Consider the following 57,671-nt stretch of genomic DNA (forward strand, 5'->3'; position numbering starts at 1 on the left):
AGAACGCATGAGTTGTTGTACCATTTTTCGTCCCAGTGATTTTGACTCCAGAGGTCACCATTGATGATGGAAGTAGAGGCGATGAGTTCCTTCGACCCGTAAGTCCACCAAAAAGCTACTTCCTGACCAAATTCGTATCCTATAAGGTGGAATTTTTGTTTGGCACGACCGTGCGAAGTTCTGACATGTTTGAGCAGGTCATTGAAGGCATGATGGATCGGATGCGTGCCCCAGCCGTCTTTCCCAATTGGGATCTTCGGAACAATGACAATTGACCGGTCCAGATCAATGTCTGATAGCAGATTCATGGTTTTGTCCCAGGCCCGATGACTTTCATGTGTCTCACATAGCAGAGCAATGATCTCGTACTTTTTTGAACGGTCATAGCCTTCAGGTAATAGGAGGCTGTATTCAAAGCGAATGCCATTAAAGGCTTTGAATTGATGCGTATTTTTTGGCTTGATAATGTTATTCGCCTGTGGTGAGCTGATCGTCCAGAAGAACAGGGTATAAAATGTAATGATCCTTTTCATAAGTTTTTGAATTTCATTCAAAAGTGAAGGACCTACTCCGATTCTTAAAAGACAAAGTGATCAACCGTTGAAAAGGGGATGAATGAACTTGTTACCTTTCGACAAGCTCAGGGTGACAAGTTCCAAATTTGAACCCTAAGGCACTCGCCCGTCCTGCCACGAGGCAGGAAGGGCGAAATCTACTCGTACCTCAACACTTCCGAAGGATTGGTGTTGGCCGTTTTCCAGGTTTGGCTACCTACTACCAGGGCTCCGAGTAAGACAATTACTCCTACACCAAACAGAATGACTCCCACGCTTAAGTTCACACTGTAAGCAATGGCATCTAACCACAAGGAATTAACCAGGTAAGTGAGTGGCAGACTGACGATAATGGCGATTACCAACAACATCAGGAATTTCTTGGAAAGTACGTATACTAATTGACCGCTCGTCGATCCAAGCACTTTTCGGATAGAAACTTCTTTCATACGCACTTGCATTGCATAGACAACCATACCCATTAATCCCAGGGCCGCAATGATCAGCGCCAATAGAGAAATAAACGTTACAATCTTAGAAAGGTCACCAAAGATCAACTCTGCGAAAAAGGCAATTTCCTCATTCATGATCTTGTAATCGAACTGAAGGTCAGGATTCACCGTAGCCCAGGCGGCTTCAATATCATGAAGCGCTGCCGAGAAATTGGTCGCATTTACTTTCACCTGTAGAATGTTCAAACGTTCCGGATCATGAAATAACATCAAAGGTTTTATGGCAGAAAACATGGTTTCATGATGATAATCTGCAACAACCCCTACGATGGTATTGTAGGTTGAATCTCCTCTTAACAATCGTTGGCCGATGGCATCCCTGGGGAAATCAAATTGCAAGGCTTTTGCGGCGGATTCGTTAAGAATTACCTGATTATCTTCCTGACCTTTGATAAGTCCAGTTCCTGCCAGCAGGTCAAGCCCCATATTGTTGACGTAAGCATGGTCAACGGACATTTGATTGAATGTGTATTCCTCTTCGTTGTACATAACATCCGAGGTAGAACTGGTTCCGGAGGCAGGCACAAAATCTGCTTGAGAACTGCTGATGAGATTTGGATATTTGATCAGTTCATTTTGAAGCAATTGCGGATCCGCGCCATTCATTCTGACCACTACAATGTTTTCGGCATCAAATCCATAATCCGTTTTGATCATGAAGTTCATTTGATTGTAGACCAGCTTCACGGTAATGATCAAAAACAAAGACAAGCCAAATTGCGAGACAATCAGGAAATTGCGCATGCCCATTTTTGAAAAGACTTTAACTCCTGCAAGGCTTTTGAGTGCTTCCATCGCTCTAACCGAAGAATGAAAGATGGAAGGGACAATACCTGCAGCCAGCCCCACAAAAACTGAGAAGCCCAAACAGATGGTGTAAACAGACACGGACTCACTCAGGTTCCAGTCCAATAACTGACTGAAATTGAGCCCCAAAAAGATGGGTTTGATGAAAGTAAGTACACCAAGAGAAAAGATAAAAGCGAAAACCGAAATCAAGACGGATTCTGCCAGGAACTGTGTAATGATCTGTGCCCGAGACGCCCCAAACACCTTTCGAACACCTACTTCCCTTGCCCGGTTTAGCGATCGTGCCAGGGATAGATTGGTGTAGTTGAAACAAGCCGATAGAATAATGACCAGAGCCATACCGGCGAGGAAGTAAACAAATAACATTGGAATACCAGGGCCTATCGCGTTTCCGACCATGGGACCTGGATTGATGTCAGTGATCTTCTGAAGATAGAAGGATGGAACATCATTTTCTTGTTCCGCATATTGTTTGACACTTACGTCTGATAAATAGGTTTCTACGGCTGCTTTATCCGTTCCTGGAGCGAGTTGTACATAATTCCATGAATTCCATCGGTTAGACCAGTTGTCTTTCAAGTCTTCTTTCAATTCTTGTTTGACAAGCGCTTCATAACTTGCCATGGAAGCCAAAGCATCAAACTTGATGTGCGTTTTTCCATCAATGGGTTTCATCACGCCAGTGACCTGATAAGTCCCCAATTCTCCGACAGTGATCATTTCACCAACTATCTCGATTTTGCCGAATAGTTTAAGTGCCGTGTCATGAGTGAGGATTACCTGATAAGGTTCGTTAAGGGCAGTATTGGCATTTCCTTCTGAGAGTTCATACTGGAATACTTTCAGTACCTGAGGGTCCGCAAAGAAGCCTGCCACCGGGATATTGACATCTTGCATGATGTTGATCCAGTTATTTCCGAATCCTCGAACAAATCGCGCATATTCCAATACCTGACTGTGTTCTGCTTTCATTTTTGGTCCGAGTGGGACAGGAGTGGTGGCCATTCCTTTTAGAATGGGCTCATCGAATCGCTCAATGTTCACCTGATAGAGGCTATCGTGATTGGTGTTGAAGCGGTCATAACTGAACTGATCCGCCAGCAGCATGATGATGACCATGCAGACTGATAAGCTAAAGGATAGTCCGAAGACGTTGATCGCAGAAAATAGCTTTTGCTTGAAAATGGCCCGGAGGCCGGTTTTTAAGTAATTGAAGAACATGTTGTTGACCTTTTTTGTCACATGAGAGCCACATTCCAGTGAAAAGGTTGCTGTTAAATGAAAATTATTTCCTGAAGGGGCATCGATCTACATGTTCATACTAATTCACATCAGCACAGCGTTACTGCCTGTGAAGCATGTAGTTGTGCTTAACCCAGATTTGTCATTAGAGTTTTAGTAATGAGAATAGAAAGGCTAATGATAATTCTGGGTTCAATGTCATCAACAGGAATAGTATGAAGTATTTGTTTTTATGTCTTTGTATGTCGGCAAACCTTGCCCATGAAATCAATGATCCGCTCGTGAAAGCTTATGAGCGCTTCGCCAAAAAAATGTCTGGTTACGAGTATGTCGCTAACGATGGTGACCCGGGTGCGTCGTTCTTGATGTCGACCAGCGAGATTACCAATTTCGATTATCTGGAGTTTTTGTATCAAACCAAACAACAAAAAGGGTTGGAGGCTTACCACCAGATGTTGCCAGATACTAGCCTATGGAGAGAGGTGCCTCCTTTTGGTGAGACACTTGAGGTCACTTATCATAATCATCCGGCTTACCATAAATACCCGGTGGTGAACATTACACATGACCAGGCGAAAGAGTATTGTGCATGGCTACAGGATGTATTGAGTCAAAACGAATTAGTGAATGGCTATCAGGTTCAGGTGAAGTTGCCTTCGGTCGAAGAATGGACTTATGCAGCCACTGGAGGAGGAGATGATGACAATAAATTGCCCTGGTCTGGCCTGGAACTTGAACATGAAGGTCAAACAAGGGCCTTTTACAATAAGATCAGCCAGTTTGATATACTACGAGATGAGGAGGATAGTATAAAGATCTATGATAGTTCCTATTACTACCCATACCCGCAGCGTTATGGCATTTTTATGGGAGATGTGCATCAATTGGAAACTGGTTTCTGGGACTTGGCTCATATGGCAGGCAATGCCGCGGAGTTCATAGAAGAGAAAGGAGTGACCAAAGGTGGTAGTTGGCGTGATCCGGCTTATTATCTGATGAATAGGGTATTACAGACTTACGAAGGTTCAGGTGCTTCCATTTCAAATGGATTTCGTGTGCTGGTAAAATTGATTCCTGAGGAGGTGAACTGAGTAAGATATTCGGTTGAGGGGACACAACCGATGGTGAAATAGCATTCACTCTATTTTTTGAGATTACGGCACATCAATTTTATCGTTAATGATAATAAATAATAGGTGCTGTGATGGCCGCAATGACGGATATTCATTTTGGCTCCGTTCGTGTCTTCACGAACGGAAATAGGTAAATGCATATGGAATAAATCGGTTGTGGGGACACAACCGATGGCGATAAGATATTACATTAATCTTCTCCGTCGTACAATTCCTTGATCTTGTCACGGTCTTCTTCCGGGATGGAAGTATCACCCATGAGTTGCCAGGCCCGCTGACGTGAATTGATGTTGTATTTTTCGATTACACTGTTCTCCTTTTCACGCTTGCGAATTCGTCTCCCAACAATTAACAAAGTGATTTGAAGGACCAGGGCACCACCGACAATTACAAAAATTAAAGTCATATCGTACCAATTATACGGCTTCTTCTGTAATTAAGATGAAAAACAGTTCGGAACTTGACGAATGGGATGAGAGAAGTATAAAATTTAATTGAATAGATTTACTGAACTAGCCGCCGACCATGATCACCAGAATTGCCGCAATATTCTTGTTTCTACTGAGCTGTAGTTCGTCATTTGCGCAGATTGATAGTTTGCTTGTGCTTATTGAACAAGAACAAGAAGATTCCTCTAAATTCATGCTGAAATACCAGTTGGGGAAAGAATATTACTTCAGTAACAAATACCAGCAAGCAAATCAGGTTTTTGAAGAAGTATTGGCCTATTTCTCATCTGTTTCGGACTCAAGTAGCATGGTGTCAAATCACATCTGGATCTCTATTTGTTCAGAATATGTTGGAAATTTTGAAAAGGCCATTTCACATGGAGATATCGCTTATCGATTAGCAAGACAACTTGGCGATGTAGAAAGTGCTGCTATGGCCTTGAATAATTTGGGCATCACCTATAAGCAACTTGGAAGAAATGCTGAGGCATTAGCGATTTATGAAATCGGACTAGGTTATTCTAAAGAAATTTCCGACACAGATTACGAAGCGGCTTTCCTTGAAAACATGGGGATTGTTTATTCTAATTTGGGACATTTTGTTGAAGCGTTAAAATCAAATTTAGCCGCCTTAAAGATTTATGAATCACAGGGGGATGAACAATCGGTGGCAGAATTGCAGTTAAATATTGGTCTGCTCTACAAAAGGAATAAAGAGTATCAGAAAGCAGTAGATCATTACAAAAAAGCCATAGACATTGAGATAAAAACCAAAGACTCGCTTGGATTACAAATCGCTTATGTCAACTCAGGAAATGCCTACCTTGAATGGGGCAAGCTTGAAGAAGCTAAGAAGTGTTTATTGAAAGGCAAAGCTATTTCGGAAGGGGTGGAGGTACGATGTACCCGGCTCGTAGGTATCTATCTAGGCAATTTATACCTACAATTATCTCAACTTGATTCAGCGGAATATTATCTCGAAAAAGACATGAAAACGCTGGAAACGTGTGATTTTACTCGCCTGAATTCTATGGCCTCTTTTCTCATGGGTAAGCTTCGCTTTCAACAGGGATATTTCTATGAATCCGTCAATTTTTATAAACAGTCGTTGAAGGAATCTAAATTGACTGATTATTTATCCGTCCAGAAGGATGCGGCATTGGCATTGTATGAATATTATAAGAAGATGGGAGATTCACAAAAAGCCCTGCAATACCATGAAACATATCTAACTGCCCATGATTCTCTTTTTAATCAGGAAAATACTCGTCAGTTAACCTGGTTAGAAGCAAATGCGCAGATGGAGAGGGTTTCAGATAGCTTGAAATATATCAATGAACAAGAAACGCGTTTTTTCAATTTGGAACTGAAGCAACAAAAGAGCAGAACGAACATGATATTGATTTTAGCAGGAGTAGTGTTTGTGAGTTTGTTGCTGTTCTATCTTTATTTGCGTAATCGTCAGCAACTTCTTTATCAGGTAGAGATAAGTAAAGAAAGACAGAAAGGTTTCAAAGCTGTAATTACCGCAGAGGAAGCAGAACGAAGCCGAATCGCGAAGGACTTACACGATGGGGTTGTTCAGCATTTGGCAGCGATTAAACTTGTTTTGGCACAGGCGCTCCCAAAACTTAATGAAGAAACAGAAACCATTCTTAAAGCCCAAAGGTTAGCTGAGCAAGCTGCGGATGATACCCGCACAATATCGCATCAAATGATGCCCAAAGCTTTAATGGAGGCAGGGATTGTCCCTGCAATGAAGGATGTCATCAATAATCAATTGACCTTAAATCAGATTACGGTAGAATTTCAGCATTTTGGCCTTAAAGAGCGGTATCCTCAACAGGTTGAAGTCACTATCTATCGCATTTTTCAAGAGTTGTCCAACAACATCGTAAAACATGCGCAGGCAAAACATGTAGATGTGCAATTGATGGAACATGGGGGTAAACTCATTTTCATTGTTGAAGACGATGGAATAGGAATAGGCGACAGTAAAGGTTCTGGAATAGGTCTCAATAACATTTCCAGTAGAATACTGACTGTTGATGGTAAGGTTGATTTCAGCTCTGGCGAAAGCTCCGGAACGGTGGTAACGATGGTAATACCTCTATGAATAAGCTAAAAATCATTGTTGCCGACGATCACCATTTGGTTCGTTCTGGTATTGTAAAAATATTGGAAGAAGAAACTTCGATTGAAGTGATCTCTGAAGTGAATAATGGAAAAGAAGCTATCGATAAGTGCAAAATACTTAAACCAGATATTCTATTGTTGGATCTTGATATGCCCATTATGAATGGACTAGAAGCCGTACCATTGTTGAAAGAGAGCGTGCCAAATCTCAAAATTGGTATCCTAACCATGCATAAAGAGAAATTTCTAGTTGAAAAACTCATGAAAATGGGCGTTGACGGATATTTGTATAAAAGCAGTGACCCTCAAGATCTGATTTACGGCGTTCAAAAGATTGCAGCGGGCAAACGTTATTATGATTCAGAAGTCACCGAGAACATTGTTTTAGAAAGTACTTTTAGTGAACCTAACAAAGAAAGCGCGTTGTTGCTGGCTTTATTAAGTGATCGTGAAAAAGAAATATTGAGGATGATCGCAGAAGGACATAGCAGTGCGGAAATAGGGGAGAAGCTTTTCATTTCTGCCCGTACGGCAGAAACTCATCGATCGAATATTATCAAAAAAATTCAGGTTAAAAATGTAGCCGGACTGATTCGGTTTGCCATTAAGTCCGGCTTGGTTAGTTAGCGTTAGCATTCAGGTTTGAGTAAACTAAACGGACTATTAAGGATTAGCCTTCAACATATGTATGAAGTCTTTCAGCAGCAAAATCTACTACTTTATTAATAATCGAATAAAAGTTAGGGTCAAATCCATTGATAACCTTTCTTGTTTTCGACTTCCCTTTTTTAGTATGGTAGGTTTCCTCACCTAGCACATGAATGCCTTCATAAAGTGGTTTTTTGGCATAGGGATCAGTTCTTAGCCTTGAAACAATGGCTTCATGGTATTTTCCGTACGGGATACGTTTTTCTGTTCTTGCTGGATTCTTGTAAAGCAGATCTGCTTTAATAAGCCAAAACGAATCTCGAAAGGAGTCCATTTCTATGGTCACTATCAAGACGGCATCAAGATTCAAGGATTCGAAAAATGCATCACGCTCTTTGATGGCCTTCGGCATGGCCCCGAAATATGGCAATGTCATATTTCTGTACCCCTGAGCAGGACCAGAATTCCCCGCACCTGTCAGGCCGTCGAATGCCTTGACGGCCTTCAGTTCTTTCAATTGGTAACTATCATAGATGCTGGATTTTTCTTCTGTGTCCAGATAATCATCTATTTCCAACAAGTTCATACCTCTTGATGTAAAAGATGCCTTAATCCCATCTATCGTTTTAGAGTACAGATGGTTAGCATACAGACTAAGTGCCTCAGAAGTACGTTTGGTTCTTGAAGTTGTCGTTACAGAAGAAGAGACATGAGTTACAGTTTTGGCCTTGTCATTAACAACAAAAGTCAATAAACCTACACGCTGTGGAAGTTTGTAATCTTCTTCTTTGGCCCATCCTTTTTTGATTTGAATTTTACGCAATTCTCCTAACTGAACCAGAACTGATTTACGTAACTTATCTGGGTTGTCCATTAATTTGGCCAACTCCTTGGATTGACTAGAACAAAAATGGTTAAGTCCAAATACAAATATTGCAGACCATAACAGAGTTACAAATTTTTTCATTTCGCTTTAGGATTTAAATGGAGCAGGTATTCTCTTCAAGTCGACCTAAAGCATTGAGACGTTGGAAGAGAAACCTGCAAAATTCTTTCAATGCTTATTGATGATCAACAAGGCAAACTTCCTAAGTCATTCGAGTGATTGTAATCCGTGAATCTCCGTATTATCCTACGTAGTTTTTCGTAATTGAAGAAAGACGTCATATTGTATACATGACTAACCTTAGCATTGGAGCTAGTTTTTTGGTAATGCTTGAGAATAATGTCTCGTGAGTCATTACAACGGTTTATCATGTTTGCTTTGATATTATGGAGAATTTTAAGACGAATATTCAAGTGTTATGTTACTTTCGAGTATGGCCCAAATTCGTGTACTCGCGATAGAAGATGAACTGCTTCACACAGAACAGCTCCGACTATTATTGGAACAAAATGGTTTCATAGTCATTGATGTGGTTGATACAATCAGTGAGTTCAAACGGATGATTCTCGCCACACAACCGGATATTCTTTTGGTAGACATAGATCTTGGTGAAGCCATCAATGGTATCGAATTGATGCAGGGAGTATCGACTACTTATGATGTGCCATTTATCTTTTTGACTGCTCATGAGGATCAGCAAACAGTGAAAACGGCGATGGCAACAATGCCTTCTGCATATCTGACCAAACCATATACCGGGGCTTCATTGAGGGCCGCCATTGAATTGGCAAATGAGCGGCATATGAAGCAGCCCAATTCTCATTCAGACAGTGTGAAGAAAATGATCTTCGTACGTTCTGAAGATCGACTTATTCGGATCGCTCCAGACGAGCTTTGGATGGTGGAAGCTCAAAACAAACAGTGCTCCATAACATTGGGTAACGAACAGTTTGTTGTGACAGCAAAGTTGACGGAGTTGGCCAATCAACTGTCCCCAGATCAGTTCATGCAAATTCATCGGTCATATATAGTGAACCTGGATCAGATAGGAGAGATCGATGCACAATACCGCCACCTAACGATCGGAGATCAAGAAATACCCATCGGACGTAGTTATAAAAGTGCCCTCATGGAGAAGCTTTTGAAGCTTGGTTAGTTTATAGAATATTAATATCTGGATTGATTGAATTCGGTTCCATCAATTATCTTGGCAACATGGCGAATTGTCTTTTCCGGTTGCATCTGATAAGTGCATTTATCTTTTCATATTCATTGAATGCGCAGGAATCAGACACGGTGCTTCTACGACTTTTTGTGGAGGATACTGTCGATCGATATGAACACGCCCGATCATTTTTTGATAACAATGAACTTACTGCGAAAGAAATTATCGTGATTGCGAAATCGCATATCGAAGCACTTGATGATCGATATGAATTTCTCTTTTTTGCTGATGAGTATTTTTATGTTCGGGATCCGAAGATCAGCCTCAAAGTGCTAAGAGAAGCCACAGCAATTGCACAGGAGTTGCAAGATTCTGAAAGGGAAGTTTTTGCAAAGGTGAATGTAGCAGGAGCATTACAATACATCGGAGACTATGATTCTGCGCTCAACACCTATTTAAAGGTACTGGATGAAGTTCCGGAGGGTACAGAGATATATTATGATATTCTGGAGGGTATTGCCCTCACCTATCAAGGATTAGATGATTTGATCTTAGCTAAGTCTTATTTTCAAAAGGTCTTAAAGTATTTTAGAAATAATAAGAATAGTCACAATTACTACAATACCATATACAATTATGGCGACTTACTTATCGATATAGGCATTTATGATTCATCCATCATCATTTTTGAAGAAGTACTCGATAATTTCAACGTTCATGAACGATTGGACTTGAATTCTTCTTCCAAGGGGCAGATCGCCAGGGCTCACGAACTTCAGGGTAACTATAGGGAAGCGATCACATGGCAAAGGCTTGGCCTTTATGAGGAAAAAGCAACTAAATCTTACTCGGAAATGATTGATTCACACGGTACCCTGGCGGCGGCTTTTACAGGGCTCGGTCAGATCGATAGTGCTAATTATCATTTTTCAATGGCATTAAGGTATGCCGAAGAACTGAAGGTCTATGAAAAAATGCTTTCGACTTATCAGTTGCAAGCTAGGGTGTATGCTAAAGCAGAATATTTTGAAAAAGCATATAAGGCCGAAAAACGCTCTTCTATGTTGGCAGACAGTTTGAAGGGAATACAAATTCAGGAAGTACAACTTGAATTAAGAGAAAAGTATGAAACGGAAAAGAAAGAGGCTGAAAACGAGCTATTGATAAAACAAAACAATGAACAACGCTTTTTTTTGGTCATCGTGGCTTGTCTGTTCCTGATTGCCGTGGGGACCTTAATTTTCATTTACAGGTTACAGAAGAAGACGCAACGACTCAATGAAAAGATTTCCAGTCAATCGGTACAGTTGAATCAATTGAACCAAACAAAAGACCGCCTTTTTTCGATCATTAGCCATGACTTGAGAGGGCCCATCTCAGCATTTGAATCGGTGGCTTCATTGGTGCAAAATTTCCTTAATAAGGGAGATACGCAGAAGGTAAAAGAGATTGTGGTGAAGGTCGAGAAGTCCAGCAAAAACTTGCGAATGCTACTCGACAATTTATTGAATTGGTCCCTAAGTCAACAAGGAGGAATCACTTTGAAGGTAAAGTCATTGGACCTGCCATCATTGATCAATGAAGTTGTCGATACATTGACTGTTTCAGCAGAGGCGAAGGAGATAAAGCTCAACCAGGAGATCGAAAATATTACAGCTGAAGCAGATTATGACACCCTGACAACTGCGCTTCGAAATTTGATATCCAATGCCATTAAATTTAGCCCGATTGGTTCTTCGATCACCATTGGTGCACAATATGAGGAAGAAGAAATCCTTATCCAGGTCAGTGATCAGGGAATGGGGATTCCGCCGACTCAACTGAACAAGATGTTCAAAGTAGATAAAAGTAAGGTAAGGAAAGGTACGGCAAGGGAAGAGGGAACAGGACTGGGATTGGTATTGGTTAAGGAATTTGTGGAGATGAACCATGGTAAAGTTTCTGTGGCTTCCACGGAAGGTGAGGGAAGCACCTTCACCATTCATTTACCAGTTGTTAATTGAGTGAATGATAGTGACGTGACATTGACACTATTTCAAATGCGATTGACGATGGTTTGAAGCTGTTCACACTTGGCTAACTGATTGTGATTAGGAGTCAATTTTCTTCGTGACAAACTATTGGTGATGAAAAAGATATTTCTTGGTGTTCTTCTGATTTTTTTGGCCTTCCAAATGGCCTGTCTCAACGATGATGGGGCTGATGTGGGTGAGATTGTATTTGTCGTTGACAATCGTCAAGGACCACTATCGGACGCACTAGTGACCATATATGGCTCAGAGAATGATGCCCTGAATCGCCAAAATGTGATTAAGTCAGGTCGAACGGATGATACCGGTGAAGTGGTTTTTGAATTTGAAGCAGGGGAATATCACTATGTCGTGGAGTTAACAGGGAGTAACCTGAATAGTCAGATAGGCTCATTTACGGTGATCGCTGATCAGGAAGGTTTTGTAGATGTCTTATTGCGCGAAAATACGAATGTGTCCACCACTGCGTCTTCCACGAATGGCAAGATCACGATTGTGTGGGAGTTTCTGGGTGAAATTGTATTTCTTGATGGTACCACAGAACCCTGGTCAGAAACGAGTCAGGCGCCGTATCTGGAATATGCAAACAAGTGGTTGGATGTCCTTACGGCCATTGAAGGAACGGAATCGCATACCATTACCATTGAATTGACGGTCAATCGATTTGATGATGGCAACGGAGCAGCTGGACCATTAGAACAGACAGAGATCGATGGGTTTTCTTTTCCAGTTCGAGGGGACATGATCATCAGCAACCATACGTATGAACAAGGCTTTGATCCGGTAGAGTTTGAGGCCAATATCTTGCACGAAATGGGTCATATATTTGGCTTTGGTTATTCTAATCTTTCCCGAACTACCTCTCAGGAATCAACCGGTGGTATGGCTTATCAGGAAACCAATAGTCAGGCTGTAGTAATGTACAATGAGATTTACGGAGTGAATTTCAGTTTCATTCCATTCAGTGATGATCAATCACATTTGTTTGATCCGGTGCTCGGGGATGACCAACCCAGAAATTTACCTGATGGCACCATGATTCCTCCATTAACGAAAGAGTTGATGGCCAATGGAAATGCACTTGGGAAAGTCACTGCAGGTCTTCTCGATGTCCTGGGATATGAAGTAGATTACAGCAAAACGGATGAGTATACGCCTTAAACGCATTGCAAATGCAGTGGCATCAAACAAGGGTGTCAACTTTGACAAGCTCAGTTGACAAGGACTCTGTATTGCCTTCGTTCGTGTTTTCACGAATTAAGTCTGGATTGACTCAATTGATCCCTATAAGGAATCAGACTTAGGCAAGATAAACTCGAACACTTAATCATTCTTCCACTACATTTATGCGTCTTACCAATCAGACCTAATGAACCTGGAAGAAAATCAACAGACGACCCGATTAGATTTCTATGGCGGATTGCCGGGTTGCTTATTACCCTTTGTGGTTTTTCTCTCGGGAGTTATCATTCTGGCATTATCCGGGGCTCCCGATGAACGTGGGTTCTGGCCAATTTTAATTTTTGCTTTAGGCTTAGGTCTGTTGCTCGCCAAAGATCGAAAATCCTTTTCCGAGGTAGTGATCACGGGGATGTCTCAGCGCATCATCATGATCATGATCACTGCCTGGATGTTGGCCAGTACGATTGGTATCCTGATGACCAGGACAGGATTCGTGGAAGCATTGATTTGGATATCTGTTCAAATGCACCTTGGACCTGTAGGTTTTCTATTGGCCACCTTGCTGATCTGTTGTATCGTTTCACTGTCTACCGGTTCTAGTTTCGCTACCATCCTGATCTGCAGCCCATTGTTGTATCCTGCGGGAGGTATAGTAGGCGTGCATTTGCCTTTATTAGCGGGCGCCATACTTGCCGGAGCAACATTTGGAGACTTTACAGCACCCATCTCTGATACTACGATTGCAAGTGCACTTAGTCAGGATGCGGAGATTGGCCCCACGGTCAAAAGCCGGTTGAAGTATTCCATGCCTATAATAGTGCTTTCGGCAATTGTTTATATGTTATTGCAGTGGACCATGGGAGTGGAGAAAGTGATGGACCATTCGGTAACCGGTGACCCTGGAGGACTACCCATGCTATTGGTTCCTGTACTGATCACTTTTCTCTTTTTAAGAGGCAAACATTTGCTATATGGCTTAATGGCCGGATTAGGATTTGGTCTGGTGCTCGGCCTTGTGTTAGGTCTATTGCCTTTTTCTGAGTTAGTAGCTTTGGATCTGGACAATTTCCGTGCGACCAGTTTGATCATCGATGGGATTAATCGTTCGGTAGGTATCAGTTTCTTCACGATTCTGCTCATGGGTTTGGTAGAGACCATTAAGGCGAGTGGTGTTCTCGACAAACTACTTGAATTCGCTGCGAACAGGGTCCGCTCTCAAAAAAGTGCGCAAAGATGGATATCGGCGATTGCTTCTTTGGCGGTACTATTCACTACACACAGCATTGTAGCCATTTTGATGGTCAAGGAATTTGTCCAGGAGACTGGTAAGCAAGCGGGAATTTCTGGCATTCATCGGGCCAACCTCATGAGTATGGCAGCTTGTGTCTTCCCGTTCTTATTGCCCTATTTTATTCCTGTCATTCTCATGGCTAACATGACCCAGACCGGCAATGAATTCGACCTTCCTTCACTTGGTCCGTTGGAGGTTGGCTTTTACAACTTTGTTTCCTGGGGACTATTTGTTGTTTTGTTATTAATCATAGTATTTGGGACTCTGAAAAGGCCCAATGCAGCATGATGTATCCGTTTTGATGCGATTAGAATCTTTGTATTTTTAAGGAAATGAGTGACCAGAATAATTTAAGGCCAGATCAGTTCGAACTCTATGATCTAACCGTGGAAGTGGAGTCTATCGGAGGGAATTGCACTTGTAACATGACTGTGGGAGATCAGTTTTTCATGAATGGTGGTAAAATCTCCCTGCCAGAAGGAAAGGATTTCTGCTTATACGCGCTACAATCTACGATACCCTTACTGCCAACTAAGCAACGGAAGAACCATCCCGCTGATTGGATGGAAACCGATGCCCGAGTGGTTTGTCCCGATCCCGCCTGTCAGTTGGTGATGCGCATCGATCGGACGAACAGTCGAGTGCTCAATCACGATGATGTGAGTCCTATCGAGTGGTTGCCGGAGTAATCTGGTTACTGGAGTAACCAGAAAACTTATGGCTGAAAAGTACTACAAAACCGAAGACATACCGCTGGAACCAAAGGAGCTCCGAAAACTCAAACAAGGGTTTTTCGTGATCCCGATTTTCCTTTTGATATTCGTAGGCTTCTTTGTTTTTCTTTTCAACATGCTTAATCCCAAAGACGGATTTTTCTTCTGGATGCCGGTTGGATTTGCGGTCTTTTTTGCTGGATTGATGGGATATATCATTTGGGGTTTTGTCATGGATCTCCGAACTCATTCTAAGCAGGTGTTTCAGGGACTGATCACGAAAAAAGAATTGAAACGACATTCAGGAAAATCCAGTAGCCGATCTTATTATCTCCTTTTCGGAGAAAAACGAATGCGTGTTGAGCTTCATATCTTCAATAAATTTGAAGAAGGTGATCTGATTGAGATTCACCGATCTAAGCGGCTTTATAATATGATCTACCAAACTAAATTGCTCAAAAGAGATGCGGCAATGCAGGCAGTCGCTGAGGTCAAACATCAACAGTTGAACAAGCAGCAAATGACCGGATTTATATTGATCTTCCTTTTCGTTGCCATCGTCGCCACGTTCGTAGCATCTGTATTTTTTGGTTGGATTGATTGGTAACTATACCAATAATTGATAGCAGGAAATTTCCAATAATATTTCATACACGTCCACTGAATACATTCGATGCAACTACGGGTTTCACGGTATACGATTATGCCCTGTTGTCAGGAGAATAACACAGTCATTAATACTTGACTTTTGCGATAGCTGATTCACGGAAAATTCTGATTCATCGACGTGATGATGATGTGGACAGATCACCGTTCAAATGACATTTTAATTAACACGTATGAGCATCAAAAGAGTATTAGTAGCATGGGCATTGATTATCGCTTCAACCATTTGTTTTTCCCAGAAAGTAGGAAAGATAGATTGGAAGGCTGATGGCTTTACCCAAAAGAAATTCAATCAGGTAGAAAAGAAGATCTTTTTGCAGCACTTTACTGTAAACTACCAGACAGTAATGGTTGCCTATGCCAAAGCCAGAGGGGGTAGTGCACAAGGTGGAGCAGTAGCCGGACTTGCTCTGGGATTGGATGGAGTTTCTATTGATCAATTGCAGCGTATGACTGATCAGTATTATTCCGACTTTATTGGTAAGCTGGAGGCAGCTGGGTTTAAGATAATGACTGCAGATGAAGTTCAGGAAACTGACCATTTTTCGAGCTGGGGTAGGATAGAAGGCGGCACTCCAATGCAGGACACTCATGCGACCGGTTATCTGACTACTTTGCCCACTGGTTTCACTCAATTGGACGGAGGAGCAGGAGTTTTTAATTTGGCCGGACAACCGGAATCTAATAAACTGGGCGGTGTAATTGTAGCACGAGTAAACATTACAGTACCATTTGCTGAATCTCAAAGTATAGAAGGTGGACCTGTAGGTGGTGTTGCAAAAATTACCGCAAGGGCTGACCTAAGGGTTTCTCCCAGTGAGTCAATCCCACGAAAAGGAGATTTTAAGAAACCCATCAACCTCGTTTCCAATGTGTCTTTCGCTTATAAAAAGAGTTTGAAGTGGCAAGCCCTTTTCAACGCTAAAATGAAAAGCGCGATAGAAATTGAAGAAGTACTCGATGAAAGCAAGAAATACAAGGCCACTAGTGTAGCCAATTCTGGTTCAGGATTCACTGCGAAATACAATACAGCCTATTCTGAGAATGCTGAACTGATCGAATGCGATGCTGCTGTCTATGAAACTGGAGTAAATGAGGCAGTTTCAAGTTATTTAAATGGTAGTGTCGAAACCTTTATTGGTTACTACAAATAAGGCTTTAAGTCTGATCTATTAGAGGTTAGGATATTATATCCTGACCTCTTTACTTTTTTCAGCTCCATTAAATTCCAACGTTACAACTGCAAATGAATATGGTCATCGTGCCTTACCGCCTGGCAGCCGTGGAACCTGATCTTTGTGAACCATTGTAAATTCAGCCGTTCCTTCAAGTGCGGTTCGATAAAAATCTTGCCCGTCGCAGTATTTAGTGCTAGGTTCTGTAACAGCTTGCGATTGGCTTGATAATCAAATTGATACTCGGGATATCGGTCATAGGTTAGAGCAAGGGGTAAGGAATACTGCCAATACCCTAGTGCCTCACACTGTGATGGCTGATCTGTTTCTCCGGCCTTAGGAGGCGTTGTGATCCCATAACCAGATAAAGACCTGACTGTATTGAGTAGTTTCCCCTCAGCGTTTTTGTAGGCGAAAGCAAGATCAATTTTCTCACCGTCATCATGACTTAGGTGTCCGGTCATTGGGAATCCATCGATCCAGGGGAAATTCGCATCTAAATAGACAATGGATTGTTCTGAAGGCAGACTTTGAGCGGTTTCTAATAGTAACTTTTTAAGTTGAGGTTTGACATAGTGTCTATTGGCCAGCCAGATGAAGGCATTAGCGGGTTTGAGTTTAGATTCATGATAAATGGGCATCGGTACCCTGTTGAAATACTTGGCTACCAGGGGTGTAATTGTCAGGTTGAAAAGCGCATATAATACGAAGAAAGACCCCAATTGCTTCAATTTGCCTAAGATGCCAGACCAATCACTTTGATTCCTCTTTTTAATGAGCAGATACAGTAAGTAAACCAGCCCACCTGTTTGAGTAAAGGCCGTTAGGATCAGGAATAGGAGCGCATGTTTGAGTACAGAGAGGAACAAGTATCTGGTTTTAGAAGTCAAACGTAGGAAATGTTTTAAAAGTATGGTGTGATTCGATTAACGAATCTGAGCTTTTTCTTCGTTGCTAAACAATCTCATCGGAAAAGACGCTGAAATTTATCAGTTCCAAATTACGCATACAATGAACTTCGTTCCTGGACGTTATCTAATAAATCATTTAAGATTTCTGTCATGGATATTGGACGGCTTCGGCTGTCCTTTATTTTTTAGTACCCGACTAAATGTCGGGGCTTGGCATTTTTTAATTCGTTGTTGTTACTTGAAAATTTAGCACCTTCAGATGTTCCTCGAAATGAAAAGAAAGACCATATCTTTAGATAAGTTTTTTAATGATCAACCATGTCTTTCTTTCAGAAACTATACAACGTCGTACTTTCCCTGGACCAGCTTGGCAATACCTTGGCGGGAGGAGACCCAGACAATACAATCTCATCCAGGTTAGGACATCTGAATCATTATAGAGAAGATGGACCAGGTTTAAAACGAAGGCCTGATGTAAACGGGTATTGGCGGCTCTTGGAAATGATTGTGGATACCACATTTGAACCCATTGATGGAAAAGGGCACTGTGTGGAAGCATTTTACAGTGACGCGGGCGAGAGGTTCGAAGGAAAAACAGGAGGTTGGGCGCTGGTAATGGTGAGTATATTGGTCATTTTGACATGTATTCCTCTATTGATCATCTTCAGGTTGGCTCGATTACTGGGTGTTACACAAGGAGATCCGGACAAGAAACGACCCCAAAAGATCCTGAACAGACTGGGACTTATCGAGCAGCGCCTACAAGCACTGGTGCATGAACTTCAGGACAATGAATTGGATCCGCAACAAGGTACCATAGAACAATTGGATCAAATAGTGGTCAAAGTAGGCGAGGTTAAAAAGGAATTAAAATAACTGATACACTTAATGTAACTAATTAATTTGGTAGCAGTATTTCTTTTGAATTCCTCTTTACAGAAAAGAAGAATTGGGTTTTTAGTCAGGGCAGCTTAGGCTGCCCATTTTTATTATGCACGGGTTGCAGTTGCAAACAGGGAGGATGATTGTGTAGAAGGGGCAATGAAACGAACATTCTTTCATTACATTTGTTATCTGACTAAAGAAAAACCATGCAGCGAATCTTATTGTCTTTCTCCGTTTTGTGTTTAGTACTGTTTATCAATTGCGGTGATGGTGGCCCTGAGGCACCTGCAGGACCTGATATTAATCAGGAACCCATCGAGGAACCTTCTTACGAATTGGTTTGGAGCGATGAGTTTGATGGTGAAAATGGTGCGTTAAATACCGAGAACTGGTTTCATCAAACGTTGTTGCCAGACGGTAATAGCTGGTTCAATGGGGAAGTTCAGCATTATACAGATCGACTGGACAATTCCTATGTAGAAGACGGTTTCCTGCACATTGTTGCGAAAAAGGAGGAATTTATTGATCAGGGGGTACAAAGAAACTTCACCTCAGCACGATTGAATTCTAAATTTGCCTTTACCTACGGATACGTCGAAGTAAGAGCGAAATTACCAGAAGGTAACGGTACCTGGCCTGCGATCTGGACCTTAGGTCGGAACATCACAGAAAATGGTGGTTACTGGGCAGATGATTTTGGGACGACCGGATGGCCAGCTTGTGGTGAGATTGACATCATGGAGCACTGGGGGTTTGATCAAAACCGCATTCAGGCTGCGTTACACACACCTTCGAGTTTTGGTGATACCCAGAATAAAGGGTCAATCGTTGGTGACGATGTGAGTAACACTTTTCACACGTACGCCATGGAGTGGGATTTTGATCAGATCAAGTTTTTATACGACAGCACACAGTATTATACCTATTTTCCATCGTTCAGAAACCCCGATACCTGGCCTTACACCGCACAACAATACTTGTTGTTGAATATCGCTATGGGCGGGATTGGTGGTGAGATTGATACGGATTTCACAGAAAGTGAAATGGTCATTGATTATGTAAGAGTTTACCAGAAGAATTAATTAGGGATTCTTTCAGTTTTCAGGAAGCTTTTGGAATGGTATGACTAGCCTGAGGCTCTTGATTCGTACAGTCCGTTAACATGTTCTAAGTTTGTCCAGTAAGCCTGAAGCGTTTGATGTAATCCGAAATAGTCTGAGGCACTCGAAGACTACTCAATCACCTCTTTTCCAGCTTGTTGTAACTGATCATTCAGTGATTTTAGATGAGTATTGATCACCTCATTATAGGTTTTAAGATGTCCATCTAATTCCTTTGAAAGCTCTTCAAACACCTGATAAGCAGCATCTGTAGGTTTAGCTTGCCCATTCTCGATACTTCTGCGTAATGAGGCTAATCGATTATTCAGCTTGATTGGGAAATTAAGTGGGTCCTGTGGGCTTTGATTCTGTACCTGATACAATGCCACCTCGATATCCGTCAATCGAGCATGTACTTCCTTTGCCTTGTCATTCATTGCTCCTTGTTCCTTCAGGTATGGCTGTAAGCCTTCGCGAATTTGTCTGATTCGGATCACTGTTTCATTTGCCTCAGAGGTGCGATTTCGAATCTTAATGGCCAGATCAAACTGTTCTTGCAGGTCAGCCGCTGATACGCTTTCCAGGTTAGGGTTCATGATAATGCCGATAGGTTGGGTTTGCGATTGATCGTTTACGGTTATACGTACTTGATAATCTCCGATAGGAGCCATAGGGCCACGTTGCGGTCTTGCACTCCAGATGATCATGCCGTCAAACGAAGTAGCGCCTGGATATCGCAAATCCCAGGTAAAAGTGTTCAAACCTTTGGCTGTAGTGGGTGTGCTACTGCCACCACGCATCCACCAGGGCAGATTCGGGTCAGGTTTGTACGTCGTTTCAGTTCCGGTGAAGGTGTTGATCACATTTCCCTGAGCATCGAGCACTTCCATGGTTACCGAATCAGCTTCTTCAGGCAAATAGTACTGAATCATTGCATCATATACGCCACGAATCGCATCAGCAGGTTCAAATAACGTAACCGCTCTGGTATTGAGCGAGGTTGCATTACGGAAAGGTCGAATATCGTCCATAATCCAGAACCCTCGACCATGAGAACCTAAGACCACATCGTCATTGCGCAAGACCAGGTCGCGGATAGGTGTATCTGGCAAATTGAGCTGTAATGATTGCCACATAGCTCCATCATTGAAAGAGATGTAAACTCCATGCTCAGTAGCCAGGTAAAGAAGTCCAGGCTGTTGCAGGTCTTCTCTGATCGCACGTGCAAAGTGACCATACTCGATGCCTGTGATGATTTTGGTCCAGGTTTTGCCGTAATCTGTGGTTTTGAAAACATACGGTTGCCGGTCATCCATCTGGTACCGATTGGCCGCAAGATAGAGGGTGCCAGGATTGTATCGACTTTCTTCGATGATACTGATCCGGGAGAACTTTGGTAAGTCTTTTGGAGTGATGTCTATCCATTTTTTACCGCCATTTCGAGTAATATGCATTTTACCATCATCCGATCCTGCCCATATAGTATTTACATCGTGGTTGGATGGAGCTAATGCGAATACTGTTGCATAGATCTCCGGACCGTTCATGTCTTTTGTAATGATCCCGCCGGTTGGTCCCAGCGTTTCAGGGTCGGCATAGGTGAGGTCCGGGCTGATCTTTTCCCAGGACTGACCGTCATTGGTAGTCTTCCATACGTGTTGTGAGCACGTATACATGATACCTGGGTCGATGGGGGAGAACATAATTGGAAAGGTCCATTGCCATCTTTCGGGTAGCGCACTGGAAGGTTCTCCGGAAAAGAAACGAGGATAAACCTGAATATCTCTTATCTGCCCGGTATTACGATTGTAACGGGTCAGTAAGGCACCCTGACTACCAGCATAAAAGACATCCGGGTCAGTTGGACTCTGTGTGATCCAACCACTTTCTCCACCGCCTACGGCGTAGTACCAACCCTTTCCATGACCCCTGGCTTGTCGATGCCCCCAGCCATCACTGGGCATGGCCATTGTACTATTATCTTGCTGAGCACCAGCGACGTGATAGGGCACATCGCTTGTCGTCATGACGTGATAAAACTGTGTAGTAGTAAAATCTAACTCTGTCCAGGTTTGGCCTCCATTAATGGAAACAGTGCCACCACCATCATTCGCATTGATCATACGATTAGGATCATTTGGATCGATCCATAAATCATGGTTGTCACCATGAGGTGGACGAATTTGAACATCGAATGTCTTGCCACCATCAGTGGATTTCCAAAACCGAACGTTCAGACAATAAACGGTTTCTTTGTCTTGGGGATCAGCATAGATGCGGGAATAGTAAAAAGCCCTTTGACGGAGTTTACGTTCATCGTTGATGCGCTCCCAGGTCCAGCCACCATCATCCGAGCGAAAAACACCACCTTCATTGGCCTCAACAATGGCCCAAACACGATTCGGGTCCACAGGTGAAACGGTCACACCGATCTTACCGATTGGACCTGCAGGCATGCCTGGGTTTTGTGTCAAGTCGATCCAGGTGTCTCCGCCATCCAGTGATTTCCAAAGTTTACAATCAGGGCCACCACCCCACATTTTATAGGCTTTACGATAGACTTGCCAGGTCGATGCATACAATACATCCGGATTGGTTCTATCGATGATTAGATCGGCAGCACCAGCTTTATCACTGACATACAATACTTTTTTCCAGGTATTACCACCATCTGTGGAACGGAATACACCTCTTTCTTCATTGTCTCCATAAGGGTGACCCAGAGCTGCTACATAGACCACATCGGGATTAGTAGGGTGGACGCGAATCCTTGAAATTGCCTGAGTTTCTTTCAACCCCAGGTGTCGCCAGGTTTTGCCTCCATCCATGGTTTTGTAAACGCCATCTCCCTGGGTGATACTTCCTCTTAATTGTGTTTCACCACCACCGATGTAGACAATGTCAGGATTGGTTTCTGCCACTGCAACAGCTCCAATACTGGAACTGGTGATTTGGCCATCGGTCACAGGTTTCCAGTTGGTACCGCCATCGGTCGTTTTCCAGAGTCCACCTCCGGTTGCACCGAAATAATATTCATTGGGGCGGCCTGGGCTTCCGGAAGCGCCTAAGGATCTTCCACCACGGAGCGGACCGATATTTCTCCATTCATAATTGGCGTAAAAGGAAGGATCTACCGGAAGCTTGGTTTGTGGAGTTTGAGCTGGAAGGAGCAATGTGCTCAGGAACAGAACTCCGAGGAATACAAATGACTTTTTCATGGTTGGCAGGAAAGAGTGGTTAATTTGAGGGAAGGTAGCTAATTGGAGGAAGAAAATCCAATTGAAGCGACAAGGACAAAAGCCTAAAAAGAGATACCGGTATTCTCTAGCCTTGTTTGAATTTAAGGCTAAAAGAAACCGGTATGACGTTTAATTTATGAATTTAAAAGATCACTCTTCAATGCGATATGGCGTATACGGTGCGCCTGCCGCTTCTAGCTTATCTTGGAGATCTTTGAATGGTCCGCTGATCAACGCATCCAGTTTGGCTTTGATCGGGTTGAACTCTTCCGAAGCAATTTCAAATACCCTTTTATGTGTCCCCGTTGGAGTAGAAGTAGTATTGAACTGTTCATAGTTCAGTAGTCCAATTCTGGAAGCTACGGTTGGGATCTGATCAATGTCCAGAGTTCCTGCTGTACGGTCTCCATTCAATTCTGTTTGCAAATCACTTAGAGACGTTTTCAAAGATACATATGCAGTGAACATTGCTTCCTGATCCGCTTCGGTTAGCAGGATGGCCTTTTCGATGTGTCGCATCTGATTGCTCATCTCGGACATACGTCGCTGGACAGACGAAACCTGACGCTGCAATTCATTCACAGCACGCTGAAAGGCAAGTTTCTCGTCGCGATTTTGTGCCCCTAATACGCTGTTATTGAGGGCTTTGATTGTAAAGCTAACGGGCTCACCAACAGTCGTGAAGGCACCCTTTTCATACATGGAAAGTGTAACCGTATACTGTCCGGGAGCGACTAAATTTCCCTCGGGTTTACCGGCAAATGGATTGTAAAAAGAAGGGCCACGCAAACTGATCGGACTATCATGTCCGAATCGCATGTCCCAACGAATTCTGTTCAATCCTTTAGATGGTTTTCGTGTGATCTTACGAACAATGTTGCCAGAGGCATCCGTTACTGTGAACAGCAGGTGTGGGGCTTCTTCAGAACGTTCTGCTTTCAGGTCATCATAGGTAGGGTAGGCATTGTCCTTACCATCTTTCTTGTTCTTAGATTCCGCTTTTTGCCGTTCATCTTTGGCGGTCTTCGGCGCATCCTTCAAATAGTAAGTGAACATTGCTACAGCTGGTAAGTTTTCCCCTCGATAGTAGCTGTCACCCTGAAATCCTTGCCCTGGAAGTCCCAAAGGCATTTTAGGAAGATAAAGCAGAGGGTCACGAACGGACGCCAGGAATCCATCACTGTCTAGTTTCGAACCAATACCTCTCAAAGCGCTGTAATCATCCAGCACGTAGAACCCTCTTCCGAATGTTCCAAGTACCAGGTCATTTTCTCTGGGTTGTAAAGCAATGTCTCGGACAGCAATGGTGGGTAAGCCAGCTTTTAACTGCTTCCATTCGGAACCACCTGTAGGAGAGAAGAAAGCACCAAATTCTGTCCCTACGAAAAGCAGGTTGGGATCGACATGGTCTTCCGCAATGGTGTAGCTTGAACCACGCTCAGGCAAGTTGTTGGTAATGGAAGTCCACGTGTTTCCAAGATCAGTTGACTTGAATACATAAGGTTTGAAATCACCGTATTTGTGATGGTTAAACAAGACATAGATTACATTTTCATCATGCTGAGAAGCCAATACCGCGTTCACGTAGCTTCTGGATGGTGCGCCAGGAATGCTCGATACGGTTTTCCAATTGTCACCACTGTCTGTGGTGACCTGTACGAGTCCATCGTCTGTTCCGACTACCAGTAAGTTTTCATTGATCGGAGATTCGTGGAATGCCACAATGGTGCCGTAAGGAGAGGTGCTCCCATTTTTAGCGACTGCATCGATGCCCCATACCCGGTCCATTACTTTCAGTTCATTTCTGTTGATCTGTTGGGTCAGGTCATCGCTCAATACATCCCAATTATTGCCACGGTCATTGCTTCGGAATACTTTATTGGCCGAGAAATAGATGCGTGCGGGATTGTGCGCACTGATGTGCAATGGTGCATCCCAATTCCAACGATAAGATTTTTCTCCTTTTCTGGCCTGAGGTTTGATCCCAACTTCTTCACCGCTTTGTCTGTCGTAACGTACCAAAAATCCATATTGTGATTGTGCATAGACAATGTCCGGATTGGTTGGGTCAACCTGTGATTCAAAGCCGTCACCACCATGGGTCATGTACCAGTCGCTGTTGGGGATGCCATTTCCGGAAATAGTTCGAGATGGTCCCCCCATGCTGAAGTTATCCTGGGTACCCCCATATATGTTGTAGAATGGTTCCGCATTATCGAGCGCAACTTTGTAGAACTGCGTGATTGGCAAATTGTGTTTGTAATGCCATGTTTTAGCGGCATCAAAACTTTCGTAAATACCCCCATCACATCCGACCAGGAAATGATTTGTATCATCCGGATCGATCCACATGCAGTGATTGTCGACGTGCTTGGAGTCTTCACCGAGAACTTTGAAAGTTTTACCACCATCTCTGGACACTTGCAGCCAGGTATTCATAGAATAGATGGTATTTACATCCTTGGGATCAGCAACAATTTCCTGATAGTAATTACCACTGCTGGAATAACCACCTTGTTTTTGCCAGCTGGCACCACGATTGGTGGATCGATAAAATCCACCTTTGCCCTGAGCTGCTTCTACAATGGCGTAAATCACTTCAGGGTTAGCAGGAGAGATGGCTAATCCAATTCTTCCTAAGTCTACACCAGGAAGGCCTTTATTGATCTTTTTCCAGGTCTTGCCTTTGTCCGAGCTCTTGTAGATAGCTGAGCCAGGTCCGCCGCCAATGTATGTAAAGACATGTCTTCTGCGCTGTAAGGTTGTAGCGTACAGGGTGTTAGGGTCCTCTGGGTGAACAATTACCTCATTGACTCCCGTGTGATCATCGACAGTAAGCGTCGCTTCCCAGGTCTGCCCTCCATCTTCGGAGAGATATAGCCCGCGATCACCTCCTTTGCTCCAAAGAGGACCAATGGCAGCTACATAGATGCGATTAGAGTTTTCAGGGTCAACCACGATAGAACCAATGTGCTCAGAGTTCTTCAGGCCCATGTGGGTCCAGGAGGCGCCACCATCTTCGGATTTGTAGATACCATCTCCATAACCAACACTTCGCTGGTTGTTGTTTTCGCCTGTTCCTACCCAAATGACATTAGGGTTGTTAGGGTCCATGGTAACTACACCAATAGAGTAGCTGCCTTGACTATCGAAAAGCGGCTTGTAGGTAGTTCCGCCATTGATGGTCTTCCATACGCCACCGGCAGAGGTGGCCACGTAATATTCTTTTGGTTGATTTGGATTCACCGCAAAGTCTGAGATACGACCAGAAGTAATGGCCGGACCAACGTTTCGGAATTTTAAGCCAGAAAGACTGGCAGATTCCAGGGGTGATTTTTCCTTCTCGGTGGTTGTGTTTTTCTTCTTACGTTGCCCCATCACGGCGATAGAACAGATCATAAGCAAAAGCAGGGTGATACGTCGCATATATATTGATTCGATTAGGTGAACAGTTTTAAAACTAAGGAAATTGAATCGATCAGAAATAAGAATTGGATGATCGGTCGGTGCAGGTTACGAGGGCGAAAATTGAAGGCACCTATCGTAATACGGGGAAGGAATTCTTAGGTAAGCGGTGGGTTAACCCAAAATACCAATATTGGCCAACAAGATCACTACTCCGACAATAACCACAAAAATGATCAGGGCAATCATGGTCATTTTCTGTTCTTTGGCCTCGTGGGCTTCTTTGATTTCCTGAACCTGTTCCACCAATACGCCGCGCTTCATGAGCTCTGTTTTATAAATCAGGTTTGAAATGCGTTTTGAACGGTGGACCTCAATCATATCTGCTTCTTCGAATTGCCCCCAGATGTGCAAGGGGACCAGGATGGACTTGTCCCCAAAGTAGAAATAGTAGGATGTGCTACTGCCTTTTTTCTTTTTCTGTCGACGTTTAACTTTGCGTGTAATTACACCCTGTAAGATCTCTTTGGTTTGGTCTCGAAGGTCTAGTACATATCCTCGGACAATGAAGATCAGTACTGTCATGAAAAGAATGGCGAAACCACCAAAGATTTTGAGGAACGTTCCTTCCAGGTCAAATTGTGTCAAGACCATACTGAAGAATCCAATTATGAAGATGGTCACGATAGGCATGATGAAAATGCCTTTCTTGAGTTTTTTTAGTTCATGAGGTTCTAAAGGAGCCACGGTGATTTTATAGAATTGGTCCATCAGCATATGATTGTCGGTCCTTAAAGATAGCGGGCATAGGCGCTTTCTGTCAATCCGTAGAAATACGTAATTGTATTAAAGGAGTCAAACCTATCAGCGTTAAAACCGGTGATCTAGAACGCTGTTATGGTTAAATATTTCCACCATCCTGGTTTGTGTCCTCACAAACTTGAAAATGCTTGTGTGGATTATCGTGTGAGAGGACTCAAATGGCGACGCAGTTAACCATCCCTCATAAGTACTCTGGGGCATATTTGTTTTTCTAAGACCTTGGCATATGTACTATTGTCAGGTGATGATATAAGTACTACTGCAGACGCTGCAAAGCATAAGTTGTAGACCCTGCAAAGTATAAGGTGCAGATCCCGAATAGCATAAGGGGACAGCATAACGAAGTAATCAAGACCTTTTTTTGATCCCAATCTGGGGAATTATTGCCTATGCAGGTTTTGGATAGCCCCCAACAGGGGGTTTGAAAACCCGGTTAAGGCTAGTTTTACTCTGTCTATTCTACTACCCAAGTTTGTGTCTTCACAAACTTGAAGATGCATATAATAGATATCGTTCGAGAGGACTCAAAAGATGGCTTAGAAAAGCAACCCTAACAGCGTTTAAAACCGGTGTTCTAAACGCTGTTAGGATTTATTATCAGGGTTACTCTTTCTTTTCCGCGCGTTTCCAACGAATCGGGGCAGGAGGTTCAGATTTTAAGACTACTTTTTCAGTTTCCAGTTTTTTGAGTACTTCCGCAATTGCGGCATCCAGTTGCGGGTCTTTGCCTTCGATGACAAGCTTAGGATCCTGGATCACTTCAATGTCTGGAGCAACGCCTTCGCCTTCCACAGCCCATTCACCATTGGCATCGAAAAAACCACCTCTCGGAGCCACCATGCGACCACCATCGATGAAAAGAGGCGTATCCCAGGTGCCGACCAGACCTCCCCAGGTACGGGTACCAACCAATGTTCCAATATTCATGGCCTTAAAAAGATAAGGAAGCAAGTCTCCACCAGAACCTGCGCGTTCGTTGATGAGCATCACTTTCGGCCCCCAAACCGCAGACATAGGTGTGGTCCATGGTTTGTGATCACCCACCTTGCTGTTGAAGTACCCATACAGCTTGCGATTCATCACATCCACCATGTAATCTGCTGCTGATCCGCCACCATTGTTGCGCTCATCCACAATCATCCCTTGCTTATCTTGCTGGGCGAAGTAGTACCGGTTGAAGGAGGTATAGCCAGGACCTGAGGTGTTGGGCACATAGGTGTAACCGATTCTTCCATCTGTTTTTTCAGCTACATACCTACGGTTGTCTTCGACCCAGGCACGACTTCTCAAGCCTCGTTCGCTACTGATTGGTTTTACCCAATAGGCGGTAGCATCAGCCAGTTTGGTTGACTTGCCAACCTTTATTTGGGTGACCTGACCAGTGGTCTGTTCGAACAGTTGATAAATGTTTTTAGAAGCGTCCAAAGGCAAGCCATTGACTTCCAACAAGTAGTCTCCTTCATTGATGTCCATTCCTGGTTGCGCCAGAGGTGCTTGTAGTTCAGGGTTCCAGTTTTCACCAGTGAAGAGTTTTCTGATCTGATACTTACCATTCTTAATGGCATAGTCTGCGCCTAACAATCCAATAGGGACACGTTTAACATCCGGGTAATCACCTCCGCTGGTATAGGAGTGACCTACCGCGATCTCACCACCTAATATGTCAATGATGTAGTTCATGTCTGCTCTGTGCCGGACATGATTGACCCAGGGCTTGTACCATTCATGGATCTCTTCCCAGGGCGCGCCATGGGTATTGTCTACATAGAGGAAATCGCGCTGATATCTCCACGCTTCACGATAGATCTGCTGCCATTCTGATTGGGGATTGACCTTCATTTTTATATTCATGGTCAACTTACCATCGCTGGTTTTCTGGCTTTTGCCTCCAGTACTTACAATTCCCCAACCTGACCCTTTTCTGAACAGTAATTGTGATCGATCTGCAGAAGTGATGGCCGAGTTAACTCCGTTAAGGAAGGCTGATGATTCCAGTTTCTTCAGGTCATATTTATGGAGGGAAATTCCTGTCTCATTAGGAACCGTCTCACCGTAAAAGACCGTGTATTCAGGGCCTGCGACCAATCCATTGTAGTTTCTGAGAGGTACATCCAGCGCAATAATGCGTGAGATCACTCCCGGATCAATGACAGACGCAGTTGATACTTCTTCTTCTTCTTGTTCGTCCTCTTCCGTGCCGTCTGGCTCTTCATCGCTTTTAGATAATAAAGGCGAAGGTGTGTCTTTGCTTAGTACAGCCGCATACAAACCTCTGGTCACAGGAATGTTGTAAGAACTCATGTCCAACCAGCCAGTATTCAGTCCCCAGTTGGTGCTGGCCAGGAAATAGAGGTATTTACCGGATTCGTCCCAGACAGGTTCCAAAGCATCCGCCATCTCATCAGAAATTTGAATGGTTGCGCCTGTTTGGGTATCATATGCCTTGACTACTTTGAATTGGGCATCAGTCAATTGTACATAGGCGATGTATCTACTATTTGGGGACCAGACCGGATTCAAGGATCGGTTCGGGTGCGCATAGCGTTCAGTAGCGATGATCTTGGATTCACCTGATGCCAGATTGAGCAGCCAAAGGTTGAAATGTGTGTCGGTAAAGCTGACGTGCTCACCGTCAGGGGACCATTTAGGATTGAAGTAGAAGGTGGGATTTGGTAGGTCATACGTGCGTTGCACCTTGCCATACTGATCAGACAGGATCATTTTGTATTCACCAGACGCATCATTGAACCAAATGATCTGATCTCCATCCGGTGACCATACCGGGGCACGATCTGCAGCAGGAGAATTCGTGATGTTTCTCCAGGAACCATTTTCCTTAGGCACGGTGAAGATATCACCGCGGTACTCGAACAAAGCCCTTTTTCCGGAAGGAGAGAGGGATGCATTTCTTAACCGAGCGCCAGAAACATTTTCCCAGCGCTCTCGGGCCCAATTCAGGTCTCCTTTTACGTTTATAACCAATTGTTGGGATTCACCGGTATTCGGGTTGAGTAAGTGCAGGTACCCGCCTTGTTCGTAAACAATGCGATCCTCATTGGCATCCAAACTCTTTACGTCAAATTGCCAGTGAGTGGTTACTTGCTCATAAGCTTTGGTAGTCAGGTCGTACGACCAAATGTTGCTTGTGTAATCTCTTTCAGACAGGAAATAGACCTTGTTACCAAAGAATACCGGATCCAAATGTCTTTCCCGATCGGGTTGAGGGGTTCTCTCCAATTCCAGGGTTTCCAGGTTCAGGATCCAGATAGGCATGGCCTGACCGCCCCGATAATTTCGCCATTCCGGGTCCCAGGAGGTGATTGGTGTGTACGCAGCATACTTCCCATCCGGGGAAATCTCACCATAAGCTATCCGGGGAATGTTTAACTCGGTAGGGAAATTGCCATCTGGAGCAATAGAGAAGAATTTATTCGTTCGTGTTGGGCGGGCTTTACGTCCTGAGCGGAAAATCACTTCGCCATCCGGCGACCAGCCTTGTACGACATCCGCTCCGGGATGGTAGGTCAATCTTTTAGGTGTTCCACCATCAGTGGGTACAATGAAAACGTCGGTGTTACCATCATATTGTCCACTGAACGCAATCCAATTGCCATCTTGTGAAAAGTGAGGGAAAGATTCTGCCCCTTCTGATGTGGTAAGTCGGCGTGCATCTCCACCGGATCGATCTACGACCCAAAGGTCATTGGCATGAACAAATACAATATGTGTGTCGCTGACGCTGGGCTGTCGAAGTAGCTGCGTTCCTTGTGCCAATACGGAAAATGTAGTGGCGAGCATCAAAAGCAAAGAGAATATCCTCATGGGTATGGTTTTAGGTCAATGCAAGCAAGTTAGCTCTCCCATAAAAGGAGGCCAATGGAATTCATATTGGCGGTTACTTGTGGTTGGTAGTTGGTCTTTTAAATGTGTATTTCGTATGATGATCTTTTATGAATTCAGCCGAAAGGCAATAGCTGTCATGTCATCGCCTGCGAGTAACAGGTATTTCTTAGCAATTGACTCAAAGTCTTGTTGGAGTGATTTTGAATTGGACAGTTGGATCATGTTGTTAGAAAAAGTCACTCTTGCACTGTAAAACCCATCGGTTGCCAGGATATTGAGATCTCCAGGTTCTGTCTGAATGGGATGTATTTCAATATTAATTGTTGAATGATCCATTCCTAAAGATTTTGATAGCACTGAAGCGTCAACGGTTCGTCCACCTATCTCTGTGATGATGGTTTTTGTCCTTTTGATGGAATCATCTGTGGTCAATTGTTGGAGTTGGTTATTCCTGGTGCAGTAAATCCGGGAATCTCCAACATTGGCAAAGTAACCCTGATGATCAGTCAGGTTCAAACACATGACACTAAGTGTGGCGGACATATTTGCACAAACCCCTGATTCATTGATCACTTTTTCATTGGCCTTGATCACACTCTGTTTAAGTCGTTCACTTAGAGAAAGGTCAACCATTTTTGTAAACTGAAGACGCAATTCTTCGCAAGCGACCTGAGATGCTTTCCAGTCACAAGGTTGATTACTAACCCCATCGGCCACTGCGGCGATAAAGATCTGATCATTGATCACTTGATGGATACAATAATCCCCGTTTTTTTCTTTATTGATAAATTTTTGAGAGATGCTAGCTATTTCGATCATGGTGGAAAGATACGTATGAACATTTCATAAATATCTACTTCAATAATTGATATAGATCTCTTCTCTAGTAAAAAATATTGATTGATAAGTCGTTGTGGGATTTGTTCTGGATAGGCCCTCTCAAATAGCGGCTAAAATGTTTTTTTGATAAAAAGTTGGCTCCAACCTGCATATCCAGGTCGGAGCACGTTGTTGTGTGGAAGGGAAATTAATTATCTTTTATCAGTACCCGTTTTGTTCGTAAAACCTGCTGCGAATGATCGATCAGATGTAGGATGTAAGTTCCTGATGCCAGATGAAAGTGGTTCATCAACTTACTTTCATTGATAAATCGTTTTTGATACACTATCTGACCTGCCAAATTTGAAATTCTCACCTCACCTGAGAATGTTCGGTCCTTCAATTCAACGATTAGTTCACCGTCGGTTGGAACAGGATAGAAAGCTATTTCCTGACTACCGGTTACATTTAAAGGATTCTCCATGGAGAATGAAATGCACTCGGAAGTGACGTCACATCCTTTGTTAGATATTATGACGGCATAATTACCACCGAAATCAGGACTAAATGTTCTGGAAGTAGCTCCATCGATCAGACTGTAGCCATTATCACAATTAATCCACTGAAAGGTTCCTTCCATCTGGTTTGTGGTCAATGTGCCGTTACCATTTTGGACCGAAGCGTCCAGATTGATCACTGTTAAATTAAGATTGACCAGACTGTCACATTGATTGGTTGAGCTAAATAATTCCGAGTAAGTTCCTCCTTCGGACAGGGTTTGACTGCCAAAGCTGAATGTCTCGCCATCACAGATACTCAAGTCAATGGTTGACTCGATGGAGGGATTCACAGTTAAGGATAAGTTTACCGTGCTATCGCAGCCTAGTGATGAACCGAAGGTGAACTCATACGCGCCACTTTGGTTAAGTACCTGATCGCCAAATACAAAAGTTGCATTTTCACATATGGTGAGCTGAGAGTCTACCTGATAGACGGTGTTCACATTAAGTGTAAGATTGACGAGACTATCGCATCCTTCAGACGTTTGAAAATTATTGGAATAAACACCTGCTTCCGTCAAAAGGGTACCACCAAAATCATAACTTTCACCGTTACAAATAGCTATTTCCGCGGATTCCTCGTGACTATTTAACAAATTCAAGGTCAGATTTACGGTACTATCGCATCCTAAGCTACTGGTGAATATTTCTGAATAGGTACCACCCGTGGTAAGGCTTTGATTGCCGAAGGTATAAGTCTCACCAGCGCAAATAGTTACTTCAGTATCCTCTTCAATCGTAGTGTTTACTGTTAAGGTTAAAACCACCGTGGAGTCACAACCCGAAGAGCTACTAAATAATTCAGTGTACTCGCCAGACGCTGTTAAGGTTTGCGTTCCAAATTCAAACCTTTCGTTATTACAGATGGTCGCCTCAAATGTCTCCTCGAAAGTAGGAGAGATATCCACAGCCAAGGTAACCAGGCTGTCACATCCCGCTGATGACTGAAAAGTCGATGTGAAAGAGCCGGATTCAGTGATGGTCTGATCGCCAAATGTAATTTCTTCTCCTGCACAAATGGTTTGAGACGCTTGAACAGAATAGGTTTCAGACACAGACAAGGATAGTACTACCGTACTGTCGCACCCATCACCGCTTTGAAACAATTCCGTGTACTCACCTGGTTCCATTAAGGTAAGGCTTCCAAACTCATAGGTCTCTCCGTCACAGATTTCGACAGAAATAGATTCGTTGAAGGTCGGATGTAAGGTCAATGATAGCACTACAGTACTGTCGCAACCTAGAGATGATTCAAATACCTGAGTAAAATCACCTGCTTCCTTCAGACTAAGCTCTTCCCATTCATAAGTTTCTCCATCACAGATTTCGGCTGAAAATGATTCATTATAGATCGGGTTGACAACTAGTGAAAGGTTCACCGTACTGTCACAACCCAAGGAGGATTCGAATAATTCGGTATAGTCCCCGGACTCAATTAATGTTTGCGTGCCGAATTCGAAGGTTTCCCCATCACAAATCTCAGCGGAGACAGACTCGTTGTATACCGCATTCACAGTGAGCGTGAGTACGACTGTGGAATCACAATTATTTTGTGATTGAAAAATCTCTGTGTATTCACCGGTCATGTCTAGTGTTTGTGTTCCAAATTCATAGGTTTCCCCTTCACATATAGAGGCCGAAGCCGTTTCATTAAAAGTAGGATTAATGGTCAGATCAATGGTGATTAAACTATCACACCCAATACTGTTGGCTATCAGGTCTTCATAGATTCCAGAAGAGGTGAATATTGCTCCACTGGGCGCAGTGTAGGAGTCACAAGCAGTTGCATTGATGGTACTTGAAGTATTGAAGCAGGTTTTATACCACAGTGGTTGAGATAAAGAAGAATTAATCGTGCCTGAGGCAATGATATCAAGGATTCCATTGTTATCCAGATCAACCAATTGAAAAGGTGCAATTCCTCCTGGTCCGTTAAAGCTTTCTGTGGTATATGTTTCGTCTCCATTATTCAGATATACGCCAAACTTACCATCACCTAAAGAATTGGCTCCCAGATAAACCACATCATCCAGTCCGTCATTATTGAAATCTCCGACTTTCGGAATGGAACCTACTCCATTGTCTAAGAGATTCGCTCCGCTGGCCATCGTTCCTAGTCCATCCGTATTTTCATACCAACTTCCTCTGGCATAAATGATGTCCTGATCACCGTCATTGTCGGGATCTCCAAATGTGAATGTTACATCGTATAAACCAGTAGTAAGGTCCTGGCTGAATTCAAATTGCTTGGTTGTAGGATTATAAATAGAAAAGGTGGTTCTGGCATTCGTTCCTCCTGTCAAAGCTTCGATAGATACCAGGTCCAGAAAATCGTCACCGTTTAAATCTCCAAATTCATAACTGGCTCCGGCAATGACACCTGTAAAGTGTTCTATAACAGTACTTGAACCAGTATTTTCTAGCCAAAGATCGTTTCTGCTGCCCGCAATCGAGAGGAAGGCATCAAGGTCATTGTCGTTATCAATATCAGCTAGTTTGATGGAATGTACAGAGGCAAATGAAGAGGAGGGAGTATGTAAATTGATGGTATCTCGAGCACCCAAAAAGTCCTCAACTAAATTTACTTGATCAGTTGCCGTAGCACCGCCCCCCACTTGTGTGAAGACGTAAATCAGGTCAATATTAGCGTCATTATCCCAATAGGCTAATCGCATCAATGAAGCGGCGGGAGAAGAGGTACTATATCCTCCTATTCCATATGCGAAGTTATCTGTTAGAACTTCAAATTTGTCGTATTCATTGGAGCTTGAATTAAAGTAACTCACCATGATTTTTCCATTAGTTAAATCATAGGATACAATATCTTCAGCACCATCATTATCCACATCGATAAATTGCAGATCGTGTATTAATTCACTTTCCTGATTGATGAACTGATCACTGGAATAGGAACCATCTGCGTTTTGTATATGAAGAATAATGTCGGAATCCGCATTGGTGTGCGTAAGAAAATCGAGTCTTCCGTCGCCATTAAAGTCAGACATGAAGAGTTCGGCATCATTGTCTGTTGGGGAAGAAAATGAACGTCGGTCAGGATGTCTTTTTTTGTAAAACTCAGCGCGCCATTATTTTCAAATATAACACCACTGCCCATTACCGGGTCGCCGCCAGCTTGCCCGACAAAGATGTCCATGTCATCATCTTTGTCATAGTCAATTCCTTTGATAAATCCTGGAACAGGTCCTGCACCTCCATCAAAGTTTGTGATCGTCTGATTGGTACTGAAATTATTGGACCCATCATTAAAAGACACGGCAACAAGTTGTCCTACGGCACCCCCGCCAAAGGAAGTATTACCACTTAAGAAATCCATATCATCATCACCGTCTATATCAACGAGACTTGAAAAGGCGGAATTATAAAAATTGTAGCCTGTTGAAATAGCTGTCGTAGTGAAGGAGCCATCATCATTGTTATTTGAGATGTATTGAATTCCATTCAATGCCTTGGTGTAGAAGTCGGCGGTTCCATCACCATTGGCATCCAATAGTTCAATGCTGACGATACGGTCTACCGTAGGATTGTTACTGTTGATCAATGGGTCAAGATCGGTCACAAGTATCTCAGCATCTGCAAATTGAAGGGATCCTAAGTTCCGAAGCCAATAAATATCATCACCGGAGGGGTCGCTGGTGAAATAGAAGAAATCAATCAGGCCATCTAAATCGTAATCTCCTTGCGCAGACACGTTGGTTATGGCTAATACCGGATCTGCAAATGTTCCGCTCCCTTCATTTTCGAAAATGAATAATCCACTTACGCCACTAATTCTTCCACTTACCGCGATATCTATGTCCCCATCATTGTCATAATCGCCTTTAAAATTGAGGTATCTGTCTTCAAATTGATCGTAAAAGATGACTGATGTAGAGAATTGACTTCCGTCATTGATAAATACTTTTAGTTGGTCACCGTCTGATCCGAAATGAACCAGATAGTCTTGATCCCCGTCCCCTTCATAATCGAAAATTAGTCCATCGTCATTGGCAGCAGGAGAGGTTTGAAAATTCTGATCAAATACAGTCTGTTGATCGAATGAAATGGTCTGACAAAATACGTTGCTGCATAGAGCAATAGTCAGTGAAATCAGTAATGATCTTTTCATGTGCTTTTGTGGCTATTTTAAGAATTAGAATTGCGTTAAAATTCTGGCCCAGTCAGCTTGCGATTTAATCCGTAGTTTGATCCGGATTGCTTTTCTGTAACTGTCATAGGTGAGTTTGGATATGCCATGAAATGAGCAATTTCCTCTCGGCTTTTCCCGTTCTTAATGAGGGCTAAAACCTCCTTTTCTCTGGAGGATAGCAATTCAAGTACTGAGGTAGAGGGGGAATTCATACCCCTAATTAAGTCCGTCTAATTGCAGTAGAGCAGCTTTTTGTCGTGAGTGACAGGTTTACTAGCGTGAAATGCAGTATTTATAACACGCGTTCCTGAATAGCCTTTTTGTAGGTCCGGGACATTTTTAGTTCCTGGCCATTCTTTAGCATGACCTGGTCACCATTCAAACTTTTGATGTGCTTAAAGTTGACAATGACAGATCGATGGATTTGGGCAAATTCGACCGGCAAAACTTTCAAGATTTCACTCAGTTTATTCCGATCTATTTCGGGTCTATCTTTGTCTTCTAGATAGAACTCCAAATAGTGATCTTCAACTTTGATATATAGGATCTTTTTGATGTCCAAAACCGCTTTGCTATTGAGTTTCAAAAAAGGAGATTCATTCTTTTTCGCCTGGTTTAATTGATCAATGGAGTCTTGTAGCTGATCATTAGATGCCAGTAGCTTTTCCCGGTGCCTTATGATACTAAGAAGGATAGAAGTCATGGCGATAGAAAGTGCCAATATTTCAATAAGAAAGCCAACCATGATTGGATCGATAAGCATTAAGCTTTCATTGATTACTCCGTATTCTGCCAATATTTTGCAAATGATTCCTACGAAGAACAAGGAGTATCCGAATAGAAAGACCTTGGCCTTGAACGGGTTAGTTTTGATGCTTTTTATAGCGGCAGTAAAAGCGAATACAACGGCTCCTAAAGTAAGGGTATATCTAACGGCGAACAACTCGGGAGCGAAAGCCATGTATTGATCTGGGATAGTAATCCAGACGAAGAAGCCAACCGTCATGATGCCAATAAATACAGAAATAATCCGATGGAATCGTGGCAATATATTTCTGGTGTTGAAGAAGGACTGGATGTATACCATTAAAAACTGAATGGTAAAATGCGTGGTTGCTGGAAAGAAATGAGTGTTGAAATAGGGAGAGTTCGACGTAATGAATTGATACGTGAATCCCTCAAGAGAGAAAAGCCACAATGAAAAGTTGGTGATGTACAAGGCATACCATAAAAAGAGTTGTTTCCTTAGGGCGATGCCAACAAGCAGGGCTAGCAGAATAATTAAAGCCAAAAAACCAAAATAGATTCCGTAGAAGATATAGTCATTTCCTGATTTTTGATCGAACATTTTTTCGTGATAGAATTCCATCGCGAATCGAGTAGCTGAAGTTCTTTTTTCAATGTTGACTAATACCCTTTTGGTTTCACCCTTATTGATTTGAATGGGTGCGATGAAGTTCCTATGTAAAATGGGCCTGGTAGCGTAAGGGGCATGATCACCAGATTCATAAAACAGTGAAACTGTATTATCCTCGGCTAATTCATAAAATCTGATTAGATCAATTTGAGGATTATCTACTTCAATGTAGAAGGTGCCATCTTCAGTTTTGTTCTTAATATCGAACCGAACCCAAAATCCTGTGTTTTTGATCATTCCCTGGTTGCTTTTGGCAGCAATAGTTGGCAAGGCCCTTTGACTAATCTGATTAAATGCCTGTTGCCCATCCAGTGAATCTTGCGTGGCATACACTGTTAAGTAGGGTTCCAGACTTGTGACTTCCTCTTTATCGGTTATTTCGAGTTGATTATTCTGCGCAAAAGCGTAAGTAGTCAAAAAAAATGCCATCAGGCATGTTCGTATATGCATCAATAAACTAAGTTGTCAAATAGTATTGGTCTGCCGGTTAAATTAATATGTAGGAAGGAAAAATCACTGAATATCTAAATTTTTGACCTGGTGCCTCTAAACCTTAGGTAATATGACCAGGTAATTCCGTGGATTCTTACACATCATTCAATTCATGAAATCTCGTGAATATTTCCCAAAGTAATTCACTCTGTTTATCTTCCAACCCTGGTAGACCTGAGCTAAACTTTTCATGTTGAGAACCCTGGATCTGATCAAACGATTCCTGTTTTACGTATGCTGCTTTTGCTTGATGACCCAAGCCATCGGGCAAGCTAATGTCGATAGTTTGTTGATGGTACTGGATGAAAGTGCTGAACCACGGCAACGTGCCACGCTGGCCAATGAAATTTCTCGTGCCCTGGCTTTTAGGAACGCCGATTCGGCCCGTTATTTTGCTAAGATGGCGATCGAAGAAGCCATGTCCTTAGAAGATAAGGAGCCGTTAGCCAAAGGTTATTACAATCTGGGACTTGCTTTTCATGTGCAAAATCAGTTTGATTCCGCAGCGTCGAATTACCGGAAATCTCTGGAGTATAGGGAATACATAGAAGACAAAAGTTTGCTGGCGGGTCTTTCAAATAATTTAGGGGCCATTTATGGACAAAAGGGGAGTTTTGAAAAAGCACTCATCTACTATCTGGAGTCATTGGACCTGAAATTGGAGTCGGGAAACTATCGTGCAGCAGCCACCACACTCAACAATATTGGGATCATCAAGTTCGACCAGGAATTGTATGATGAAGCACTTGTCTATTACCAGCGGGCGATCAAACTCGATAAGCAGGAAGGAAATAAAATGGGAATGGCACGCTCGACCGGTAATGTTGGTTTGACTTTCCTGGAAATGGAAGTGTATGATAGTGCATTGTTTTACTATCGCCTTGCTTACGACATCATCAATCCAGAGGATGTGAATTGTCTGAAAATGTACACTACCAATGGGTTGGGGCAGACCTACTTTGCTCGCTACGAATTGACGGAAGCGGAGACCTATGCGAAGATGGCCTTATCAGAGGCTCAGGGATGTTCGGACCCGGTCATACAATCATCTGCTTCGACGCTACTGGGTAGGATTGCTTTGGCTCGAAGAAACTACGCCACTGCTGAAGCACTTTTATTAGAGGGTCACAGAATTGCGGAAGAAAATGATATGCGGCAAGAACTTTCGGAAGTAAAAGAAGTCCTGTACGATTTCTATAAAGAACGTGGCCAAACCCGGAAATCCTTGTATTACCTAGAATCTTTGATGCAACTCAAGGATAGTCTTTTCAATGAAGGCCTGACCAAGAAGTTGGTCACCCTGGAGCTAAATCATGCCTTTCAGCAAGAAAAAGATTCCATCAATTTTCACGTAGAGCAGGAAAAAGTCGCATTAGAATCGGAAATCAAACGACGTAACATCCTCATTGTGGCTACAGGTATTGCCTTACTGCTAGCCATGGGGATTGTGTGGATGTACCGACGTGCAAATGGCCTGAAACAAGAGGCCAATCAACTGTTAAGTGAAAAGAACAAGGTGGTTACTGACGCATTGGCCCAAAAAGAAGAGCTGTTTAAGGAAATGCACCATCGCGTAAAAAATAACCTGCAGATCGTATCGAGTCTTCTCAGTGTACAGGCACGATTGCTTAAAGATGACAAAGCAGTAAATGCCATGAAGGAAACCAAGGCAAGGGTCATTTCCATGGCGTTGGTTCACCAGCATTTGTACCAGCAAAAAAGTGATAAGCATGTAAATGTTGAAACCTACCTTGAATCACTGATCGACTCGATCAATCAGAGCTTTGGGTCAAACTTACGTGCGATCAATATCGTGATGAGTATCGATCGGTTTCAACTGGACTCGGATCGTGCCATCAACCTGGGCTTCATCTTCAATGAACTCATCACCAACGCGTATAAACATGCCTTCCCTGAAGATTACAGAGGTAAACCCCGGATTGATATCAAACTCAAGAAAAGAACCGAAGATATTCAGTTATTGATCTCTGATAATGGGGTAGGACTGAAGGAGGAAATCGCTTCTAAATCATATGGGATGAACTTGATTGCTTCCATTACTTCCCGGATGGATGGGCATTTGAAGTATAGCAATGGTGTGGGAACTACTATTTCTCTCAGCTTTCCGTTTGTGAACTCCTAACTTTTATTTCTGCCCCTGGAGTTATCCCCAACAGGAATGATGGGACTGATTCCTATTGTTTGCAGGTAATAATACCTGCCAGGGCGAGTTGAGTTTTTGCTATGCGTCGGAGATGGTATCATAACCTTCCTTCATTTAATTGTTGACACAGAGCCAGAATCGGGCTATTTTTAGAGAATCAGTTGCTTTACCTGCAAAGTTTCTGTGTCCATAACGAACCGCTAGGATATTTTCCAATAGGGAAATTGATATTCGTGACCATTCGCCAATGCTAACTGTTTTGAAGTATTTCGTCAATCTTGGCGTCAAAGAGGGCTATTCCATTGAGGAACAGCACATGGTCCGCCATTGCAATGTGCTGACGACCGTAACCACCTTGATCTATCTGTGGTATGTCCTTTACGGGATCTACATCAGCAGTCTGTTTACTTCTGTGTTTGCAGCTGTCATGTCCGTATTGATTGGCGTGGTTTTTTGGCTCAACAGCATTTACATGCATGGCCCTTCAAAGGTACTGGCCGCGGTGGTTTCCAATTTTAGCGTCTGGTTTGCCTACCACGTGTTTCCGATCAATGAAGCAATTCTGTCAACGTTCGTGCCAATTGTTGCGAGTTACATTTATCTCTATGACCCTCAGAAGGAGCGGATCTATATGCTATCTGCCTTCGGGATAGCGGCAATGACCATCGTTGCCTGTTTTGTTGTGCCCAGACATTCCCTGCAATTCGTTTATTTATCTCCGGAGGTGGTAGCGATGAGCAATGCTACCCATGTACCCATTTCTCTGGGACTGATGATGGTGTTACTCGTTGCCGTCATCTTTACGAAGAATTCTATCAATGATTCTCTGAAAAGTGAAACGATAAGAGCTCAAGAGGCACTGGATCAACTGATGAAAGCACAGGATAGAGTAGTGGATTCCGAAAAGATGGCCATGCTCGGATTCTTATCGGCAGGTTTGAACCATGAGATCAATAACCCGCTGAATTATATGTTTGGCTCTTTGGATCAACTGGAAAAAGCTTGTGATGATGATGACAAACGTGCTTCATTCAAAGTGATCAGGGAAGGTATGAATCGGATCAATGAAATTGTGAGCAGCTTACGGAACTTTACGCATCAATCAGATTACATGGATCATGATTGTGATATCAATGCTATCCTTGATACCTGCAGCACCATGGTACGGTCAAAACACCAGCATGACATGGCCTTATTGAAGGATTATGAAAAAGGATCCACCGTTGTAAAGGGGAATTCCGGAAGGTTACATCAGCTGTTTCTCAACTTGTTGATCAATGCCACGCAAGCGATTAGTAAAGGAGGGATCATATCGGTCAAAACCAGATTGGTACAAGATGCGATCCAAGTGAATATTGTTGATAATGGCAAAGGCATCGACTCAAAAGACTTACCCTATGTATTTGATCCTTTTTACACGACCAAATTTCCCGGAGAGGGCACCGGCTTAGGATTGGCCATTGCAAAAACCATTGTCACAGAGCATCAGGGAGAGATGGACATAGCTGCTAATGAAGCAGCTGGGATCACCGTTCAAATAACTTTGCCAGTTGAAGGACAAACGTAATCAAATGATTGAATCTGCAATCAATTGCGCGATACTGATTACTTCGAGAAAGTCATCCTGTATTTTCTCAACGTTACAATGTGTATCGGTACAGATCACCTTAGTGATCAATCCGCAATTACGGAGTTTTTCGATCCCATGGCTTACAAATAGCCCGTGCGAAGTAATGACATAGATGGCTTTTGCCCCACCTTCGTGATAGGTTTTTGCGGCGTTAATGATGCTACTTCCGGAACGGATCATGTCATCGTAAATAATGACTGTTTTTTCGGCTACATCTGCATTTACGGCACTGATCTCAGTGTGTCCATCAGCAATCCGTCTTTTTAGAATAAATGCAGCACCCACATTCATGTCATTGGCCAGAGATTCTACCCATTTGGCGCGACCAGCATCAGTGGAAGCCAGGATAAAGTCATCGCCTCCGTATTTTCTACATGCGTCAATAATGATGGGCTTGCAATAGATATGTTTAGGGTGCAGGTTCTGCTCGAAATAGTGCGGAATGCCTTCCGTATGCAGATCAAACAGGTAGATCTTGTTGCCTTTATGGCTTTGTGGGATTGCTGAGAACAGGCGTGCTCTAGTTTTTGCGGTGACAATCTCTCTCGGCTTCACAGCGCGTTCCATCGTCGAATAGCCAAAGTAGGGGACAACCAGACTTAGTGACTCAACTCCGTAAGAGACAAGGGCAGAAGCCAGGTCGAATAATTCCAGTGTAGCAGATTCATGTACCGTTCCTCCTAATAGGATCACTTCCCGGTTCTCAACCTCAGACACAATTCGTTGATAGTGTTCTCCGTCAGAAAAGAAGCTTGATTCCACCACACCCTCTTCGAAAGGGGTGATATCGAGTAATTTCTTAGCGAGGGATTTGTAGTCTGAAGTAGAAAAAAGGAGTTTGTTCATCGGTCAATAAGGGGAATGCTTATTGGTGGCGAACTTACAACTTTGTGCGTAATTGCTGGTCTATTATTCCTTGAACAAAATATAGTCAGCGGGTACATGATCTGTGAGCCAGACGTTATTTTTAGATAGTAAGAATTCATGCCCTGCCTGGTGCATCTGTCCTGTTGCGATAGTCAGAATTACTGGCTTTCCTCTCCGGCTACCTACGTTTTGAGCAGTTTCAACATCAGGAGAAAGGTGCACATGTTGCCGATTCATTTTTAGCAGTCCTTGCTCTTTAATGCTGCCCATAAACTTGGCCACCGTACCATGGTACAGAAATTCAGGAGGTGTAGTCGGATTTAGTTGAAGGTCAATATTTACGCTGTGTCCCTGATTGGCCCGGATACAGCTGTGGTCTTTGTTGAATGCAAATCGCTGCTTGTCGTTTTCTTGTACTACTTTCTTTAGCAGCTCCAGGTCTAGCGAAATGCCATGTTTGTTCACCGCTAAGATTAGGGTGGAAGTGTCTGTCCATCCCTGCCCATCAAGTTCAATGTTGAGTGCTTCAGGTTGATGTCTTAATGCCAAACTAAGCAACTTACTGATTTTCTTGATCATCTTCTGTTGCTCATTCGTCGACATGGGTGTCCAGGTTTAGGTGTTGAACCAAGGATTTGTCATTGACTTTATAAACCCGTTCATCAGGCATGATCAGAAATTGCAATTCTTTTTTGTTGACATGTTCACGTTGTTCTTTGACAAAGTCCGAAATGTCCTCAATTTCAAGGATATCTTCCTGAACATACGCAGAGACCAAACTTCTTCTAAGCCCTATCTGAACAGCACGTCTTTCCAGTTTTTCACCATGAGGGTCATGGTCCGGGTCCCACTGAATACGGCAATCGGACTGATCGATTGCCTGTTTCCAACTGTCATAGTCTGAGAACTGTGTCGCATCAAAAGAAGACTTAACAGAGGCTTTCAGGTAGGCCTCAAAAGCATTACGTTTCAAATGAATGGCTAGTGTTACTTCTTGCGCTTCTTTGGTGCCCCAGCCACTTCGATACATCATCCAAAGGAAATTTGGTTTGATCCAGGTCATACGATCCATTTTGAAGGCTCCGCCGAATCGTTGATACGTTGCAGCGAAATGTCCAATTGCTGGTCGGTAAGCCTGGTAAACGATGACCTTTTCCTGATCGTATTGTGCCATGATATGACGTCCGGTTGTAGGCCAACCAGGAAGTTGTTCGTGGTAGTTTTTTAGTTGTAGTTTCATGATAATCATTTACTTAAGCGTCATTCCTGCGCAGGCAGTAATCTCAAGAACTAGAAGTACTAAATAATATTGAGATTCCGGCATTCGCTCGGAATGACGGATTATTTTTTATACGGCTTAAGTCAATGACAATATGCTTAATCATCCATTTTAAATTATGGTAGACATTTAAAATTTAACATATTCCTGCATTCTTTCTGACCTCTTCAAAGGAATAACTCCGGATGAGCGCTCCGTTTTCAAAAACAGTCTCCAGGTGATCCGTCCCAGGCTCGTCTGCATTCACCGTACGATATCCGTGATCATCTTTGATCAATTTCAATTGTCCGCCTTTACTTTTCTTGAAGCTCTCAATCAGATTACCGTTTTCATCCAGTTCTTTTGGGCTTTTCTGTACCATCACGCCTTTGCCATCTATTTCTGCATAACTGCATTTTAAAGCAAACTTCTGTGTGTCACGGTTGAGCTTTTGTAGCAGGGCACCGCCCATGCCCAATACCAGATTTTCTGCACTGATTTGTGCGGATTTCAAAGCCGCATAAATGTCTATGATGCTTTCATAGTCGATGCCATCACCCTGGATGACCCGCACTTGTGGTGGGAGTACTTTGTAACCTTTTTCATTGACAGTAAATCCAAACTGCTCGAACAGTAATTCAAATACTCTTAATAAGGTCAAAACCGGATCACCGCTATCTGGCCGGATCACTAAGGTGCCTTCTCTTTGTAGTACTTGAGCTTTTAACGCTGTTCCCCAGTAATCTTTCACTGCTCGGAAAATATCGTAGCTGTCACTTACGCATGCTAAAATCCCGGAAGGGAATTCCTCGATCACGTGTTGGAATACTTGTTTTTCACCGGATTCGCCTTGCAAGGTGCAAATGCTGTGTTCTGTGGCGGGGACACTCAACCCATAGACTTCTTCGGTATCGTAATAGTTCAGCGCCATCATACTGCCAGCAATGGTGTCGCTTCCTCTGAAATTCACCAAATGGGCACTTCCACCCAATCCGGCACTTTCCACACTACTGACTCCCCGAAACCCAAAATCATTAAGAACAAATTCGATTCCAGCAAAACTTTCTGGTGTGGCTGTGTCTTCGTAGTTCCGCGTAATGACACGTTTGATTTCCCGACTGAGTGTGGCTACGGTACATGGATACCAGACTTGCATTAGTAAAGTTTCCAGGAAGTTGGTGAGCCAATAGCAATCGGGATCTGTATTTTCAATGGTCATCAGCACGTTACTCGTTGGCACCGTTGTTCCTTCAGGAATTGCTTTAATCCTAATAGGAAGTCGGCCTTGATGTTTTTGGATGATGTACTCAAACTTCGAAGCATCATACACATCATCTCTACCAAAGACCTTAGGAAGAATTTTATTGGCTTCTTTCACATGGGCTTGGGTGATCACTTCACCTTCAAGGTATTGTTTAAGGAAATATTGTAAACCATAGAAGACAGTGTGGTCAAATTTGCCACCGCGACTTTCCAGGTAGCTGTAGACCCTGGTCGTCTTGGGCATGTACAATTTATGATGACTGTATTTGTAGGCGTCTGCGAGCAGAATCAGGTTTTGGTTTGTCATAATTACTTGCCTATGTAGCGCTTCAGGGCCAAATTTTATAAATAAAGTGACTAAATCTAAATTTAAGTTCACTGTAAAGCAGTTGCGGGACCATATTGTATAAATTAGGAGTAGAAAACCATCAAAACATGATTGTAGATATTTCCAATCCCTGGCATGCCGTGCCAGCAGGAGAAAATGCTCCTGAAGTAGTGAACAGCATCATTGAGATCCCTCAAAATACGCGTGCCAAGTACGAACTGGACAAAGATTCAGGCTTGCTACGTCTGGACCGGGTCTTGTATTCTGCGGTGTATTACCCGGCCAATTATGGGTTCATTCCAAGAACTTATTGCGATGATAAAGACCCACTTGATATTGTTGTGCTTTGCAAGATTGATGTCGTGCCTTTGTGTTTGATTAATGCCAAAGTTATTGGCGCCATGCGCATGCTGGATGGTGGCGAAATGGATGATAAGATCATTGCAGTGGCTGAAAATGACATGAGCGTCAATCACATCAATGACGTGGATGAGTTGCCACCGCACTTTTTGAGGGAGTTGAAGAACTTCTTTGAAGACTACAAAAAATTAGAAAAGAAGGAAGTAAAGGTAGAAGACTTTCAGGATAAAAAGACCGCACACGAGATCATCGAAAAGGCCATTGCTGACTATCAGGATCTTGTGAAGAATGCGAGACATATTTAGGGATTCGTCTTTTGTACTATTAAGGAGTGGACAAATTTTGTCTGTTAGTACATTTATACTTGCTCGCGTTGCCTAGAACTATTTCTATATCTCTATATTGGATAACGGAAATGATCCGCTTAAAATAGGGCTTATTGGCCCAGACATAATTTGGCCTTACATCATGACGAGGATACTTGCTCTTTTGTGCATAGTTCTGATCGTTTACAGAACATCTGCACAAAAAAATGACTCAATCAACTTCAGAAAGCTCATTGAAAAATCATGGAATGCTCACGATAGTGCCTGTTATTACCTAACATCAGCCAGGGCATATGCGAATGCCGCGCATGAAATACTAGAGATTTATATGTGAAGTGAGCGATGGTCAAAGAAAGGTGGTCATTAGACCACCACATTCACAATCTTTTTTGGGATTACGATCATCTTCTTGGGCGATTTGCCATCGAGCCATTTCTGGACAACTTCATTGGCCAATACCGCTTCCTCAATTTCAGAAACACTCAAGCTCGTAGAGAGCGGCAGTTTTACCCGCATTTTGCCATTTATAGATACCGGATACTCGTGTGCATCTTCTTTGAGGTATTCTTCTTTGATTTCCGGATAATCCGCAGCGACCACCGAACCTTCATTGCCCAACAAGTGCCACAATTCTTCAGCCATGTGTGGAGCAAAAGGTGCTAATCCAATCACCATAGGCTCCAGAATCGCGCGTTTGTTGCACTTAAGTCCGCCCAGGTCCTTGGTAGCGATCATGTAGTTACTCACCACGGTGTTCAGAGAAAGACGATTGATGTCATCCTCGTTTTTCTTCAAGGTACCGTACATGATCTTGTATTCCTGATCCGTAGGCTTTTCATCAGAGACGGAGAACTCAAATTGATTGGTATGGAACAAGGCCCAGAACTTCTTCAGGAACTTATAAACACCTTCAATGCCATTGGTATTCCATGGTTTGCTCTGCTCGATGGGACCCAGGAACATCTCGTACATTCTAAGGGTATCTGCGCCATACTTCTCCACCAGGTCATCGGGATTGACCACATTGTACTTGGACTTGGACATTTTCTCCACTTCCCAGCCACAATGGAATTTGCCATCTTCTAAGATGAATTCCGCATCTGCAGCATCTGGTCTGAATTGCTTGAATGCTTCCACATCCATGACATCATCTTTCACAATGTTGACGTCCACATGAATAGGCGTGGTGTTGTATTCGCCTTTCAGGCCTTTGGAAACGTATTTGTTCTCACCGCTGACACGGTAGGCGAAGTTGGACCGTCCCTGTATCATGCCCTGATTGACCAGTTTTTTGGCATATTCATCTACTTCGATGATGCCGAAATCAAACAGGAATTTGGTCCAGAACCTGGAGTACAACAAGTGTCCGGTCGCGTGTTCAGGTCCTCCCAGGTAAAAGTCTACTTCTTTCCAGTATTTCAGTGCTTCCTCGCCACAGAAAGCTTCGTCATTATTGGGGTCCATGTATCGGAAGAAGTACCAGCTACTGCCAGCCCATCCGGGCATGGTCGATAATTCATAGGGCTGGCCTCCATGTGACCAGTCGGTAGCCCTGCCCAACGGAGGATCCCCATCTTCCGTAGGTAGATATTCTTCTATTTTAGGAAGCTCCAACGGAAGCGCATCATCGGCAACCAATTCAGGTGTTTGATGCTCATAGAAGACAGGAATTGGTTCACCCCAGTATCGCTGCCTTCCGAAGATGGCATCTCTCAATTTGAAATTGATCTTGCGTTTGCCTAATCCTCTTTTTTCTACTTCATCACTGCCATGGTCCATGGCTTCAATAGGAGTGAGGCCATTGAGGAAATCGGAATTAATGACTTCCCCTTCTTTGGTCGGATCAGCTTCCGTTTCCGTGATCATTTGCGCTTCATTGATCTGTATAATTGGCAAATCAAATTTCTTAGCAAAGTCAAAATCACGTTGATCTCCTGATGGTACCGCCATCACCGCTCCGGTGCCGTAATCTGCCAATACATAATCGGCAATCCAGATGGGTACCTTATCTCCGGTAAATGGATGCAATGCGTAGCTTCCGGAAAATACGCCGGTCACGTTCTTTGCATCACTCATGCGTTCACGCTCAGATCGGTTTTTCGCAATCTCCACGTATTCCTGTACTGCTTTTGCTTGTTCTGATGTGGTCAGCTTAGCTGTCAAATCACTTTCTGGGGCCAAGACCATGAAGGTTACTCCAAAAATCGTATCGATACGCGTCGTGAAGACCGTGATCTTCTCGTCGCGCCCATCGACCTGGAAATCAACCTGAGCACCGAAAGACTTACCGATCCAATTGCGTTGCATTTCTTTGATCGGAGCAGGCCAATCGATGGTGTCCAATCCACTCAATAAACGGTCTGCGTATGCCGTGATCCGCATGTTCCATTGGGGCATGTCCTTTTTGACGACTGGATGTCCACCTCGTTCGGAGAATCCATCCTTTACTTCGTCATTGGAAAGTACTGTACCCAATGCCGGGCACCAGTTCACCGTCGTATTGGCCAAATAGGTCAAACGGTATTTCAGCAAGAATTGCTGTTGCTCTGCTGCTGAAGAATTATTCCAGTCATTGGCAGAAATGACGGGTGTATCATCATCACAAGCCGCATTGATGTTTTCATTACCTTCTTCGGAAAGCTTCTCAATCAGGGTTTCGATTGGTTCTGCTTTATCGGTATCGTTGTTGTACCAGGCATTATAGATCAGTTTGAAGATCCACTGTGTCCACTTGTAGTAAGCAGGATCACTGGTTCTCAACTCCCTTGACCAATCATAGGAAAAGCCCAATGCACGAAGCTGTTCCTTATATCGATTAATGTTGTTTTCAGTTGTAACTGCAGGGTGTTGACCGGTTTGAATGGCATATTGTTCTGCGGGCAAACCAAACGAATCAAATCCCATCGGATGCAGCACGTTGAATCCTTTCAGCCGCTTGTAGCGAGCGATGATATCTGTAGCAATGTACCCGAGTGGGTGTCCTACATGAAGTCCCGCCCCGGAAGGATAGGGGAACATGTCCAGGATGTAGTATTTGGGTTTAGAGGTATCCTCTGCTACTTTGTATACTTCTTTTTCCTGCCACTGGGTCTGCCATTTTTTTTCAATTGACTGAAAGGTGTATTCTGCCATTTCCTATTTTTCCTTAAAAGCGTGCAAATTTAAGCTTTGCGGTCAGGAATACTAGAAAATTTATCACAGAAGGAAACCTTTCTAAAAACCTCCTGTCCTTAGATCAAAATTCAATATAAAAAAACATGAGGAAGGCAATCATTACCACATTTATTCTGACCATTTCTTGTCTCGCCTGGGCACAATCGGATACGACCGTGGTGAAAAGGGATACCATACCGCAAGTACCCGAAAATCCTGTACAAGTGGAACCGGAAGAAGAGCCGGAACCGAGGATCATTTATTACAATTCGGACGATGACCCCAGAAGCAAGTCTTCGTATCGCTCCCGAACCAGAACAAGAGGGTCTCGTAATCAGATCAAAACATTATCCGGATCCATGAGCCATAGTGGCGGATTTGGAGCGCTGAGCTTTAAGACTTCAGACTTTCGGGATGAAACCATTGTGATGGCAGGTGTTCGTGGTGGTTGGATCATCAATCGGACACTGGCCTTAGGTGCGGAAGGATATGGGATCATACCTACAGCAAAATACAGTGACTTTACGGAGCCTTCCGATGATGTGCACTTACTTGGAGGGTATGGAGGATTGTTCCTGGAGTTGATCTTCTTTTCAAATGAGGTAGTACATGTTACATTTCCACTCAGTGGTGGCGCAGGCTGGATCGGCTATGATCTCAACGATGTGGATCGATTTTCTGTAGGGGAGCCAGACAATGGTTATTTGGATCAGGATGTTTTTTGGTACGTTGAGCCGGGTGCTAATGTAGAAGTAAATGTGGCCCGTAATTTCAGATTGGCTTTCGGGATCAGCAAACGATTCACCCAGGACCTGGAATTGGTCGAAACCAGGAGTAGGGAGATGGAAAACCTCAATTATTACCTCACTTTAAAAATCGGAAGGTTTTAAAAGATTTTATTCAAGGTCAATAGTACTCACTTATTTATCATTGTGGAACCCGGCAATTGTTGTCGGGTTCTGCTGTTTTTATAGCACCAGTTTCGTATTTTAACAACCACTTGACCCGAAGAGATGCTGATACTCAAAAGACTATTAACCCTCATTTTATTTTGTTTCACAATTAATGTGTCATTTGCGCAGATCAACACCGATCGACCGACCCAGAGTGCCAGTGCTTTTGTGGTGCCAAAAGGTCGGTTTCAGGTAGAAACTGGGTTTCAATACACTCGGATCACGGATGTGGTTTATCAAATTACCTATCACAACACTTTATTAAGATATGGGTTGAACGATCTGTTTGAATTACGTCTGAGTACCAGCAATGAGTTTCTTGATCCTGCGCTTGATGGGCGTAATCGAACTTTTAGTGGCTTTGGTCCGACCATACTGGGGTTCAAATCGCATATTTCCGAAGAAAATGGATTTTGGCCACAGATCAGTTTCCTTGGACAAGTGCAATTGCCATCGGGTCAAAATGAATTTGAAGTGGAAACCGCTGTTCCTGCCTTTCGTTTTAATTTTCAGCACACAATCAATGACAATAGTTCGATTGGTTATAACTGGGGCATGGAATGGTCGGATCTAAATTCGGAAGCCACGAACATTTATACCTTCATATACAGTGTATCCTTTGCTCGTGCTTTCACGACCTTCTTTGAATTCTATGGAGCTATTGAGGATGGAAGCAATGACCATCGATTTGATACGGGTCTGATCTACTTGTTCAGTGACAATTTCCAGGTGGATATTTCCGGTGGACCCGGCCTGACCGAAGAAGCTCCGGATTGGTTTCTAGGGTTTGGGTTCTCATATTATCCAAAGTAAATCATTGTTTACTTCCTTTTTAACCCCGGTGTGGGTCGCTTGAATCCCTTAAAGCATAATCTGGCCGGGATATAGGGGTGAAAATCAATTGGACACCCTTTAGGGATGGGGTTAATTCAATTGATTTTCTGAACTTTACATAGAAGATCAATATGGACATAGAATCAATCACCAACTACTGCATGGCCAAACCCGGCGTAACCGCTGGCTTCCCGTTCGATGAAACTACTCTGGTATTCAAAGTAATGGGGAAGATGTTTGCCGTAACCGATGCCGATCACTTTGAATTCATCAACCTCAAGTGCGATCCCGAGCGCTCGGAAGAATTGCGCGCTTCCTATGATTACATCAAGCCCGGCTGGCACATGAACAAGACCCACTGGAATTCCGTCTATCCCGAAGCCGGTTCTAAGCTCATTTGCGAGCTCATCGATCACTCCTATGACCTGATCGTCGCTAAGTTGCCCAAGAAAGTGAAAGAAGAGTTGGCGCTTTTATCTAAATCTTAGCACAGAAGCTCGTCAGCATTTGTATAGCTGTCGGATTGTTGCAGCATATAATATGCCATAGACGATATATTCGCCATACAATTGCGACTAAGCTGGGTGATCATAAAACGGGCCCATTTTAGAATCTTCTGTGATATTCACTAATCCAAGGGCCCGAATACAGTACATACATACACCCAAGTCTTATGAAGTGGGTTGATTTTGGACATAACTCAATGATATTAGGAATTGAACTCACCTAATAAGTGGGAAGATGATAAGTTATGTTCCTTAAAAGCAAAATTCAACCCCATACTGAACCAATCATTCCAAATCCTCGTTCTACTGTCTGACCTTTAACCATTATAAAATCATAACATGTCAAAAATATTGATCACCGGAGCCAGCAGTGGCTTTGGTAAAATGACCGTAACCAGCTTATTGAATGGTGGACATCAGGTGGCAGCGGCCATGCGTGGTGTTGCTGGAAAGAATGCGGAAGCAGCAAAAGAATTAGAAGCAGCGGGAGCTTCCGTTGTAGAAATAGATGTAACGGATGATGCCAGTGTAGACAGTGGTGTCGCTAAAGCGATAACAGCCCTGGGTGGTCTGGATGTCGTTATCAACAATGCCGGAGTAGGTGTGGTTGGCATGCAGGAGCACTTTACCATCGAAGACTTCCAGAAAGTGATGGACGTGAACGTATACGGCGTTCAGCGTGTGAACCGGGCTGCTTTACCTCATTTGAGAGGACAGGGATCAGGCTTGATCATCTACATCTCAAGTATGTTAGGAAGAATGACGTTGCCTTTCTACGGACCGTATAATGCGTCTAAGTGGGCGCTAGAAGCCATTGCAGAGAACTACAGAGTTGAGTTGGCAGGATTTGGTATTGAAAATGCCATCATTGAGCCTGGAGGTTTCGAAACGAATTTCTTTGGCAACCTGATCCAAGCCAGTGACCAGAGCCGAGCAGCGGAATATGGAGATTTCATGAAAGTCCCTCAACAGATGGGTGAAGGATTTGGTGCTGCCCTGGCACAAAATACGGAGCAGCGACCTGAGAAAGTAATTGATGCCATTGTCGGATTAGTGAATACCGGTAAAGGTCAGCGACCTTTCCGTACCATGGTTGATCACATGGGAATGGCCGCCGCCATGGATGGCTACAATGAGCAATTAGAAGGAGCCATGAAAGCTGTTTATGGCAACTTCGGCATGGGAGACATGCTGGGATTGAACAAATAGGTTTCGACAGGATCAACCTGAAGCCTACGAGCACCTCGCGGACAGCTAGCCAGGCTTACAACCTTCGAGCGCCTCAGGCTCTCGAAGACTGAATTAGTGATAAAAGTTGAAGCGCCCTCGGGCGCTTTTTTTGTAGTCCTAATCTTATCACTTGTCCATTATTCCATCACCTAGTATTTCTTTATTACAGTGATATGGAAAGGGTTTTCTGTTTTGTTCTGGCCTTGATTCATTTTAGGTATTTGAGTCAATGAAGAGCAGATGAGGAATAAAATTCTGTTTGAGCCAAGGATGATTCCATTTGTTCTTGGAATAGCTTGGCGAGTTTATTTTATTCCTGCTCAATTGATTTAAAAGTCATTAAAAAATGAATTCGGCCTGGATTTTTTGATTCTTTTTCATCAATGGAAAAAGAATGAGCGGATTAAAGGTGCTTGGTTTTTAATCACCGATGAGGTCATGTACAATTTAGTAGAATCATCAATACTTGATTTATTCTTTTGAATTATACACTTAGGGAACATTTCAATCACAATTGTTACAAAAACAAAGATCGCTAATACGTTTCCTAACTGTTACTTATTTGGCACGCTAGTTGTTTATTTTAGCCCGTCGGTTACAAGATGACCTTTATGAAAAGACCTGAACTCCTCTTATTGCTTGTCCTGTTTCTTGCTGCTTGTAAGAAGAATACAGAAGTCCCTGTGAATCCTGCTAATTTTCCTTCGGGGCCTGAAAATAGTGACCTGCCTTTTTTCGCGATCAATACGGATGACATCATTCCCGATGAACCGAAGATCAATGGGGAGATGGTTATTTTTCAGAATCAGGAAGCTGTTTTTACCAATGGGATCGGGATCGAGTTGAGAGGGGCTACTTCCAGAAGACTGTTCCCTAAGAAATCATATGGAGTCGAATTGTGGGATGCGAACGGTTTGGATATGTCCAGAGATATCTTTGGGTTTGGTTCGGAAGAGGATTGGATCTTGCAGGGACCGTATGCGGATAAGACATTGATGCGTAATGTCCTGATATATGATATTTCAAATAACATTGGACAGTATGCAGTAAAAACGGCTTTCTCGGAATTAACGATCAATGATGTTTTCCGTGGAACCTACGTATTCATGGAGCGGATCAAAAGAGATGGTGATCGCCTGGATTTGGAACGACTGGAACCAAACATCACGGATGAAACTCTGATTACGGGTGCTTATATCCTGAAGATTGACAAAACCAGTGGTGATACCGAGGATTCTGATTGGCCAGGAGATGCGGATTATCAGCCGGAATTGGGCTTTCGATCTCCTTATGATACACGAGGCCAATTAATTGATTATCCGGCACATGGACCCAAAACGGGGCCAGAGACCTATTTCTTGTATGAATACCCATCAAGGGACGAGATCAATGATGCCCAGAAAAACTACATTCAGCAATACATAATGGACTTTGAAGAGGCTTTGATTGCCGAAGATTATACCAATGAGCCAAGGTTGTATGAAGCTTATATTGATGTGCCTAGTTTCATTGACTTTTTCATTTTGAACGAGTTGAGTGGTAATCCGGATGGCTATCGACTCAGTACTTACATGCACAAGGACAGGGGACAGAAACTCAAAATGGGACCTATTTGGGATTTCAACCTTGCTTTTGGAAATGATGGTCGTAGCAGGCCAGATAGCTGGGTCTATCGTTACAACGATTTTTACGGTGAAGATTTGTGGTTAGTACACTTCTGGTGGCCGAGATTATTGAATGATCCCATATTCAGGAGTCAGGTAAAGACACGGTGGCAGGAACTTCGTGGTGGTGTGATTACATCGGCAACGATTCATACTCAAATTGATGATTGGGTAGATTATTTGGACAGCAATGGAGCCCTGGATCGAAATTTCAGAGAGTGGCCTGTCATTGGAGAAACGCTCCCTTTCAATAGTTTCGTTGGAGAATCCTACGAAGAGGAAATCAACTACCTGAAAAACTGGATTGACAGTCGCATCACCTGGATGGATAGCCAGATCGCGAATTGGTAGGAATTCTTTTTTAAGTTCAAGCCCGAAGTGATCCGTCATTCCGCCGGTCATAGCATTCAATTATAACTCATATACGCTCATAATTGACCTGTCGGAATCTCAATCAATTGAGCACCAACTACAGATTTTGAGATTCCGCAGGGCCCCCTGGAGGTATTTCCTCGCTGCACTTCCTAGAACGGGAGTGCCGGATTAATTGATAATGGCTTCAATTAGAAATCGTTCAAAACCGATACTCATACCTGAATACCAGAATATAAGTCCATTCTGTTACCGGAATATCCAGTGAACGTTCGATGAGGTAATCAAATGAGAATTGCCCGAGCTTCTTGTAGCTGCGTTCTGTCCCAATCCCAAACCGAAGTTGATCGTTAGTATTTGCAAATTCTTTTGGCAGGTCATTGAAGTATTCCACTTTGATCCGAGGATCGTAGGGCCAGTTTTTGATCTTATATTCTGTCAAAAAACGATAGCGAAGAAACCTTCTGGCTACATCACCCTCTGCAGTGGTCAATCCCAATTCATTGCGATGCTGATAAAGAAGTCGATGCTTGAATCGAAATTGTTGGAACCGATGTTTGATTTGTGTGCCGAATTGGTAGCGATAATGCGATTCATACCCCTGGTTTTCACCGCTATTGTCGTTCCTGCGGATGAATCGATTGACGAAGAATAAGTCTACATTTTTATCCAGTGAATACGTGAGCGCTACTTCCGTATGAAAGTTCTTTACTTCACTTGCATTTTCATCAAACCGTATTTGTTGCTCCGCTTCCAGTTGTAAAGCGTCATTTAGATCTACCTGAGCGCCGGCCTTGAGCCAAAGTTCCAAATCCTGTACATTGCCACTTTGCGACATTCCGGCAGTCACCAATACCAATAAGCTTATTCCCAATAAAAATGCCCTCATATTTTCGCTGTGTAGTATAGTGTGAGGGTGGCTACATTGTTTGTCAGGTCCACTTTTTGGACCGATACCCTGGATATTTGTAAGCCCGTTTTTTCCCTGAGATCCAGCAACAATTTTTCGTAGTTCTCAGGTTTCACGTTTTCCAGTTCATCATAGACGATGTTTCTTTCTGATGAACGGCCTTTAGAGAGGACTGTTTTTTCAATGACCATGATCGACACGATGATCGAAATATTCACCAACAGGATTTCAAGAAAACTCATTTGGTCATTGACCAGTGCATTGATCACCGAAACACCAATGACTACAAACAAATAAGTCATTTCACGTATCTCGATGGTTTGGGTACGGTATCGGATGATCCCGAATATCGCGAACAGCCCTAATGCCATTCCTACATCAAGTGTGAATTTGCCTAAGGTGAAACAAAGAAAAAACAACACGATACTCACCATGTAATAAGTGAATAAATACTCGGTATTTCTGGTTGTCTTGTAATAAAGTAAGCGGATGATGACAGAAATACTGATCAGATTCATCAGAAACAACACCAGCATCTTTAAAACATCGAAGTTGTAGAACTCTTTGAAGATGAATCCATCCGAAGTTTCTTTTCGTTCGGTTGATTTCACAGCAAAAGGAGAGGACGATTGATTTTCCTGTAATGCTAGTTTTTCAGAAGAATGAGGTGTATTAGCTGGGAATCCGTTCAAAGGTTGAAACCAGGCCAGCAGACCTAGTAAGAGTGCTACTTGATACTTCACAGTGATTGTTGTCGACTATTCTTTGTTATTGACGAGCTGGCAAATTACTACAAATTCCGTTCCATAAAGGCCCGAACTTGATAAAGGTCCGATGAGGGATACATTTCATAAATCCTTCAGGTTTTCATGTAGGTTTCCGAAGACATGTTTTTGAGCTTGCCGGTAAAAGTCAAAAACTATGATGAACTTCAAATTTTTACTCCGTGGTTCCTTGATCACTTTGCTAGTCTGGGGATGTTTAGGAGCCAATGTCTTTGGTCAATCTGAGATCAATATGAACAATCGATTCCAGATCAATAAAGACGGATCCTATGTGACCTTTGGAACTACACTAGCGAATTTTCCAGTAATCAAAGGTTCGCTCAAAGCTTACCAGGCAACCTTATTTTATGATCCTGAAAAGCCAGAACAGACTTCAGCAACGATTCGATTTGGTGCAGAAGGGTTAAGTACTGCCCATGAAAAACGAGACGAACAGCTGCATGGGCCAGACTTTCTGGATGCCAGCAGTTTTCCGGGCATTTGGTTTCAGGGGTTTGAAACGGAGGTTACAGAACAAGGGCTGAACCTAAAAGGTGATCTATATATCAAAGGCGTGGTACAACCGGTGACGGTGCGACTCAAGCAACCCACCTTGATGCGCAAGGCCATGAATAACCTGGACCTGCTTATGGTGAACGGAGCGTTAGCAATAAACCGCAAAGATTTTGATCTGGGTACTTCAGGCAGGTACGCAGCTGATCCGATGTTGGGTGAAGAAGTCAATATTGAATTCAATTTCATGTGCTTCAGCTATACTATAGATTATCTCAAAGCTTTGTACTTAAACGAAAAGGAAGGTGTCCCTAACCCGGTTGGATTGGTCTATGAAGAAGTGA

Annotated in this window: 41 protein-coding genes (1 of these 41 running past the window's edge); 21 read left to right on the forward strand and 20 right to left on the reverse strand. The window is 43.2% G+C overall.

The genetic code is table 11. The annotated features are described in order from the left end of the window. Together R8G66_00005 and R8G66_00010 are read right to left on the reverse strand one after the other, a co-directional pair. The coding region (locus R8G66_00005) for a hypothetical protein (protein ID MDW3190710.1) at window positions 1-533 on the reverse strand (533 nt) is incomplete at its 3' end. 179 nt (window positions 534-712) lie between these two features. Next, a complete protein-coding gene (locus R8G66_00010; protein MDW3190711.1) occupies window positions 713-3,118 on the reverse strand; it encodes an FtsX-like permease family protein in 2,406 nt (801 codons plus the stop codon). A 242-nt stretch (window positions 3,119-3,360) separates the two neighbouring features. Here R8G66_00010 and R8G66_00015 point away from each other — a divergent pair, with 242 nt between their 5' ends. After that, a complete protein-coding gene (locus R8G66_00015; protein MDW3190712.1) occupies window positions 3,361-4,209 on the forward strand; it encodes an SUMF1/EgtB/PvdO family nonheme iron enzyme in 849 nt (282 codons plus the stop codon). 232 nt (window positions 4,210-4,441) lie between these two features. Here the strand turns inward: R8G66_00015 and R8G66_00020 are convergent, their stop codons facing one another. After that, the gene (locus R8G66_00020; protein ID MDW3190713.1) at window positions 4,442-4,657 is read right to left on the reverse strand and encodes a hypothetical protein; all 216 of its coding nucleotides are present in this window, start codon (window positions 4,655-4,657) and stop codon (window positions 4,442-4,444) included. Between the two features lie 119 nt (window positions 4,658-4,776). Here R8G66_00020 and R8G66_00025 point away from each other — a divergent pair, with 119 nt between their 5' ends. Together R8G66_00025 and R8G66_00030 are read left to right on the forward strand one after the other, a co-directional pair. Further along, window positions 4,777-6,816: a tetratricopeptide repeat protein gene (locus R8G66_00025; GenBank protein ID MDW3190714.1), complete on the forward strand. Its 2,040-nt coding sequence runs from the start codon at window positions 4,777-4,779 to the stop codon at window positions 6,814-6,816. Beyond that, on the forward strand, window positions 6,813-7,463 hold the full coding sequence (locus R8G66_00030; protein ID MDW3190715.1) for a response regulator transcription factor: 651 nt from the start codon (window positions 6,813-6,815) through the stop codon (window positions 7,461-7,463). Before R8G66_00025 ends, R8G66_00030 begins: the two co-directional genes overlap by 4 nt. A 43-nt stretch (window positions 7,464-7,506) precedes the next feature. On the opposite strand, the gene R8G66_00035 is transcribed toward R8G66_00030, so the two are convergent. Beyond that, on the reverse strand, window positions 7,507-8,451 hold the full coding sequence (locus R8G66_00035; protein ID MDW3190716.1) for a hypothetical protein: 945 nt from the start codon (window positions 8,449-8,451) through the stop codon (window positions 7,507-7,509). 352 nt (window positions 8,452-8,803) lie between these two features. On the opposite strand from R8G66_00035, the gene R8G66_00040 reads away from it, so the two are divergent. The 7 genes from R8G66_00040 (at window position 8,804) to R8G66_00070 (ending at window position 16,571) form a co-directional block, all read left to right on the forward strand. Further along, complete coding sequence (locus tag R8G66_00040; GenBank protein MDW3190717.1) at window positions 8,804-9,526, forward strand: response regulator transcription factor; 723 nt, start codon at window positions 8,804-8,806, stop codon at window positions 9,524-9,526. 59 nt (window positions 9,527-9,585) lie between these two features. Beyond that, window positions 9,586-11,538: an ATP-binding protein gene (locus R8G66_00045; protein ID MDW3190718.1), complete on the forward strand. Its 1,953-nt coding sequence runs from the start codon at window positions 9,586-9,588 to the stop codon at window positions 11,536-11,538. Between the two features lie 123 nt (window positions 11,539-11,661). Continuing rightward, window positions 11,662-12,726: a hypothetical protein gene (locus R8G66_00050; GenBank protein ID MDW3190719.1), complete on the forward strand. Its 1,065-nt coding sequence runs from the start codon at window positions 11,662-11,664 to the stop codon at window positions 12,724-12,726. Window positions 12,727-12,934: 208 nt separating this feature from the next. Continuing rightward, window positions 12,935-14,326 (forward strand): Na+/H+ antiporter NhaC family protein, encoded by a 1,392-nt coding sequence (locus R8G66_00055; protein ID MDW3190720.1) that lies wholly within the window; start codon window positions 12,935-12,937, stop codon window positions 14,324-14,326. Window positions 14,327-14,370: 44 nt separating this feature from the next. Continuing rightward, complete coding sequence (locus tag R8G66_00060) at window positions 14,371-14,727, forward strand: TIGR04076 family protein (protein MDW3190721.1); 357 nt, start codon at window positions 14,371-14,373, stop codon at window positions 14,725-14,727. Between the two features lie 28 nt (window positions 14,728-14,755). Next, complete coding sequence (locus tag R8G66_00065; protein ID MDW3190722.1) at window positions 14,756-15,358, forward strand: hypothetical protein; 603 nt, start codon at window positions 14,756-14,758, stop codon at window positions 15,356-15,358. A gap of 232 nt (window positions 15,359-15,590) precedes the next feature. After that, on the forward strand, window positions 15,591-16,571 hold the full coding sequence (locus R8G66_00070; GenBank protein MDW3190723.1) for a hypothetical protein: 981 nt from the start codon (window positions 15,591-15,593) through the stop codon (window positions 16,569-16,571). A gap of 80 nt (window positions 16,572-16,651) precedes the next feature. Here the strand turns inward: R8G66_00070 and R8G66_00075 are convergent, their stop codons facing one another. Then, window positions 16,652-17,482 carry a hypothetical protein gene (locus tag R8G66_00075; GenBank protein ID MDW3190724.1) on the reverse strand — a complete coding sequence of 277 codons (831 nt, stop codon included), beginning with the start codon at window positions 17,480-17,482 and terminating at the stop codon, window positions 16,652-16,654. 339 nt (window positions 17,483-17,821) lie between these two features. Here R8G66_00075 and R8G66_00080 point away from each other — a divergent pair, with 339 nt between their 5' ends. Together R8G66_00080 and R8G66_00085 are read left to right on the forward strand one after the other, a co-directional pair. Then, entirely contained in the window at window positions 17,822-18,379 is a 558-nt protein-coding gene (locus R8G66_00080) for a hypothetical protein (GenBank protein MDW3190725.1), read from the forward strand. 215 nt (window positions 18,380-18,594) lie between these two features. Continuing rightward, a complete protein-coding gene (locus R8G66_00085; protein ID MDW3190726.1) occupies window positions 18,595-19,470 on the forward strand; it encodes a glycoside hydrolase family 16 protein in 876 nt (291 codons plus the stop codon). 149 nt (window positions 19,471-19,619) lie between these two features. Here the strand turns inward: R8G66_00085 and R8G66_00090 are convergent, their stop codons facing one another. From R8G66_00090 to R8G66_00125, 8 genes are all read right to left on the reverse strand, one after another. Further along, window positions 19,620-22,706, reverse strand: a complete 3,087-nt coding sequence (locus R8G66_00090) for a glycosyl hydrolase (GenBank protein ID MDW3190727.1) — start codon at window positions 22,704-22,706, stop codon at window positions 19,620-19,622. A gap of 171 nt (window positions 22,707-22,877) precedes the next feature. Further along, the gene (locus R8G66_00095) at window positions 22,878-26,153 is read right to left on the reverse strand and encodes a glycosyl hydrolase (protein ID MDW3190728.1); all 3,276 of its coding nucleotides are present in this window, start codon (window positions 26,151-26,153) and stop codon (window positions 22,878-22,880) included. Window positions 26,154-26,306: 153 nt separating this feature from the next. Beyond that, window positions 26,307-26,903, reverse strand: a complete 597-nt coding sequence (locus R8G66_00100; GenBank protein MDW3190729.1) for a hypothetical protein — start codon at window positions 26,901-26,903, stop codon at window positions 26,307-26,309. Window positions 26,904-27,557: 654 nt separating this feature from the next. Continuing rightward, window positions 27,558-30,776 (reverse strand): PDZ domain-containing protein, encoded by a 3,219-nt coding sequence (locus tag R8G66_00105; GenBank protein MDW3190730.1) that lies wholly within the window; start codon window positions 30,774-30,776, stop codon window positions 27,558-27,560. Window positions 30,777-30,902: 126 nt separating this feature from the next. Next, on the reverse strand, window positions 30,903-31,616 hold the full coding sequence (locus tag R8G66_00110) for a protein phosphatase 2C domain-containing protein (protein ID MDW3190731.1): 714 nt from the start codon (window positions 31,614-31,616) through the stop codon (window positions 30,903-30,905). 208 nt (window positions 31,617-31,824) lie between these two features. After that, window positions 31,825-35,118 carry an FG-GAP-like repeat-containing protein gene (locus R8G66_00115; protein ID MDW3190732.1) on the reverse strand — a complete coding sequence of 1,098 codons (3,294 nt, stop codon included), beginning with the start codon at window positions 35,116-35,118 and terminating at the stop codon, window positions 31,825-31,827. After that, window positions 35,046-36,302 carry a VCBS repeat-containing protein gene (locus R8G66_00120; protein ID MDW3190733.1) on the reverse strand — a complete coding sequence of 419 codons (1,257 nt, stop codon included), beginning with the start codon at window positions 36,300-36,302 and terminating at the stop codon, window positions 35,046-35,048. The genes R8G66_00115 and R8G66_00120 overlap by 73 nt, the downstream gene beginning before the upstream one ends. A 313-nt stretch (window positions 36,303-36,615) precedes the next feature. Next, window positions 36,616-38,169, reverse strand: coding sequence for a 7TM diverse intracellular signaling domain-containing protein (locus R8G66_00125; protein ID MDW3190734.1), 1,554 nt, complete (start codon window positions 38,167-38,169; stop codon window positions 36,616-36,618). 253 nt (window positions 38,170-38,422) lie between these two features. On the opposite strand from R8G66_00125, the gene R8G66_00130 reads away from it, so the two are divergent. Both R8G66_00130 and R8G66_00135 read left to right on the forward strand, forming a co-directional pair. Continuing rightward, window positions 38,423-40,375, forward strand: coding sequence for a histidine kinase dimerization/phosphoacceptor domain -containing protein (locus R8G66_00130; GenBank protein MDW3190735.1), 1,953 nt, complete (start codon window positions 38,423-38,425; stop codon window positions 40,373-40,375). Window positions 40,376-40,643: 268 nt separating this feature from the next. Beyond that, on the forward strand, window positions 40,644-41,963 hold the full coding sequence (locus tag R8G66_00135; protein ID MDW3190736.1) for a HAMP domain-containing sensor histidine kinase: 1,320 nt from the start codon (window positions 40,644-40,646) through the stop codon (window positions 41,961-41,963). On the opposite strand, the gene prs is transcribed toward R8G66_00135, so the two are convergent. From prs to R8G66_00155, 4 genes are all read right to left on the reverse strand, one after another. After that, window positions 41,964-42,872, reverse strand: coding sequence for a ribose-phosphate diphosphokinase (gene prs, locus R8G66_00140; GenBank protein ID MDW3190737.1), 909 nt, complete (start codon window positions 42,870-42,872; stop codon window positions 41,964-41,966). A 63-nt stretch (window positions 42,873-42,935) separates the two neighbouring features. Further along, window positions 42,936-43,496: an RNA 2'-phosphotransferase gene (locus R8G66_00145; GenBank protein ID MDW3190738.1), complete on the reverse strand. Its 561-nt coding sequence runs from the start codon at window positions 43,494-43,496 to the stop codon at window positions 42,936-42,938. Next, window positions 43,483-44,133 carry a DUF4291 domain-containing protein gene (locus R8G66_00150; GenBank protein MDW3190739.1) on the reverse strand — a complete coding sequence of 217 codons (651 nt, stop codon included), beginning with the start codon at window positions 44,131-44,133 and terminating at the stop codon, window positions 43,483-43,485. The genes R8G66_00145 and R8G66_00150 overlap by 14 nt, the downstream gene beginning before the upstream one ends. 175 nt (window positions 44,134-44,308) lie before the next feature. Further along, window positions 44,309-45,721: a nicotinate phosphoribosyltransferase gene (locus R8G66_00155; protein MDW3190740.1), complete on the reverse strand. Its 1,413-nt coding sequence runs from the start codon at window positions 45,719-45,721 to the stop codon at window positions 44,309-44,311. A gap of 128 nt (window positions 45,722-45,849) precedes the next feature. On the opposite strand from R8G66_00155, the gene R8G66_00160 reads away from it, so the two are divergent. After that, a complete protein-coding gene (locus R8G66_00160; GenBank protein MDW3190741.1) occupies window positions 45,850-46,407 on the forward strand; it encodes an inorganic diphosphatase in 558 nt (185 codons plus the stop codon). A gap of 384 nt (window positions 46,408-46,791) precedes the next feature. On the opposite strand, the gene leuS is transcribed toward R8G66_00160, so the two are convergent. After that, on the reverse strand, window positions 46,792-49,560 hold the full coding sequence (gene leuS / locus R8G66_00165; GenBank protein ID MDW3190742.1) for a leucine--tRNA ligase: 2,769 nt from the start codon (window positions 49,558-49,560) through the stop codon (window positions 46,792-46,794). Window positions 49,561-49,685: 125 nt separating this feature from the next. On the opposite strand from leuS, the gene R8G66_00170 reads away from it, so the two are divergent. From R8G66_00170 to R8G66_00190, 5 genes are all read left to right on the forward strand, one after another. Further along, complete coding sequence (locus R8G66_00170; GenBank protein ID MDW3190743.1) at window positions 49,686-50,471, forward strand: hypothetical protein; 786 nt, start codon at window positions 49,686-49,688, stop codon at window positions 50,469-50,471. A 123-nt stretch (window positions 50,472-50,594) separates the two neighbouring features. After that, entirely contained in the window at window positions 50,595-51,347 is a 753-nt protein-coding gene (locus tag R8G66_00175) for a transporter (protein MDW3190744.1), read from the forward strand. 152 nt (window positions 51,348-51,499) lie between these two features. After that, a complete protein-coding gene (locus R8G66_00180) occupies window positions 51,500-51,856 on the forward strand; it encodes an MmcQ/YjbR family DNA-binding protein (protein ID MDW3190745.1) in 357 nt (118 codons plus the stop codon). 357 nt (window positions 51,857-52,213) lie between these two features. Beyond that, entirely contained in the window at window positions 52,214-53,083 is an 870-nt protein-coding gene (locus tag R8G66_00185) for an SDR family oxidoreductase (protein MDW3190746.1), read from the forward strand. Between the two features lie 632 nt (window positions 53,084-53,715). After that, a complete protein-coding gene (locus R8G66_00190; protein MDW3190747.1) occupies window positions 53,716-55,119 on the forward strand; it encodes a CotH kinase family protein in 1,404 nt (467 codons plus the stop codon). A gap of 223 nt (window positions 55,120-55,342) precedes the next feature. On the opposite strand, the gene R8G66_00195 is transcribed toward R8G66_00190, so the two are convergent. Next, on the reverse strand, window positions 55,343-56,029 hold the full coding sequence (locus R8G66_00195; protein ID MDW3190748.1) for a DUF2490 domain-containing protein: 687 nt from the start codon (window positions 56,027-56,029) through the stop codon (window positions 55,343-55,345). Beyond that, window positions 56,026-56,793, reverse strand: a complete 768-nt coding sequence (locus tag R8G66_00200) for a DUF4956 domain-containing protein (GenBank protein MDW3190749.1) — start codon at window positions 56,791-56,793, stop codon at window positions 56,026-56,028. The genes R8G66_00195 and R8G66_00200 overlap by 4 nt, the downstream gene beginning before the upstream one ends. 178 nt (window positions 56,794-56,971) lie before the next feature. On the opposite strand from R8G66_00200, the gene R8G66_00205 reads away from it, so the two are divergent. Next, window positions 56,972-57,671, forward strand: partial view of a YceI family protein gene (locus R8G66_00205; protein MDW3190750.1) — the 5' portion only. The gene runs 350 nt beyond the window's last position; only the first 700 of its 1,050 coding nucleotides appear in the window; the start codon lies at window positions 56,972-56,974; its stop codon lies beyond the right edge, outside the window.

Source organism: Cytophagales bacterium, from assembly GCA_033344775.1.
GTDB lineage: Bacteria > Bacteroidota > Bacteroidia > Cytophagales > Cyclobacteriaceae > JAWPMT01.

Excerpts from the sequence above, each read along its gene's own strand:
- R8G66_00015 (MDW3190712.1), top strand. The coding sequence starts at position 3,361 with ATGTCGGCAAACCTTGCCCATGAAATCAATGATCCGCTCGTGAAAGCT.
- R8G66_00020 (MDW3190713.1), bottom strand. The coding sequence starts at position 4,657 with ATGACTTTAATTTTTGTAATTGTCGGTGGTGCCCTGGTCCTTCAAATC.
- R8G66_00025 (MDW3190714.1), top strand. The coding sequence starts at position 4,777 with ATGATCACCAGAATTGCCGCAATATTCTTGTTTCTACTGAGCTGTAGT.
- R8G66_00030 (MDW3190715.1), top strand. The coding sequence starts at position 6,813 with ATGAATAAGCTAAAAATCATTGTTGCCGACGATCACCATTTGGTTCGT.
- R8G66_00035 (MDW3190716.1), bottom strand. The coding sequence starts at position 8,451 with ATGAAAAAATTTGTAACTCTGTTATGGTCTGCAATATTTGTATTTGGA.
- R8G66_00040 (MDW3190717.1), top strand. The coding sequence starts at position 8,804 with ATGGCCCAAATTCGTGTACTCGCGATAGAAGATGAACTGCTTCACACA.
- R8G66_00045 (MDW3190718.1), top strand. The coding sequence starts at position 9,586 with ATGGCGAATTGTCTTTTCCGGTTGCATCTGATAAGTGCATTTATCTTT.
- R8G66_00050 (MDW3190719.1), top strand. The coding sequence starts at position 11,662 with ATGAAAAAGATATTTCTTGGTGTTCTTCTGATTTTTTTGGCCTTCCAA.
- R8G66_00055 (MDW3190720.1), top strand. The coding sequence starts at position 12,935 with ATGAACCTGGAAGAAAATCAACAGACGACCCGATTAGATTTCTATGGC.
- R8G66_00060 (MDW3190721.1), top strand. The coding sequence starts at position 14,371 with ATGAGTGACCAGAATAATTTAAGGCCAGATCAGTTCGAACTCTATGAT.
- R8G66_00065 (MDW3190722.1), top strand. The coding sequence starts at position 14,756 with ATGGCTGAAAAGTACTACAAAACCGAAGACATACCGCTGGAACCAAAG.
- R8G66_00070 (MDW3190723.1), top strand. The coding sequence starts at position 15,591 with ATGAGCATCAAAAGAGTATTAGTAGCATGGGCATTGATTATCGCTTCA.
- R8G66_00080 (MDW3190725.1), top strand. The coding sequence starts at position 17,822 with ATGTCTTTCTTTCAGAAACTATACAACGTCGTACTTTCCCTGGACCAG.
- R8G66_00085 (MDW3190726.1), top strand. The coding sequence starts at position 18,595 with ATGCAGCGAATCTTATTGTCTTTCTCCGTTTTGTGTTTAGTACTGTTT.
- R8G66_00090 (MDW3190727.1), bottom strand. The coding sequence starts at position 22,706 with ATGAAAAAGTCATTTGTATTCCTCGGAGTTCTGTTCCTGAGCACATTG.
- R8G66_00095 (MDW3190728.1), bottom strand. The coding sequence starts at position 26,153 with ATGCGACGTATCACCCTGCTTTTGCTTATGATCTGTTCTATCGCCGTG.
- R8G66_00100 (MDW3190729.1), bottom strand. The coding sequence starts at position 26,903 with ATGGACCAATTCTATAAAATCACCGTGGCTCCTTTAGAACCTCATGAA.
- R8G66_00105 (MDW3190730.1), bottom strand. The coding sequence starts at position 30,776 with ATGAGGATATTCTCTTTGCTTTTGATGCTCGCCACTACATTTTCCGTA.
- R8G66_00110 (MDW3190731.1), bottom strand. The coding sequence starts at position 31,616 with ATGATCGAAATAGCTAGCATCTCTCAAAAATTTATCAATAAAGAAAAA.
- R8G66_00120 (MDW3190733.1), bottom strand. The coding sequence starts at position 36,302 with ATGAAAAGATCATTACTGATTTCACTGACTATTGCTCTATGCAGCAAC.
- R8G66_00125 (MDW3190734.1), bottom strand. The coding sequence starts at position 38,169 with ATGGCATTTTTTTTGACTACTTACGCTTTTGCGCAGAATAATCAACTC.
- R8G66_00130 (MDW3190735.1), top strand. The coding sequence starts at position 38,423 with ATGTTGAGAACCCTGGATCTGATCAAACGATTCCTGTTTTACGTATGC.
- R8G66_00135 (MDW3190736.1), top strand. The coding sequence starts at position 40,644 with ATGCTAACTGTTTTGAAGTATTTCGTCAATCTTGGCGTCAAAGAGGGC.
- prs (MDW3190737.1), bottom strand. The coding sequence starts at position 42,872 with ATGAACAAACTCCTTTTTTCTACTTCAGACTACAAATCCCTCGCTAAG.
- R8G66_00145 (MDW3190738.1), bottom strand. The coding sequence starts at position 43,496 with ATGTCGACGAATGAGCAACAGAAGATGATCAAGAAAATCAGTAAGTTG.
- R8G66_00150 (MDW3190739.1), bottom strand. The coding sequence starts at position 44,133 with ATGAAACTACAACTAAAAAACTACCACGAACAACTTCCTGGTTGGCCT.
- R8G66_00155 (MDW3190740.1), bottom strand. The coding sequence starts at position 45,721 with ATGACAAACCAAAACCTGATTCTGCTCGCAGACGCCTACAAATACAGT.
- R8G66_00160 (MDW3190741.1), top strand. The coding sequence starts at position 45,850 with ATGATTGTAGATATTTCCAATCCCTGGCATGCCGTGCCAGCAGGAGAA.
- leuS (MDW3190742.1), bottom strand. The coding sequence starts at position 49,560 with ATGGCAGAATACACCTTTCAGTCAATTGAAAAAAAATGGCAGACCCAG.
- R8G66_00170 (MDW3190743.1), top strand. The coding sequence starts at position 49,686 with ATGAGGAAGGCAATCATTACCACATTTATTCTGACCATTTCTTGTCTC.
- R8G66_00175 (MDW3190744.1), top strand. The coding sequence starts at position 50,595 with ATGCTGATACTCAAAAGACTATTAACCCTCATTTTATTTTGTTTCACA.
- R8G66_00180 (MDW3190745.1), top strand. The coding sequence starts at position 51,500 with ATGGACATAGAATCAATCACCAACTACTGCATGGCCAAACCCGGCGTA.
- R8G66_00185 (MDW3190746.1), top strand. The coding sequence starts at position 52,214 with ATGTCAAAAATATTGATCACCGGAGCCAGCAGTGGCTTTGGTAAAATG.
- R8G66_00190 (MDW3190747.1), top strand. The coding sequence starts at position 53,716 with ATGAAAAGACCTGAACTCCTCTTATTGCTTGTCCTGTTTCTTGCTGCT.
- R8G66_00195 (MDW3190748.1), bottom strand. The coding sequence starts at position 56,029 with ATGAGGGCATTTTTATTGGGAATAAGCTTATTGGTATTGGTGACTGCC.